This window comes from uncultured Bacteroides sp., assembly GCF_949298305.1.
In the GTDB taxonomy this organism is placed as follows: domain Bacteria; phylum Bacteroidota; class Bacteroidia; order Bacteroidales; family Bacteroidaceae; genus Bacteroides.
On sequence record NZ_CASFWU010000058.1, the window covers coordinates 1 to 50,175 of the forward strand.

At 54.3% G+C, this 50,175-nt stretch carries 37 protein-coding genes and 2 pseudogenes; 23 read left to right on the forward strand and 16 right to left on the reverse strand.

Going from position 1 to position 50,175, the window contains the following annotated elements; translation table 11 throughout:
- The first annotated feature begins 102 nt into the window (after window positions 1-102).
- Window positions 103-576 (forward strand): HU family DNA-binding protein, encoded by a 474-nt coding sequence (locus Q1Y74_RS08955; protein WP_300813915.1) that lies wholly within the window; start codon window positions 103-105, stop codon window positions 574-576.
- A 64-nt stretch (window positions 577-640) separates the two neighbouring features.
- Here Q1Y74_RS08955 and Q1Y74_RS08960 read toward each other — a convergent pair whose 3' ends face one another.
- The gene (locus Q1Y74_RS08960) at window positions 641-1,696 is read right to left on the reverse strand and encodes a porin (RefSeq protein WP_300813916.1); all 1,056 of its coding nucleotides are present in this window, start codon (window positions 1,694-1,696) and stop codon (window positions 641-643) included.
- Window positions 1,697-1,907: 211 nt separating this feature from the next.
- On the opposite strand from Q1Y74_RS08960, the gene mnmA reads away from it, so the two are divergent.
- The 10 genes and pseudogenes from mnmA to Q1Y74_RS09010 all read left to right on the forward strand — a co-directional run bounded on the left by mnmA (window position 1,908) and on the right by Q1Y74_RS09010 (window position 10,600).
- Window positions 1,908-2,984 (forward strand): tRNA 2-thiouridine(34) synthase MnmA, encoded by a 1,077-nt coding sequence (gene mnmA, locus Q1Y74_RS08965; RefSeq protein WP_300813917.1) that lies wholly within the window; start codon window positions 1,908-1,910, stop codon window positions 2,982-2,984.
- Between the two features lie 165 nt (window positions 2,985-3,149).
- Window positions 3,150-4,517, forward strand: a complete 1,368-nt coding sequence (locus Q1Y74_RS08970; RefSeq protein ID WP_300813918.1) for a S8 family serine peptidase — start codon at window positions 3,150-3,152, stop codon at window positions 4,515-4,517.
- Window positions 4,518-4,704: 187 nt separating this feature from the next.
- Window positions 4,705-5,946: an exodeoxyribonuclease VII large subunit gene (gene xseA, locus Q1Y74_RS08975; protein ID WP_300813919.1), complete on the forward strand. Its 1,242-nt coding sequence runs from the start codon at window positions 4,705-4,707 to the stop codon at window positions 5,944-5,946.
- Window positions 5,947-5,955: 9 nt separating this feature from the next.
- Window positions 5,956-6,171, forward strand: a complete 216-nt coding sequence (gene xseB, locus Q1Y74_RS08980) for an exodeoxyribonuclease VII small subunit (protein ID WP_300813920.1) — start codon at window positions 5,956-5,958, stop codon at window positions 6,169-6,171.
- A gap of 36 nt (window positions 6,172-6,207) precedes the next feature.
- Window positions 6,208-6,471 (forward strand): hypothetical protein, encoded by a 264-nt coding sequence (locus Q1Y74_RS08985; protein WP_300813921.1) that lies wholly within the window; start codon window positions 6,208-6,210, stop codon window positions 6,469-6,471.
- Window positions 6,462-6,773: a type II toxin-antitoxin system RelE/ParE family toxin gene (locus Q1Y74_RS08990; RefSeq protein WP_300813923.1), complete on the forward strand. Its 312-nt coding sequence runs from the start codon at window positions 6,462-6,464 to the stop codon at window positions 6,771-6,773. Before Q1Y74_RS08985 ends, Q1Y74_RS08990 begins: the two co-directional genes overlap by 10 nt.
- A gap of 28 nt (window positions 6,774-6,801) precedes the next feature.
- Window positions 6,802-7,795, forward strand: a pseudogene (locus Q1Y74_RS08995) (branched-chain amino acid aminotransferase).
- A gap of 5 nt (window positions 7,796-7,800) precedes the next feature.
- Window positions 7,801-8,613, forward strand: coding sequence for an MBL fold metallo-hydrolase (locus Q1Y74_RS09000; protein WP_300813924.1), 813 nt, complete (start codon window positions 7,801-7,803; stop codon window positions 8,611-8,613).
- A 3-nt stretch (window positions 8,614-8,616) separates the two neighbouring features.
- Window positions 8,617-9,375 (forward strand): tRNA (guanosine(46)-N7)-methyltransferase TrmB, encoded by a 759-nt coding sequence (gene trmB / locus Q1Y74_RS09005; RefSeq protein WP_300813925.1) that lies wholly within the window; start codon window positions 8,617-8,619, stop codon window positions 9,373-9,375.
- A 158-nt stretch (window positions 9,376-9,533) separates the two neighbouring features.
- Window positions 9,534-10,600, forward strand: a pseudogene (locus Q1Y74_RS09010) (Mrp/NBP35 family ATP-binding protein).
- 105 nt (window positions 10,601-10,705) lie between these two features.
- Here the strand turns inward: Q1Y74_RS09010 and Q1Y74_RS09015 are convergent.
- The 3 genes from Q1Y74_RS09015 to Q1Y74_RS09025 form a co-directional block, all read right to left on the reverse strand.
- A complete protein-coding gene (locus Q1Y74_RS09015; RefSeq protein WP_300813927.1) occupies window positions 10,706-12,733 on the reverse strand; it encodes a M56 family metallopeptidase in 2,028 nt (675 codons plus the stop codon).
- A 113-nt stretch (window positions 12,734-12,846) separates the two neighbouring features.
- Complete coding sequence (locus Q1Y74_RS09020) at window positions 12,847-13,212, reverse strand: BlaI/MecI/CopY family transcriptional regulator (RefSeq protein WP_300813928.1); 366 nt, start codon at window positions 13,210-13,212, stop codon at window positions 12,847-12,849.
- Between the two features lie 381 nt (window positions 13,213-13,593).
- Window positions 13,594-14,142, reverse strand: a complete 549-nt coding sequence (locus tag Q1Y74_RS09025; protein WP_300813951.1) for an RNA polymerase sigma-70 factor — start codon at window positions 14,140-14,142, stop codon at window positions 13,594-13,596.
- Between the two features lie 188 nt (window positions 14,143-14,330).
- On the opposite strand from Q1Y74_RS09025, the gene Q1Y74_RS09030 reads away from it, so the two are divergent.
- The 6 genes from Q1Y74_RS09030 to Q1Y74_RS09055 all read left to right on the forward strand — a co-directional run bounded on the left by Q1Y74_RS09030 (window position 14,331) and on the right by Q1Y74_RS09055 (window position 25,495).
- Window positions 14,331-15,368: a FecR domain-containing protein gene (locus Q1Y74_RS09030; RefSeq protein WP_300813929.1), complete on the forward strand. Its 1,038-nt coding sequence runs from the start codon at window positions 14,331-14,333 to the stop codon at window positions 15,366-15,368.
- A 124-nt stretch (window positions 15,369-15,492) separates the two neighbouring features.
- Entirely contained in the window at window positions 15,493-18,741 is a 3,249-nt protein-coding gene (locus Q1Y74_RS09035) for a TonB-dependent receptor (RefSeq protein WP_300813930.1), read from the forward strand.
- A gap of 48 nt (window positions 18,742-18,789) precedes the next feature.
- Window positions 18,790-20,442 (forward strand): RagB/SusD family nutrient uptake outer membrane protein, encoded by a 1,653-nt coding sequence (locus Q1Y74_RS09040; RefSeq protein ID WP_300813931.1) that lies wholly within the window; start codon window positions 18,790-18,792, stop codon window positions 20,440-20,442.
- A 130-nt stretch (window positions 20,443-20,572) separates the two neighbouring features.
- Window positions 20,573-22,024, forward strand: coding sequence for an alpha-L-fucosidase (locus tag Q1Y74_RS09045; protein WP_300813933.1), 1,452 nt, complete (start codon window positions 20,573-20,575; stop codon window positions 22,022-22,024).
- Window positions 22,025-22,266: 242 nt separating this feature from the next.
- The gene (locus Q1Y74_RS09050) at window positions 22,267-23,376 is read left to right on the forward strand and encodes a glycoside hydrolase family 88 protein (RefSeq protein ID WP_300813952.1); all 1,110 of its coding nucleotides are present in this window, start codon (window positions 22,267-22,269) and stop codon (window positions 23,374-23,376) included.
- 4 nt (window positions 23,377-23,380) lie between these two features.
- Entirely contained in the window at window positions 23,381-25,495 is a 2,115-nt protein-coding gene (locus Q1Y74_RS09055) for a glycoside hydrolase family 2 TIM barrel-domain containing protein (RefSeq protein ID WP_300813934.1), read from the forward strand.
- A gap of 258 nt (window positions 25,496-25,753) precedes the next feature.
- Here the strand turns inward: Q1Y74_RS09055 and Q1Y74_RS09060 are convergent, their stop codons facing one another.
- Window positions 25,754-27,634, reverse strand: a complete 1,881-nt coding sequence (locus tag Q1Y74_RS09060; protein ID WP_300813935.1) for a TlpA disulfide reductase family protein — start codon at window positions 27,632-27,634, stop codon at window positions 25,754-25,756.
- Window positions 27,635-28,077: 443 nt separating this feature from the next.
- Here Q1Y74_RS09060 and Q1Y74_RS09065 point away from each other — a divergent pair, with 443 nt between their 5' ends.
- Window positions 28,078-29,826 (forward strand): DUF4091 domain-containing protein, encoded by a 1,749-nt coding sequence (locus tag Q1Y74_RS09065; protein ID WP_300813936.1) that lies wholly within the window; start codon window positions 28,078-28,080, stop codon window positions 29,824-29,826.
- Window positions 29,827-29,885: 59 nt separating this feature from the next.
- On the opposite strand, the gene Q1Y74_RS09070 is transcribed toward Q1Y74_RS09065, so the two are convergent.
- The 8 genes from Q1Y74_RS09070 to Q1Y74_RS09105 all read right to left on the reverse strand — a co-directional run bounded on the left by Q1Y74_RS09070 (window position 29,886) and on the right by Q1Y74_RS09105 (window position 40,546).
- The gene (locus tag Q1Y74_RS09070; RefSeq protein ID WP_300813937.1) at window positions 29,886-31,118 is read right to left on the reverse strand and encodes an ABC transporter permease; all 1,233 of its coding nucleotides are present in this window, start codon (window positions 31,116-31,118) and stop codon (window positions 29,886-29,888) included.
- Window positions 31,118-32,293, reverse strand: coding sequence for an ABC transporter permease (locus Q1Y74_RS09075; RefSeq protein WP_300813938.1), 1,176 nt, complete (start codon window positions 32,291-32,293; stop codon window positions 31,118-31,120). The genes Q1Y74_RS09070 and Q1Y74_RS09075 overlap by 1 nt, the downstream gene beginning before the upstream one ends.
- 267 nt (window positions 32,294-32,560) lie before the next feature.
- Complete coding sequence (locus Q1Y74_RS09080) at window positions 32,561-33,547, reverse strand: biotin/lipoyl-binding protein (RefSeq protein ID WP_300813939.1); 987 nt, start codon at window positions 33,545-33,547, stop codon at window positions 32,561-32,563.
- 88 nt (window positions 33,548-33,635) lie between these two features.
- A complete protein-coding gene (locus Q1Y74_RS09085) occupies window positions 33,636-35,123 on the reverse strand; it encodes a TolC family protein (protein WP_300813953.1) in 1,488 nt (495 codons plus the stop codon).
- 324 nt (window positions 35,124-35,447) lie between these two features.
- Complete coding sequence (locus Q1Y74_RS09090; RefSeq protein ID WP_300813954.1) at window positions 35,448-36,323, reverse strand: hypothetical protein; 876 nt, start codon at window positions 36,321-36,323, stop codon at window positions 35,448-35,450.
- Window positions 36,324-36,672: 349 nt separating this feature from the next.
- A complete protein-coding gene (locus Q1Y74_RS09095; RefSeq protein WP_300813940.1) occupies window positions 36,673-37,425 on the reverse strand; it encodes a LytTR family DNA-binding domain-containing protein in 753 nt (250 codons plus the stop codon).
- A gap of 12 nt (window positions 37,426-37,437) precedes the next feature.
- Window positions 37,438-39,306 carry a histidine kinase gene (locus Q1Y74_RS09100; protein ID WP_300813941.1) on the reverse strand — a complete coding sequence of 623 codons (1,869 nt, stop codon included), beginning with the start codon at window positions 39,304-39,306 and terminating at the stop codon, window positions 37,438-37,440.
- A 625-nt stretch (window positions 39,307-39,931) separates the two neighbouring features.
- Window positions 39,932-40,546 (reverse strand): hypothetical protein, encoded by a 615-nt coding sequence (locus Q1Y74_RS09105; RefSeq protein WP_300813942.1) that lies wholly within the window; start codon window positions 40,544-40,546, stop codon window positions 39,932-39,934.
- Between the two features lie 541 nt (window positions 40,547-41,087).
- On the opposite strand from Q1Y74_RS09105, the gene mdh reads away from it, so the two are divergent.
- Together mdh and Q1Y74_RS09115 are read left to right on the forward strand one after the other, a co-directional pair.
- The gene (mdh, locus tag Q1Y74_RS09110; protein WP_300813943.1) at window positions 41,088-42,029 is read left to right on the forward strand and encodes a malate dehydrogenase; all 942 of its coding nucleotides are present in this window, start codon (window positions 41,088-41,090) and stop codon (window positions 42,027-42,029) included.
- Between the two features lie 328 nt (window positions 42,030-42,357).
- Window positions 42,358-45,636, forward strand: coding sequence for a S41 family peptidase (locus Q1Y74_RS09115; protein WP_300813944.1), 3,279 nt, complete (start codon window positions 42,358-42,360; stop codon window positions 45,634-45,636).
- A gap of 225 nt (window positions 45,637-45,861) precedes the next feature.
- Here Q1Y74_RS09115 and Q1Y74_RS09120 read toward each other — a convergent pair whose 3' ends face one another.
- From Q1Y74_RS09120 to Q1Y74_RS09130, 3 genes are all read right to left on the reverse strand, one after another.
- Window positions 45,862-46,413 (reverse strand): hypothetical protein, encoded by a 552-nt coding sequence (locus Q1Y74_RS09120; RefSeq protein ID WP_300813945.1) that lies wholly within the window; start codon window positions 46,411-46,413, stop codon window positions 45,862-45,864.
- 12 nt (window positions 46,414-46,425) lie between these two features.
- Window positions 46,426-46,875, reverse strand: a complete 450-nt coding sequence (locus Q1Y74_RS09125; protein WP_300813947.1) for a sigma-70 family RNA polymerase sigma factor — start codon at window positions 46,873-46,875, stop codon at window positions 46,426-46,428.
- Between the two features lie 353 nt (window positions 46,876-47,228).
- The gene (locus Q1Y74_RS09130) at window positions 47,229-48,098 is read right to left on the reverse strand and encodes an NAD kinase (RefSeq protein WP_300813948.1); all 870 of its coding nucleotides are present in this window, start codon (window positions 48,096-48,098) and stop codon (window positions 47,229-47,231) included.
- A gap of 105 nt (window positions 48,099-48,203) precedes the next feature.
- Here Q1Y74_RS09130 and Q1Y74_RS09135 point away from each other — a divergent pair, with 105 nt between their 5' ends.
- The 3 genes from Q1Y74_RS09135 to Q1Y74_RS09145 are packed head-to-tail and all read left to right on the forward strand — an operon-like array spanning window position 48,204 to window position 50,102.
- A complete protein-coding gene (locus tag Q1Y74_RS09135; RefSeq protein ID WP_300813949.1) occupies window positions 48,204-48,917 on the forward strand; it encodes a pyridoxine 5'-phosphate synthase in 714 nt (237 codons plus the stop codon).
- Window positions 48,917-49,630, forward strand: a complete 714-nt coding sequence (locus tag Q1Y74_RS09140; RefSeq protein WP_300813950.1) for a MotA/TolQ/ExbB proton channel family protein — start codon at window positions 48,917-48,919, stop codon at window positions 49,628-49,630. The genes Q1Y74_RS09135 and Q1Y74_RS09140 overlap by 1 nt, the downstream gene beginning before the upstream one ends.
- A 55-nt stretch (window positions 49,631-49,685) precedes the next feature.
- On the forward strand, window positions 49,686-50,102 hold the full coding sequence (locus tag Q1Y74_RS09145; RefSeq protein ID WP_300813955.1) for a biopolymer transporter ExbD: 417 nt from the start codon (window positions 49,686-49,688) through the stop codon (window positions 50,100-50,102).
- Window positions 50,103-50,175 lie beyond the last annotated feature (73 nt).

Consider the following 50,175-nt stretch of genomic DNA (forward strand, 5'->3'; position numbering starts at 1 on the left):
TAATTATATGCTATCGTTTTGATTTTCACACTATAAAGATACATATAATTGAGCATTCTAACTAATTTTCAGGCACATTTCTTATCCAAAACTCAGGTTATTATGGCATTTTTTAAAAGAGTACAGAAGAAGGTGAACAATTTGTGGTATCCGCAGTCCGTTACATGGGGCAAGCCTGTGAGCACCCGCGAGGTGGCGGACAAACTGGCCGACCTCTCCACGGTGACGCGAGGCGACATGTACGCCATCATGGAGAACCTGGGCGGCGTGCTGAGCGACTTCATGGCCCAGGGGCGCACGGTGAAGATAGATGGTGTGGGGACGTTCTACTACACCGCCGCGGCCAACAAGCAGGGAGTGGCCACGGCCGAGGAGGTGACTCCGAAGCAGATTACCGGCGTGCGGGTGCGCTTCATCCCCGAAGTGGAGCGCGATGTGAACAACAAGGTGCTGACGCGCAGCATGGTCGATGCCCGCATCGTGTGGGAAGAGTGGGGCGGAACGGCCTCGGATGGCGGTACGACAGGCGGTGGAGGCACTGTGCAGCCGGGCGAAGACGACAATCCGTTGGGCTGACAGGCGCTGTCTTGACAGGAAAGGCGGTGTGGGGCGTAGGTGTCCCGCACCGCCTTCGGTGTGTTCAGAAGCGTACCATCAGTTCCAGTACCACCTTGTCCTGTTCGGACTCCTTGGCAATGCTGTGCTTGGCGTAGAAGTATTTCTCGAAGTTCAGCCGCAGGTCGGTGCGGAAGGCCTTGCTGAGGCTCAGGGTGATGCCGCCCGTCAGGCGCTGGCGTTCGTAGTCGGTCGTAACCAGGGCGCCGGTAGTCTCGTCGGTGGTCTTGGCGTCGCTCTGGTCGGTCATCATGTCGTAGCGGGCCAGGAAGGACATTTTCGTGAAGGGGCCTTTCTTCAGCGGCAGGTCGTAATTGATGAAGGCGTCTATGGCCTGCACGTCGGCAAAGGCATTCTTCGAGTAGGTTTTGTAGAGGTATTCGCCCTCGATGTGGAAGCGGCCGAACTCGTAGTAGGCACCGATGTCGTACGACTGCATCCGTATCTCCTCGGGCTGGATGGCCTGTACGCTCAGGGTGAGGTTCAGTCCCGGGATGAGGAACATCTCGGCCTTGGCGGAGTAGTTCAGTTCCTTGTGCCACACCTTCTGGTTGGTCAGTCCCGTGCCGTTGTACAGGCCGCCTTCGATGGTGACGGGCATGTCGGTGGGCAGCTTATAGCCCAGTGTCAGACCCACGTCGCGCACGTTGCCCACCTGCTTGGCGATGAACGAGCGGTTGGCGAAGTACTGCTGGTGGGGCGAGCGGTGGGCGTCGATGGTGAAGGGCACGCGCATCTGTCCGGCCGTCACGGTCAGTCCCTCCAGGGGGAAGAGGCGGGCGTAGGCGTCCAGCATCTTGATTTGGCCTTCGTCGGAGAGGTCTATCTCTGCCTTGTAGGCCACGCTGGGCAGGATGTTGCCCGTCAGGCTGACGCGGGCGTTGCGCACCTCGAAGCGGCCGGCTCCCATGCCTGTCTGGTATTCGTACTTGGCGCGGATGGTACCGTGTACCTGGGGCAGGTAGTCTTTGGCCTCCAGCTTCTCTTTGTCAATCTTCTTGCCTTCATCCACAGAGGGCGTTTGTGCTCCTGCGGCAGGAGCCAGCAGGACGGCCAGCAGCAGCCAGACGATTTTCTTCATATTCGTTTCTTTACGGGTTGTTTCTTTCTGGCGGCAAAGGTCGGTTGCAGGTGTTATGTCGTTATGTCATAAGTGTTTCATTTGTGTTACACCCCTCAGCCGTGCGGCCCGACTTCATAAAAAGACTGAAAAACCGCTTCGGCAGGTGGAAAAAGGGTGTATTCTTGCTGAAAACATGTATTTTTGCAGGCTAAAGCTTTTAGAACAATAAATGGAAAAATCCGAAAAGAGAGTACTGGTAGGCATGAGCGGCGGCATAGACAGCACGGCGACGTGCCTGATGCTGCGCGAGCAGGGCTACGAGATTGTGGGCCTCACCATGTGGGTGTGGGGTGACGAGCCGACCGAGGCCCGGAAACTGGCCGGGAGTATGGACATCGAATATCACGTGGCCGACGAACGCGAAGGCTTCCGCCGCACCATCGTGCAATATTTCATCGACGAATACCGGCAGGGACGCACGCCGAATCCCTGCGTGATGTGCAATCCCCTGTTCAAGTTCCGCATCCTGACGGAGTGGGCCGACCGCCTGGGGTGCGCCTACATCGCCACGGGCCACTACACCCGCCTGGAGGAACGGAACGGGAAGATATACATCGTGGCGGGCGACGACGACAAGAAAGACCAGTCTTATTTCCTCTGGCGGCTGGGGCAGGACGTGCTGCGCCGCTGCCTCTTCCCCCTGGGCGAATATACCAAACTGAAGGTGCGCGACTACCTGCGCGGCAAGGGCTATACGCTGAAGGCCGACGAGGGCGAGAGCATGGAGGTGTGCTTCATCAAGGGCGACTACCGCGACTTCCTGCGCGAGCATTGCCCCGAGATAGACACCGAGGTGGGCAAAGGCTGGTTCGTCAACGCCGAAGGCGTGAAGCTGGGCGAGCACAAGGGTTTCCCATACTACACCATCGGGCAGCGCAAGGGGCTGGAGATAGCCCTTGGCAAGCCGGCCTACGTGCTGAAAATCAATCCGCAGAAGAACACCGTGATGCTGGGCGATGCCGAGCAGCTGAAGACGCACTACATGCTGGCCGAACAGGACTGCCTGACGGACGAGGCGGAGGTATTCGGCAGCGACAGCCTGACCGTGCGCATCCGCTACCGCAGCCGTCCCATCCCCTGCACGGTGAGCCGTCTGGACGACGGACGCCTGCTGGTCCGTTTCCTGGAGGAAGCATCGGCCATTGCGCCCGGCCAGTCGGCCGTGTTCTACATCGGCCGTCGGGTAGTGGGTGGCGCCTTCATCGCTTCGCAGCGGGGCATAGGCATGTATGTGACCGAAGGCTGAACTGTGAATTTTGAGTTTTTAAGTTATTGAGTTTGTGAGTTTTTAAGTTCTTAAGTCTATAATGCTTTCGCTTACTGGCTCCCTAACTTATAAACTCACAAACTAACAAACTCAATAACTCAAGAACTCACGAACTCAAAAACTTAAAAACTAATACTTATCATAATGAAACGAATTGTATTGTTGCTGACACTGGCTGTTGCCGCCCTGACGGCAACGGCACAGCAGGACACGCTGAAGTATCGCATCAGCCTGAAAGACAAGGCCGCCACGGAGTATAGCCTGGACAAACCCGAAGAATTCCTTTCGCCGGAGGCCATCGAACGCCGGAGCAAACAGCATTTACCCGTCGACTCGACCGACCTGCCCGTTTGCCGCAAGTATGTCGACGAGATACGCCGGCAGGGCGTGAACGTGGTGGTGACGGGCAAGTGGGATAACTTTGTCACCGTCTCGTGCAACGACACGGCGCTTATCGGCCGCATCGTTGCCCTCCCCTTTGTCCGCTCGGCCGAGCGGGTGTGGACGGCTCCCAAAGGCCCTTTCTTCTCCACACGGCGCGACTCGCTGGTGAACCGCCCCACCGTTTACAAAGACAGCATCTACGGAGCCGCCGTCACGCAGATACAGATGAGCCACGGCGACAAGCTGCATAAAGCGGGCTTCCGCGGGCAGGGCATGACGATAGCCGTGATAGATGCCGGCTATCATAACGTTGACAGTATCACGGCCATGCAGAATATCCGCATTCTGGGGGTAAAGGACTTTGTGAACCCCGAGGCCGACATCTATGCCGAGAGCAGCCACGGACTGAGCGTACTGTCGTGCATCGGAATGAACCGTCCCAACGTGATGATAGGCACGGCGCCCGAAGCCTCCTTCTGGCTGCTGCGCAGCGAAGACGAGTATTCCGAGCACCTGGTGGAGCAGGACTACTGGGCAGCGGCGGTGGAGTTTGCCGACAGTGTGGGCGTGGACGTCATCAACACCTCGCTGGGCTACTATGCCTTCGACGACCCGTCGAAGAACTACCGCTTCCGCGACCTTGACGGACACTACGCCCTGATGTCGCGCCAGGCATCGCGCATAGCCGACAAGGGCATGGTGCTGGTGTGCAGTGCCGGCAACTCCGGCATGGGCTCGTGGAAGAAGATTACCCCTCCGGGCGATGCCGACAATGTCCTGACGGTGGGCGCCATCGATAAGAAAGCCGTGCTGGCACCGTTCTCCTCCATCGGCAATACGGCCGACGGCCGCGTGAAGCCCGATGTCGTGGCGGTAGGCCTGGGGGCCGACGTCATCCGTACCGATGGCAATCAGGGCAGAGCCAACGGAACCTCCTTCTCCTCGCCCATCATGTGCGGCATGGTCACCTGCCTGTGGCAGGCCTGCCCCACGCTGACGGCCAAGGAAGTCATCGAGCTGGTCCGCCGTTCGGGCGACCGCGCCGACTTCCCCGACAACATTTACGGCTATGGCGTGCCCGACATGTGGAAGGCTTATCAGGAGTACCTCTCGGCACAGCCCCGATGAACACATGGGGCTTCGGGAATGGTTTCATCCGTTGAACCCACCGGTTTCATCCCTTGAACCTACCGGATTCTTGCAATGAAACCAGTAGTTTCAAGGTTTGGAGCCGATTTGGAACTACTGGTTTCATTGCAATGACAACTATTGAAACTTTTTTGTATTTATAAGAACAATCAGATGAGAATACACGATGGATGCGTTATCCTTATATGACCTCAATGCCCTGGTGCGCCACAGCCTGGAGCAATGCCTGCCGGACGAGTATTGGGTGCAGGCCGAACTGAGCGAAGTGCGTGTACATCCCGCCACGGGCCATTGCTACGTGGAGTTCGTGCAGAAAGACCCGCGCAGCAACAACCTCGTGGCCAAGGCGCGCGGCGTCATCTGGAGCAACGTGTTCCGCCTGCTTCGTCCCTATTTCGAGGAAAGCACGGGGCAGGCCTTCACGGCGGGCATCAAGGTGCTGGTGCAGGTCTCTGTCGGCTTCCACGAACTCTACGGCTTCAGCCTGACCGTGCACGACATTGACCCCACCTATACGCTGGGCGACATGGCCCGCCGCCGTCGCGAGATACTGAAGCAGCTGGAGGAAGAGGGCGTGCTGACGCTGAACAAGGAACTGCCCATGCCCGAGCTGCCCCGACGCGTGGCCGTTATCTCCTCGGCCACGGCTGCCGGCTACGGTGACTTCTGTCATCAGCTGGAGAACAATCCGCGCGGCTATTACTTCCACACCGAACTCTTCCCCGCCGCCATGCAGGGCGACCGCGTGGAGGAATCGATACTGGCTGCGCTCGACAGCATCAACAGCCGTGCCGCCGACTTCGACGTGGTGGTCATCATCCGCGGCGGAGGTGCCACGTCAGACCTCTCCTGCTTCGACACCTACCTGCTGGCCGCCGCCTGCGCCCAGTTCCCTCTGCCTGTTATTACAGGTATCGGGCACGAACGCGACGATACGGTGCTCGACTCCGTAGCCCACACTCGTGTGAAGACCCCCACTGCCGCCGCCGAATGCCTCATCGCCCGCATGGACGAAGCTGCCGACCGCCTGAACGACCTCGCTGTCCGCCTGTACGAAGGTGTCACCGGCCGCCTGAAGTGGGAACGCAACCGCCTGCAACAGTGCCGCAACCGCATCCCCACGGCCTCTGTCCGCCGCATATCGTCTGCCAAGCTGGAATTGCTCACCGCCCGTAAGGACTTGCACCGTTCGGTGGAGGCTTTGCTTGCCCGCCACCGCCACCGGCTGGAGCTGCTCCGCCAACGCCTTGCCGATGCCTCGCCCGACAAGCTGCTGGCCCGTGGCTACAGCATCACGCTGAAGGATGGCAAGGCCGTCAAAGATGCTTCACAACTGCACGCAGGCGACGTGCTGACAACGAGAGTCTATCAAGGCGAGATAACATCTGCCGTACAATCCATCAAATAATTACAAACTATGCCCACACCCAAGAAAAAGGAAACCTACAGCCAGGCCATGAGCCGCCTGGAGAAGATAGTCAACCAGATTGACAGCAACCAGCTGGAGATAGACGAACTGGCCGAGAAAATCAAGGAAGCCAACGAAATAATCGCCTTCTGCGAGAGCAAACTGACCAAAGCTGACCGGGAAATCGAAAAAATACTGGCCGAAAAGCAAGAAAGTGAAGAATAAAGACTATTTTTGTTGCTGAACCAAATAACGGAGTGTATGACTACAATGAAACTAAGGCAACAAGTGTTGCAGGACGTCATTTCCCTGATGGACAAGGACTGGGCGATGGATGCGCTTCAAGCCTTTCTGGAAGATCTGAAGGAAAGGGAGAAGGATGGACGCATTCCAGGGGTGCCTTATACGGAGGAGGAACGGCAAAGAGCTATCTGCTGTGCTGAGAATGATTGGTCAATGGGGCGTACCCACACCCATGAAGAAGTGGTTGCCAGAATGGAAAAGGCGATAAGTTCATGGAAATAATCTGGACTGACGAGGCACAAGAAGAACTGTTGGCCGTTATCCGCTACTATTGGGATTGTGCGGGTGAACGTGTTGCTGATAAGATGTTCAGAACAATCACGGATACGGTTTCCCGTTTGTCGTCTTTCCCCTTAATCGGGCAACGTGTAGCAGGTTATGGCGACTTATACCGTTCCGTCGTCGCACATCCACACTATAAGGTCATCTATCGCGTGGAGGATAATAAGGTGATTGTCATTTCCGTTTGGGATTGCCGTCAGGCTCCTGAAGCATTGGACAATGAGTTGCGTATGGAAGAATAAATAAAACAACATATAACATCATAAGATTATGAAAGAAATAGATTGGTCAAATCTGTCTTTCGGATACATGAAGACAGACTACAACGTGAGAATTTATCATCGTAACGGTCAGTGGGGCGAGCTGGAAGTATGCAGCGAGGAAACCATCCCCATGCACACAGGAAGCCTTCGAGGGCCTGAAAGCCTTCAAGGGCAAGGACGGCAAGGTACGTATCTTCCGCCTGGAGGAGAACGCCGCCCGCCTGCAATCCACCTGCCGCGGCATCCTGATGCCCGAGCTGTCGACCGAACGCTTCCGTGAGGCTGTGCTGAAGGTGGTAAAGCTGAACGAACGTTTCATCCCGCCTTACGAGAGTGGTGCATCACTCTACATCCGTCCGTTGCTGGTAGGTACGGGTGCACAGGTCGGTGTAAAGCCCTCCAATGAGTACCTCTTCCTGATATTCGTTACGCCCGTAGGTCCGTACTTCAAGGGCGGATTTGCCACCACTCCTTACGTCATCACCCGCAAGTACGACCGTGCGGCTCCGCTCGGCACCGGCACGTTCAAGGTGGGCGGCAACTACGCCGCCAGCCTCCGCGCCAGCAAGGAAGCTCACGACGCAGGCTATTCGGCAGAGTTCTACCTCGACGCCAAGGAGAAGAAATACATGGACGAATGCGGTGCCGCCAACTTCTTCGGCATCAAGGACAATACGTACATCACGCCGTTGTCCACTTCCATCCTGCCCAGCATCACCAATAAGAGCCTCATGCAACTGGCCGAAGACATGGGCTTGAAGGTAGAGCGTCGTCCCATCCCCGAAGAAGAGCTTTCTACATTCGAGGAAGCCGGTGCCTGCGGTACGGCAGCCGTTATCAGCCCCATCCAGCGCATTGACGACCCCGAGAACAACCGTTCCTATGTCATCTCGAAGGACGGCAAGCCGGGCGAAATCAGCTCCAAGCTCTATCACAAGCTGCGTGCCATCCAGTATGGCGACGAGCCCGACGTGCACGGCTGGGTAACCGTTGTGGAATGACAGGCGTGAACAGGGACATAAAGATAACGACCCTTGTCGAGAACACCGTCTACGGCAAGGGCTTGCAGGGAGAGCATGGGCTTTCCCTGCTTGTTGAGGTAGGGGGGCATAAGGTGCTGTTCGATACCGGTGCCTCCGACCTCTTCATCCGCAACGCCCGTCTGATGGGCATTGACCTGTGCGAGGTGGACTGTCTTGTCCTTTCTCACGGACATCGTGACCACACGGGCGGTCTGCATCACTTCCTGCGGTTGAACGACCGCGCCACGGTGGTGTGCAAGCGCGAAGTCCTCCGCCCCAAGTACAAGGACGAGCGTGAGAACGGCCTGATGCATCCCGAAGACCTTGACACGTCCCGCTTCCGCTTCGTGGAGCAGACGGAGGAGGTGCTGCCGGGTGTCTTTGTCTTTCCCCAGTTGCCTGTAGCCGATGAGGCCGACACGCACTTCGAGCATTTCTATACGCTGACCGATGGCCAGAAACGTCCCGACCGTTTCGACGACGAACTGGCGCTGGTGTTGAAGCGCGACCTTGACCTGGCCGTGCTGAGTGCCTGCTCGCACCGCGGCATCACCAATATCCTCCGTACGGTGCACGAGGCCTTTCCGGCAGGAGTGCTGAAGCTGGTGCTGGGCGGTTTCCATATCCGTACGGCCGGAGTCGGGAAATACAGCGTCATAGCCCGTTACTTGTCAGACAACCTGCCGCAACGGTTGGGCGTATGTCACTGCACGGGTGTCGACCAATATGCATTGTTTCACCAATCCTTCGCCGACCGGTTGTTTTACAGCTACACCGGTTGGGTGGAGACTTTCTAAATTATGGGAAAAGGAAAATTAGCGAAATTTGCAGATATGCGGGACTATCCGCACGTGTTTGAATACCCCTATTCGGTAGTCGATGACGTGCCTTTCGTTATGAAGGGGCATTGGGGAGAAACCTTCTTCAAGAACGACCGCCCCATCGTGCTCGAACTGGGTTGTGGCCGGGGCGAGTACACTGTCGGCCTGGGCCGTCTCTTCCCCGAGAAAAACTTCATCGGCGTCGACATCAAGGGTGCACGTATGTGGACGGGAGCCACCGAATCGCTTCAGGCGGGCATGACGAACGTCGCCTTCCTGCGTACCAACATCGAAATCATTGACCGCTTCTTTGCGCCGGGCGAGGTCAGCGAGATATGGCTTACCTTCTCCGACCCGCAGATGAAGAAGGCCACGAAGCGGCTTACTTCCACCTACTTCATGGAGCGCTACCGCCGCTTTCTGGTAGACGGCGGGCTGGTACACCTGAAGACGGACAGCAACTTCATGTTCACCTACACCAAGTACATGGTGGAGCACAACCGCCTGCCTGTCGAAGTGATGACCGAAGACTTGTATCACTCGGGCCTGGCCGACGAGATACTCAGCATCCGCACCTACTACGAACAGCAATGGCTGGACCGCGGGCTGAACATCAAGTACATCCGTTTCCGTCTGCTTCACGAAGGTGCGCTAGCCGAGCCCGATGTGGAGATAGAACTCGATGAATACCGAAGCTACAACCGCAGCAAGCGGAGCGGGCTTCAGACCAGTAAATAATATGAATTGGAAGTTGAAGAAGTTGGAAGGAGTGATTGCGCGCTTGGGCGGGCTAAGGAGTTAAAAGCCGATACGTACGATTTATCCATACGTTTTCTATCGGCCTCTGACCCTTTCTTACTTCCTCTAACTTCTTTCATTCCTTATAAATAACAATTATGACTCTTTATCCGAAACTTATTCTCGACGCACTGGCCACCGTGCGCTATCCGGGCAACGGCAAGAACCTTGTCGAAGCCGAAATGGTGGCCGACAACCTGCGCATCGACGGCATGAAGACCCCTTCATGAAGTCCATGCTGAAATCGGCCGAAACGGCCATCCATACTTACGTGTCGCCCGACGTGGAGGTGAGCATCACCACCGAAAGCCGTCAGGCAGCCCGCCCCGAACCGGGCAAGATGCTGCCCCGTGTGAAGAACGTCATCGCCGTATCCAGCGGCAAGGGTGGGGTAGGTAAGAGTACCGTGGCAGCCAACCTGGCCGTAGCCCTGGTGAAGCTGGGCTACAAGGTGGGTCTGCTCGATGCCGACATCTTCGGCCCATCCGTCCCCAAGATGTTCCAGGTGGAGGACGCCCGCCCCTATGCCGAGCGTATCGACGGCCGCGACCTCATCATCCCTATCGAGAAGTACGGTCTGAAGCTGCTCTCCATCGGCTTCTTTGTCAATCCCGAACAGGCTACCCTGTGGCGCGGCGGCATGGCCAGCAATGCCCTGAAGCAACTGGTGGGCGATGCCGACTGGGGCGACCTCGACTACTTCATTCTCGACACTCCTCCGGGCACGAGCGACATCCACCTGACCCTGCTCCAGACGCTGGCCATCACGGGTGCCGTCATCGTCAGCACGCCGCAGCAGGTGGCCTTGGCCGATGCACGCAAGGGTGTGGACATGTACACCAACGACAAGGTGAACGTACCCATCCTGGGACTGGTGGAGAACATGGCATGGTTCACCCCCGCCGAACTGCCGGAGAACAAGTACTACATCTTTGGCAAGGAAGGCTGCAAGCAACTCGCCGAGGAATTGAAGGTGCCTTTGCTGGGGCAAATCCCCATCGTGCAGAGCATTTGCGAGAGCGGCGACCAGGGCAAGCCCGTGGCCCTCGATTCGGACTCCGTTACCGGTCGCGCCTTCCTTCAGCTGGCCGCTGCTGTGGTGCGCCAGGTGGACAAGCGCAACATTGAGATGGAGCCTACACGGATTGTGCAGGTGAAGAAATAAACATTCACCACAGAGTGGCACAGAGTCCCACAGAGTTCAAGAAATATAAACTCTGTGCTACTCTGTGCCCTCTGTGGTGAAACAATTATGTAGAGAGAGAATTTCCTATTGCAGGCGGAACACGACCGGGAAGGTGTATTTCACGTTCACGGGCTTTCCGTCCTTGGTGCCGGGTGACCAGCCGGGCATGTTACTGGCCACGCGCAGGGCTTCCGCATCCAGGATGGGGTCGACGCTGCGGACAATGCTGGCGTTGACTGCCTTGCCTTCGGCATTGATGATGACCGATACGGTCACTCTTCCCTGTATGCCTTTGGTGTGGGCCTCGGCCGGATAGCGGATGTTCTTGCTGAGGTATTGCATCAGGCCGGCCATGCCGCCGGGGTATTCGGGCATCTTGTCCACAACGTCATAGACTTCGCCTGTCACGGGGACGGGTGTCTTGCCGACAGCCGTCACGACCGTTTCACCTATCTTGTCCACCGGCTCGGGTGTCAGGCGGAACATGACGGGGACGGTGTATTTCACTTTGACCGGTTCGCCTTTCTGCGTGCCCGGTTTCCACTTGGGCATACTGCTGATGACGCGGATGGCTTCGGCATCCAGGTCGGGGTCGACAGCTCTCAGGATGCTTACGTTCCCGATGCTTCCGTCCTTGCCGACCACAAACTGCACGGTGACGCGCCCCTGCGTCCCTGCCTTATGGGCAGCTTCGGGATAGCGGATGTTGTCGGACAGGTACTTCATCAGTCCCGGCATGCCTCCGTCGGGGAATTCGGGCATGTTCTCTACGACTTCATAGACATCGGCGTCTGTCACGTTGGGCTTGATGATGTTTACCGGTATCAGTTCGATAACCATGTTGTCAGGATCCATCTTGGCCAATTCGGCAGGCCTGCACATCCGTGCCAACGTCTTACCGTCTTTGCCGGTATATTCAAACAGGATACCTGCTTCGGAGGAAGTCTCCACCCGAAACTCTCCCTGGGTGTTGACTGTGCTTACGGTTGTCGACTGGAACTTATGGTCGGTAATAATCTTTACGTCGCCCAGCGGGTTGCCAGCTTCGTCCACTATCTTTCCCTTGTAGGTCACTTTTTGGGGCTTCTCCTGCTGAGGCAGGGGAGCGGTCTCTGCCTCTTGTTCGGGCAGGGGAGCGATGCTTTCAGGCTGAGGCTGGGGTGCGGGGTTCTCGGGCTGTACTTCGGGCGTCTCGGCGGGAGTGACAGCTTCCATAACTTCAGCCGTAATCTTCTGTGTGGCGCGTGCCACGGCCTCGATGTTGCAGACTATCATCAGCAGGGCGGCCAGCGGGAGGAACATCAGGTACTTGGTTCTCCCTATTGCTCGGGTTCTTCGTTTGTTCATCATAGTGATGCGCTTTTTTAGGGGTAAAACATTGAAACTGTTATAGATGGTTGCTGCAGCCTTATGATGTGACAAACCCAACAGGTGGTACTGGTAGGTGCGCGAGTCGTGGCCGGTCTCCAGTACCTTTTCGTCGGCCATGTACTCCAGGTTCGTGCGTATTTCCCGCCTCATGAGCCAGGCAAAGGGGTTGAACCAGCAGACGACGCAGGCCAGTTCGCCCGTCAGCACGTCGATGGAGTGCCATTGGCGGGCATGGGTGCGCTCGTGGGTCAGTATCTCGTTCAGCTCTTCGCCGGTGTGTGCGTCGGGGCAGACGAATATCCAGCGGAAGAACGAGAAGGGGCCTTCCGGGCGGGGGAGGAGGTGTACGGTGGTGCCGTCTATCTTCTGCGTGGGGCAGCGGCGTGCCAGGCGGATGATGCCTGCCAGCTGTACCACCAGGCGCGAGGCCAGCAGGGCGGCCACCAGCCAGTAGACGATGCCGATGCCGTCGGCCACCAGTTGCTTCCAGTCCGTTTCGGGCTGCGGGGTCAGCGTCAGTTCGGGCAGCACCACGGCGGCATAGAGGTCGGCCATGGCTGCCATCGGCTCCTGCTGCACAATCCACTGCTGGATGTCCAGCAGCGGCACGGCGGCCGACACGGCAAAGAAGCACAGCAAGGCTGTCCGCCGCCAGGCAAAGAACGTGTCCTTGTAGAAGAACAGCCGGTAGAAGGCATAGAACAGGGCTATCGCCACGTTGATTTTCAGAAAATAGACCATCGTATCAGTGGTTAGTGGTTAACGGTTAGTGGTTAGTGATTAGTGGCTGGGACGGGAACGGCTGGCTGACGGTTGGCAATGCTGACCGCTGACCGCTCACCGCTTACCGCTAATCAATTTTCCTTTCCTTTCTCAATCATATCTATGATATCTTTCAAGTCGTTGGCCGAAATCTTCTGCTCCTTGGCGAAGAACGAGACCATCTCCTTGTACGAATTGGCAAAGTAGTTGCGGACGAATCCGCTCATGAACGTCCGCTTGTATTCGCTTTCGCGTATCAGCGGGGTGTAGCGGTACGTGTTTCCCACACGGGTGGGCTTCACATATTGTTTCCGTTCCAGGTTTTTCACTATCGAGGCCACGGTGGTATAGGGCGGCTTCGGTTCGGAGAATCGGGCGAGGATGTCCTTCACGAAACATTCCTTCAGCTCCCAGATGTACAACATCACTTCTTCTTCTTGCATCGTTAACTTTTCCATGGAATAAAGCTTTAGTTTGAATTCAATGCAAATCTACGAATAATTCGTAATAGTGCAATATCCAATAGGTTAATTATTGTAAAAGCTTTGTTTGTGTTCCTTGTCGGCCCTTTCCCCACTTGCTGTCGGGGGGCTGCTCGTGCCGTCCTGATGCCTGCCGGGCGCCAAGGCCGGGCGATGCCGTCCGGCAGGATGCCACGTTGCTTTTGGAGAGGGAGAGCCCTTGATAATCAGCCCTTAGGCCATGCAAGCATCGTCCTCGCTCCGTGCTTGCATCGTCTGCGGACCATGCAAGCATGGTGCGCAGACCGTGCAGGCATTTCCGGACGGGGAATGGGGCTTGCAATCCGGGTTTCCCTTTCCGGCGCAGGCGATGTCGGTTCAGAAGAGATAGCTGTATCCTTCGCCCAGATATTTTCGTATCAGTTTCAGGGCTTTGGTGATTTGGGCTTCCACCGTCTTGACGGAGATGTTCATGGCAGTGGCGATTTCCTGGTTGGACAGGTTTTTCTGCCTGCTTTTCAGGAAGACTTCCTTGCACTTTTCGGGCAATGTGTCCACGGCTTCGCGGATGAGCCGGTCCAGTTCTTCCATTTCCAGGGCCGGATAGTCGGTGGATGCCAGGCAGTCCTGCAGTTCTTCGCTGAGCGGGCCGACGGCCTTCCGGTCCCGCAATGCGTTGAGGCTGCGGTTGCGTGCGGCCTGGAACAGGTAGGCTTTCAGCGAGAGCTTTATTTCCAGTTGGTTTCTGTTTTCCCAGATGTGCATGAAGATTTCGAGCGCCAGTCCTTCCGAGTCGGCATAGTTGTCCAGGTAGACGTTGATGTAGCGGCACAGGGGGACGAAGTGGGCATCGAACAGGTATTTGAACGCATGTTCGTCGCCCTCCTTTATCAGCTTCAGCAATAGGATGTCGTCGTGGGTTGCCATGTGCGGATTGTCTGGTTCGTATGCAAAGGTAAGCGGAACTTGCTTCTTCACCAAATTTTTTGTGGCCGATGTGGCGTTGCGTCCGGCATCGGTCGGCTCTTTGCATTTTTCTGAAAAAAAATCGGAGCCGGAATAAGGGTTGCCGTCCTGTGGGGTGTCATATAGATGAAAGACGTTAAACGAAGGTTATGAAAAAGGAGATACCCTGGGACTTGATAGTCTCGAAGTTGAAGAATGAAATATCGGCTGACGACAATCGGCTCCTGTCCGATTGGGTGGCCGCCAATGGAGAGTTGTTTGAAGAACTTTGTATCCTTTGGGAGAAGATACGGGTGAACGCTTCCTGCTATCAGCCGGACAAGGAATATTATTGGAAGGAACTGTCCAGACGTATTCATGCGACCGGTGAAGTTGGCGGGAAGCACCCAGCCAGGCCGGTGGAGCGGAACTCCGCACCTCTCCGTCTGGTGCCGCGTCGGGTCTATTACGCCGTGGCTGCCTGTGCGGTCATTCTGCTGGCCGTAGCCTTTTTTGCCGGACAATGGAGTGGCGTTTCGGAGCCGGTGCCCCTGGAATACGTCTGCATGAGCGGCAAGGCGTCCGCCACTTTGCCCGACTGTTCTTCCGTCTGGCTGCACAACGACACCCGTGTGGTGTGTGATGTATCGCGGAAGGGAGGCAGCGAGCGCGTGGTGACCTTGCAGGGAGAGGCCTATTTTGACGTAGCACACGATGAAGGCCGTCCTTTTCTTGTGAAGACGGGCGGAATGATTATCAGGGTACACGGGACGAAGTTCAATGTGGAGGCTTTCCCTGATGCTGACAGCACCTGCGTCAGTCTGCTGGAAGGTTCGGTCTCGCTGGAAACTGCGACGGAGCAACGCTTCCTGCAACCGGGTGAGACCGCTACCTATAACAAGCTGGATGGCAAGTTGTCCGTTGTTCGTGGGGATGTGCTTCTGGCCTCTTCGTGGACGCAAGACCAGGTTGTGTTCAGCCAACGTTCCTTGCGCGACATTTGCCGTGTTCTGGGCAAGTGGTATAACGTGAAGATTGACCTTGCCCCGTCCGTTGCCGACAAGTACCGCTATACGTTTACGCTGCGCGACGAGTCTTTGGAGGAGATTCTTCGCCTGATGTCGCGCATCAATCCGATAGGATATACGTTTACCGATGAAAATGAGCTCATCATCTATGATAACGAGAAAACGAATCCTAAAATGTGACTGCCTATGTAACAGACTGATGTAATGCTATGATTAACCAACGCTTTTCGCGAGCGGCTAACGTCTTTCTTTACCGTGAAATTCACAATTTTTCTATAGTTAAATTTTAAATCTGACGAAAAAAATGAATCTGAAAAAATATGTGGCAATTTTATTGCTGCTTGTCCTTTGTGTGCCTTTATCTGCACAACCGAAGCCGAAAAGCATTACGGCGGCTTTCTCTGACATCCCTCTTTCCGAGGCGATTGAACGCATCGAGAGCGTGAGTGCATATACTTTTTTCTACGACGCCAGCCAGGTCGATGTGAAGCAGAAAGTGAGTCTGGACGTAAAGCAGGCCACGGCTTCAGAGGCAATGGACCTCATGTTGAAAAACACCAATCTGAGATACGAGGTAACCCATACGCAGATTGCGCTGTTCCCTAAGAACAGACAGACAGGCAACGGCCGTACCATCACTGTCAAGGGGCAGGTGGTTGACGGATTCGGGCCGGTCATCGGGGCAAATGTGCTTGAGGAAGGTACCACCAACGGAGTCATTACCGACATGGACGGCAACTATGAACTGACGGTGCAGAGGGGTGCCAATATTCAGATTTCTTATATAGGATATACGACCCAGGTATTCAAGGCCGGCAATGTGCCTCCGGTACTTCAGTTGAAGGAAGATGCCGAGCAGTTGGACGAAGTGGTAGTGGTGGGTTACGGCTCGCAACGAAAGTCGGACCTGACGGGCGGCATGGTGGCAATAGGCCAGGACAAGCTGAACCTGGTGACCACCAACAACCTGATGGACAAACTGGCCGGACAGATACCCGGATTGAGCATCACGACCGGCAATGCCCAGCCGGGCGAGGACCAGACCTTGCGCGTGCGCGGCAGCAACTCGCTGACTGCCAGCAATGACCCTCTGGTCGTATTGGACGGCATTCCTTACAGCGGTTCCATCGGCGACATCGACCCGGACATCGTGGAGAGCATGTCTGTCTTGAAGGACGCTTCTTCCGCAGCCATCTACGGCTCCCGCGGTGCCAACGGTGTCATCCTTATCCAGACCAAAAAGGGAAAGGTGGGCAAGGCCACTGTCACCTATAAGGGACAGGTGGGCATGGCCGAGCCGGAACGTAGGCTGGACATGATGGAAGGCGACGAATACATCCAGTATCTGCGCGACCTGAACCACCAGCTGTCCGGCACTCCCTATGACGAACTGACCGCCGAAACAGTGCTGGGGGCTGACGAATATGCCAATTATATGGCCGGACGCACCATCGACTGGCAGGACATCCTGTTCCGGAAGGCGCTGGTCACCAGCCATCAGGTGAGCATCTCCGGCGGAACGGAGAAAACGACCTACATGGCTTCCATTTCCCATCTGTTGCAGAACGGCGTGGTGGAGAATACGGGCATGAACCGTACGAACGTGGCGTTGAACGTAACGCAGGACCTGAACGACTGGCTGAAAATAGGTTTGAACATGCAGGCCGTGCAGAAAGACTTTGGCGGGCTTTCCCCTTCGCTGGAAGCCGGCCTGAAGATGAGCCCTTTTGGCAATTATAAAGACGAGAGCGGCAACTATGTGCAGTATCCGATGAGCCGCGACAATCTGTTCTCCAACCCGATGGCCGACATCAATGCCGTCAACGACAAGGTGAACCGGAACGTCTTCATCTCGTCGTTTGCCGAGATACAGCTGCCGCTGAAGGGACTCAGCTTCCGTACGAACTTCGGTTACAATTACCGGAACAAGTTCGTGGGCACTTACTACGGCCGCAATACCGTGACGGGTGCAAGCGTCAACGGTTCGGCCTCCATTTCCAACACCCATTATTACGACTATACGTGGGAGAACATCCTGCGCTATGAAAAGACTCTCGGCAATCATAAGTTTGATGTGACAGGTCTGTTCTCCATGCAGGAGACGTCCAACCAGTATGCCTATCAGTCGGCAGAGAGCTTTGTCAGCGATGCCTCCGAGTATCACAACATGGCGGCAGGTGAGAAAAACATCAAGGTGGATTCCGAACTGACCGAGACTTCGATGCTCTCCTATATGCTCCGTTTCAACTATAACTATAAAGGCAAATATCTGTTGACCCTGACCGGACGTTCCGACGGATATTCGGCTTTTGGCAAGAACAACAAGTACGCTTTCTTCCCTTCGGCAGCCGTTGCCTGGAACATGTCCGAGGAGAATTTCATGGAGAATACCCGTGAGTGGCTGGACCAGTTGAAGTTGCGCGTGTCATACGGTTCCAATGGCAATCAGGCCATCAACGCTTACCAGACGCTGGACCGCGTCAGCAGCGTAAAGTATATCTGGGGTGATGGAGGTACGGTTGCCAACGGCGTATTCCTTCCAACGAATGGAGTGGGCAATCCTAACCTGAAGTGGGAGACTACCAACACGTTGAACGTTGGTGTGGATTTTGCTTTCTTCAACGGCCGCCTGAGTGGTAACGTGGAGTTCTACCTGTCCAAGACAAAAGACTTGCTGATGAACCGTTCGGTGCCTTACATGAACGGCTATAAAACGATTATGGATAACATCGGAGCCACGCGCAATGTGGGTGTCGAGCTGTCTTTGACCTCGGTCAATGTGCGCACGGAGAACTTCAACTGGAGGACTACCTATAACTTCTCTCTGAACCGGGACGAGATAACCAAATTGACGGACGGAGCCACTCAGGACCTGAACAACGCATGGTTCGTTGGCGAGCCGGCGCGTGTCTACTATGACTACAATGTCGTTGGAACCTGGCAGACGGACGACAACTTCCTGAACGACGAAGGCAAGGAGATACAGGCCGGTGCCAAACCGGGCTCTGCCAAGCTGGAGGACGTGAACGGAGACGGAGTCATTGATGCCAGCGACAAGAAGATTATCGGTTCCAAGCTTCCGAGTTTCCTGATGTCAATGACCAATAGCTTTACTTACAAGGACTTCTATGCTTCGTTCGTCCTGAACGGCCTGTTCGGTCAGTGGAAGCAGATGCATGACATGAACTTTGACCGTTGGATGAAAAACTTCAACTATTTGAGCGGTATGGATTACTGGACGGAGGACAATCCGACCAACGAAATGACTTCCATCACCTATGTTCCTTTCAACAAGCACTCGTTCTATAAGAAGGTCAATTATGTGCAAATCAAGAATATCACGGTGGGCTATAATCTGCCGAAGAAACTTTTGGGCAACATTGGCCTGACTGCCGTGCGGGTTGACCTCAGTGTGAACAACCTCTATACGTTCAGCAACATCAAGAATGCCTTGAACTACGACAACGCATTGTCCAACCAGGACGAGAAGGGATTGGTCATCGGCTACCCGACCGCCCGCTCCTATATGCTTGGTTTGAATGTGACTTTCTGATGATAAACGGATTTTGATTTACTTATTTATATAAATAGCAGACTGATTATGAAAACAAAGATAATGGCGGCTTTGGCCGCACTGGTGATGTTGGGCGGGACCGGTTGTTCCGATTTCCTGGACGAAGAGATGAAGAGTACCGACGGCCCGGACCGGATTTATACAAGCAGTTACGGATTTGAAGTGGCCGCCACCGGTCTCTATGCCTGGGCACGCGACGAGTACAACACGTGGGGAGGTTCTTCCGGCGACTATGCTTTCACTCACGGGCAGGCTTGTATTTATGAGGCTTTCCAGGTGGCTACCGATATTGTGTTCTGCGGTGCACAACAGGACGGTTCACTGACTCCTTTTGAAAATCTGTCTTACACTCCTTCAACTACTTTTGTTACCTCCTGCTGGAACTGGGGATACGGCCTGATTGCTTCCTGCAACGAGTTGCTGGAATATTCTGAAATCAATACCAATTGGGACAAACCCGGCGACAAGGAACTGTATCAGGCTACAGCCCGTTTCTTCCGTGCGTATGCCTACCGCACGCTGGTCTATCTGTATGGCGATGTACCTTGGGTGGACAAGATTGAGAAGGACTTCCGTGTAGACTTTACCCGTACTCCCAAGGCGGAAGTGCTTGCCAACATGATGGATGACTTGAGATTTGCCGCCACTTACCTGCCGGAAGACCCTGATGAAATAGAGCCGGGAAAACTGACCAAGTGGGCTGCCAAACATTATCTGGCCGAAGTATGCCTGATGGCGGGTGAATATGCCGAGGCGAAGAAGTGTGCCGAAGAGGTGATTGCGGCTCCTTATTATGAACTGATGAAGACGCGTTTCGGTGTGGATAAAAACAATGCGGGTGGCGACTGCTTCCATGACTTGTTCCTGGAAAACAACCAGAACCGTACTTCGGGCAACAAAGAGAGCATTTGGGTCATGCAGCTTGAATACAACACGACCGGAGGTGGCGGAAGCAGCCTTGACTGGACGCGCCGCGCATGGAATCCCCGTTATTGGGACGGAACGGGAATGAACTCTTCTGAGTTTACTCCTCTGTTGCTGTGCGATTCCTTGGGCGGCCGCGGATTGGCTCAGATACAGCCTCTGACCTGGTGGATTGAAGACACGCCGGACTTCTATGCTCCGGACGACATCCGCAATTCGGAGAATAACATCAAGCGCCATTGGTACTACAACGACCCCGCTTATCCCGAAACCTATGGGAAGGAGGTTGTCATAACGGAGAAGATGCGCACCCTCAGCAAAGTCTATCCGGTAATCACCAAGTTCTTCTATGGAAAGACGGAAGACGACCCGGCACTGACCGGCGGCAGCAAGGACCGCATGAAAATCCGTTTGGCAGAGACTTACCTGTTCCTGGCCGAGGCATGTATCCGCCTGTCGGACAGTGAGGGTGCGGCCGATGCCATCAACGAAGTGCGCAAGCGTGCCGGAGCGCCTGAAATCACGGCAGAACAGGCCACGATGGATTTCTTGCTGGACGAGCGCATCCGCGAACTGGTTGGTGAGGAACAGCGTCGGTTCACGTTGCAGCGCACGGGCAAGCATGTGGAGCGTGTCAACAAGTACAACCATAAAACCGTGGGATTTACGGAGAAGAATCTGTTATGGCCCATACCGCAGAATGTGATAGATGCCAATACGGGTGCCGACTTCCCGCAAAACGACTGGAAGAACTGATGATTGAACAATTCTGAATATCGCAGGCTCCGATAGCTTTCGGCATTGCCGGGGACGGCTTTTGCTCCTGCCGCTTTCTCAGTGCAGGGGCGGAGCCTGCGGAATTTTTACGCCAACAACTGATCTGATTATGAAAACGCATTTTCTGAGAATAACGGTTTGCTTGCTGTTGCAGGCGGCTGTGTGGCTGCCCACTTTTTCCCAAACACAACATTTGCTGCCTGCCGACCAGGAAATTCCCTTGGAATATGGTGCCGAACGCTTGGGCAAGCGGACGGATGCCGCCATGCAGAAGTTCCGCGACAACCGCCTGGGGGCTTTTATCCACTGGGGATTGTATGCCATTCCCGGAGGCGAGTGGAAAGGAAAAGTCTATCCGGGTGCGGCCGAATGGCTGAAGTCGTGGGCAGAGGTTCCTGCCAACGAATGGATGGAACTCATGAAGCAATGGAACCCGCAGAACTTTGATGCCAAGGCGTGGGCCAGGATGGCCCGCAAGATGGGAGTGAAGTATGTGAAGATTACGACCAAACACCATGAAGGGTTCTGCCTCTGGCCCAGCCAATATAGTGAATATACGGTCGCGCAGACGCCTTATAAGAAGGATATATTGGGCGAACTGGTGAAGGCTTATAATGATGAAGGCATCGATGTCCATTTCTATTTCTCGGTAATGGACTGGAGCCATCCGGATTATCGGTACGATATCCGTTCGGAAGAGGATGAAGCCGCCTTCCGGCGTTTCCTGGAGTTTACGGACAATCAGCTGAAAGAACTGGCCTCCCGCTACCCGACGGTGAAGGATTTCTGGTTTGACGGCACTTGGGATGCCAGCATCAAGAAGAACGGATGGTGGACTGCCCATGTGGAAAAGATGCTGAAGGAGATGCTGCCCGGCGTGACGGTCAACAGCCGCCTGCGTGCAGACGACTACGGCAAGCGCCATTTTGACAGCAACGGCCACCTGATGGGCGACTACGAATCGGGCTACGAACGCCGCCTTCCCGATCCCGTCAAGGACTTGAAGGTGACCCGCTGGGACTGGGAGGCTTGCATGACCGTTCCGGAGAATCAATGGGGGTATCACAAGGACTGGTCGCTGAGTTATGTGAAGACACCGCTGGAGGTGCTGGAGCGGATTGTACATGCCGTTTCGATGGGAGGCAATATGGTGGTGAACTTCGGCCCCCAACCCGACGGGGACTTCCGCCGCGAAGAGAAGGAACTGGCCGCTTTCATCGGGCGGTGGATGGACAAGTACGGCGAGTGCATCTATGGTTGCGACTATGCCGGCTGGGAAAAGCAGGACTGGGGCTATTACACCCGCAAGGGGGACGACGTATATATGGTCGTGTTCAATCCCCCCTATTCAGGCCGCCTGGTCGTGAAGACTCCGCCTGAGACAGTCTTGCAGGAAGCCGTGCTGACGAATGGAGGCGGGAAAGTGAAAGTGACGGAAACGGCCCGTCATGAGTACAATGTGGACATGCCGGCCCGGAATCCCGGCGAACCGTTTGTCATTAAGCTCAAGGTCGGGAAAACAACCGGCGGCACGGACAAGTATCGCGAGGCTTTGACCTGAACCGGGAATTTGATTTCAACTGGAATTCGTTAATGGTTTGATTGAATATGACTCAAGTTTCGCAAGTGCGAAACTTGCAGGAGTTAAAGGAGTTAAAAGGAGTTATCGCCCACCCAGGTGGGCTTGGGAGTAAAGCCGATAGCTCAAGTGTATGGTCGGTATCCTTTTCACAAAGGCATTGGCTTAACTTCTTAACTCCTTAACTACAATCGATTAATAAACTTGCGAAACTTAAGAATATGATGAAAAGAATCGTTTTGTATTCGTTCCTGTGGCTTGCTGCGTTTCTTCCGGCCGTGGCACAAACTGCCAAAGCCGATGTCAAGGCTTTGATGAAGCGGGTGGCCGACTGGCAAATGGCCCATCCGAATGCCGGAGCCGAGCACGACGACCTGGACTGGACCCATGCCGCGCTCTATATGGGCATGGTGGACTGGGCCGAACTGACGGAAAGGGAGGACGGGGACAGCTCGTACTACGAATGGCTGCTCCGCATCGGGAGGCGGAACCATTTCCAGGTGGGGAAGTGGATGTATCATGCGGATTTCATTGCCGTGGGACAACCCTTCATCGACCTTTATCTGAAGTATGGCGACAAGAAAATGGTGGCTCCCGTCATGGCACGCGCCAATTGGGTGGTGGAGAACCCGGCCGGGACGACATTGGAACTGGACTATGCCCGCCCGGAGACGCTGGACCGCTGGTCGTGGTGCGACGCGCTGTTCATGGCCCCTCCGGTCTATGCCAAGCTCTATGCCCTGACAGGCAACAAAAAATACCTGGACTTCCTGAACCGGGAGTATAAGGCTACTTATGATTACCTCTACGACCGGGAAGAGCACTTGTTCTACCGCGATTGCCGCTATTTCGACAAGCGGGAGGCTAACGGTGAGAAAGTGTTCTGGGGACGTGGAAACGGCTGGGTGCTGGGAGGCCTGGCCGAAATCCTGCGGGCACTCCCCGCCGATGAGCCTTCGCGGGACTTCTACCGGCGTCTGTTCGTGGCATTGGCCACACGGGTGGCCGCATTGCAGAGTCCCGACGGCTATTGGCACGCCAGCCTGCTCGACCCCGCTTCCTATCCCTCGCCGGAGACCAGCGCAACGGGCTTCATCGTGTATGCGCTGGCCTATGGCGTGAACCACGGCCTGCTGGACAAGGCGGCGTTCCGTCCGGTCATCGAGAAGGGATGGAAGGCGCTTGCGATGGCGGTGGAGGAAGACGGGAAGCTGGGTTATGTGCAACCGATTGGGGCTGACCCGCGGAAGGTGACCCGTGAGATGACGGAGGTCTACGGGGTCGGTGCCTTCTTGATGGCCGGTTGCGAGATTTGTGAAATGATAGAAAAATGAGGTTATGAAAAAGATACTTTTGATAGGTTGTTTGTTGTCTGCCCTTGTTCTGGGCCATGCCGGAGCGTATGCCCGTGAAGTGTTGTCTTTCAATGAGGGGTGGATGTTTAAAAGAGGCCCCTTCTCTGCCGATGCGATGAAAGCCGCCGGACAGTGGGAGGGGGAATGGGAAGCGGTCACCGTGCCCCACACGTGGAATGCCCGCGACATGCAGGAGAAAACCAATGCGTTCTACGAAGGAGCGGCCTATTACCGCAAATCCCATCTCTTCCCGGACAGCCTGAAGGGCAAGCGTCTCTTCTTGCGTTTCGAGGGGGTGGGCACCTGCTCCGAGGTCTATGTCAACGGCTATCTGGCCGGTACCCACAAGGGCGCCTATTCGGCCTTTGTCTGCGAGATAGGAGGTCTGGTGAAATACGGTGCCGAGAACGAGATAGTGGTCAAGGCCGACAATACGGCCCGCCCCGATGTCATTCCTGTCAATCACAGCCTTTTCGGGGTCTATGGCGGCATATATCGTCCGGTCTGGCTCGTCGTGACGGAGCCTTGCAACATTGCGGTCAGCGACCATGCTTCTTCCGGGGTTTATGTCACGCAGAAAAACGTTTCCCGCAAGTCGGCGGAGGTCAGTGTGCGCGTCAAGCTGGACAATGCCTCGCTTGTGCCTGCGGCCCTGGACCTGGAGACCGAAATCCGCGATGCGGCCGGCAAGGTGGTGAAACGGCAGTCCCGGCCGCTTGAGCTTACGCCGCAGGGCATGCAGAGCTATACGTCTGCCTTTCAGTTGTCCCGTCCCCGTCTGTGGAACGGGCGCAAGGACCCCTATTTATATAAGGTAGTCGTCCGCCTGAAGAGCGAAGGCCGGGTCATTGACGAGGTGGTGCAACCCTTGGGAATACGCCGGTGTGAGATTGTGGCGGGGAAGGGCTTCTTCCTCAACGGAGAGAAATATCCGATGTATGGCGTGACCCGTCATCAGGACTGGCTGGGAAAGGGCAGCGCATTGGGCCGCGAAGAGCACGACGCCGACCTGGAACTGATTATGGACGTGGGGGCTACGACCATCCGCCTGGCCCACTACCAGCAGTCGGAATACTTCTACTCGCGTTGCGACACGCTGGGCCTTCTGGTGTGGGCGGAGATTCCTTTTGTCAACCGCGTGACGGGACAGGAGTGGGAAAACGCCCATCAGCAGATGCGCGAACTGGTGCGGCAGAACTTCAACCATCCCTCCATCTACATCTGGGGAATACACAACGAGGTCTATCACCCGCATGGCTACACGGCCGCCCTGACCCAGTCCCTCCACGACCTGTGCAAGAGCGATGACCCCGACCGCTATACGGGGGCGGTCAACGGCTACGGACATGCGGACCATCCGGTCAACCAGAATGCGGACGTGCAGGGAATGAACCGTTACTTCGGCTGGTACGAGCGCAAAATCCAGGACATAGTGCCCTGGGTGGAAAACCTGGAGAAGGAGTATCCCTGGCAGCGGCTGATGCTGACGGAGTACGGGGCCGACGCCAACATCGGGCATCAGACGGAGTACACCGGAGATGCGCTGGACTGGAGCAAGCCCTTCTATCCCGAGACGTTCCAGACAAAGACGCACGAATACCAGTGGAGCGTGATAGCCTCACATCCGTACATCATCGCCTCCTATCTGTGGAACATGTTCGACTTCGCCGTTCCCATGTGGGGACGGGGCGGTGTGCCGGCGCGCAACCTGAAGGGACTGGTCTCTTTTGACCGCAAGACGAAGAAAGATTCCTATTATTGGTATAAGGCCAACTGGAGTTCCAATCCGGTGCTTTACATGACGCAGCGCCGCAACGCGGACCGGGAGAGAAAGGAAACGACCTTGACGGTCTACTCCAATATCGGCCTCCCCAAGGTGTATCTCAACGGGAAGGAACTGGAAGGAATACGCAAGGGATATACCGATGTGCATTATGTCTTTGACCATGTGGTGCTTGCCGAAGGCGACAATGTGCTGAAGGCGGTTGTGACGTATAAGGGAAAGGAATATACGGATGAAATGACCTGGCATTATGCGGGCGAGAAGAACCGCGGGGCCGGGGACTTTGAGAACAGGAAAGAACATGCCGGCTGGTGACGGATGCCTTGTCCGATGGCCTTTGGGAGCCTTGATAATCAGCCCTTAGGCCATGCAAGCATCGTCCTCGCTCCGTGCTTGCATCGTCTGCGGACCATGCAAGCATGGTGCGCAGACCGTGCAGGCATGGCGATTTAAGAGGCCGGCCGGGCGGCAGCGGACGGGCGGCTTCCGATACGAATGCAGGCAACCTTCGGGGTGAAGGTTGCCTGCATTCGTATCGAAGGTTGCCTGCATTCGGAAGGCGCGTTGGCGGTTTCAGTCGGCCACCTTCAGCAGTTCTTCCTTCATCTTGTCCACGCCGGGGAATCCGGTCTGCTTGTACTTGATGTTGCCTTCGCGGTCGATGACCAGATAGGTGGGTACGCCGCTGATCTGGAATTGGGAGCCCAGATACGCCCACTGCTCGTTGGTCAGGCGGAAGTGTTCGCCGTGTATGTCGGGAATCATGTTTTTCCAGGTTCCCAGCGGCGAGGTCTCGCCGGTGATGTAGAGGTAGACGATGTCCTTATCCTTCAGTTCCTCCTTCATCGGCTTCATGGCTTTGTTGGCCATGCGGCAGGGACCGCACCACGTGGCCCAGAAGTCCACGAGCAGGGGCTTGCCGCGGAACTTGCTGATGATGGAAGCGAAGAGGTCTTCGTTGCTCACCTCGCCGGCCTCGTTGATGGTGAATCCGGTCTTTTTCTTGTTGGCTTCGATGGTCTGCAGCAGGCGGTTGTTGGCATCGGTCAGCAACTGGCGGTAGGCTGCGGGCAGCGAGTCGAGCCCGGCGGTCTGCTCTTCGGTGAGGGGAACGAAATCGCGGATGCCCCGGTAGAGGCGGGCGGCGCGGGTGATATCGAAGAAAATGCCTTGGCCCGTTCCCCATTCCTTGGCAAGGCGGTCACTGTCTCTCTGGGCGTTGACAATGCCGATGCAGTAGGAAGGGGACAATGTCAGGCGGGAATCGTTCAGTGGCTTAAGAGCGTCAAGCGAATTATAATCGGCAGGTAGAGATTGCATCATTTTTGCATAGTATTCGTTGGCGGCTTCCCTGTCCAAATTGTTTTTTCGGGCGTATTGCTGGGTCAGCAGGCCGGGAGCGAGCGCCAGTGCCTGGTAGCTCTTGAAGCCCAGTTCGAAGCGCAGCAGTTCCCGCGTGGCGCCGCATACGGGCAGTTCTTCCAGAAGCTTTTCCTTGCGGGCGGCTTCTGCCATGACGGCAGTCTTGTAGGCGGGCAGGTCAAGTCCTTCTTTCCCGCTTACGGTTTCCATCAGGTTCGGGTCGAAAGAGCATGTGGAGAGTTCCTGCGCAATTTCTTGCAGGGGACCGTTGATGTAGACCCGCTGGCCGTAGGGCTTGGCGTCCTGATGGAACTTGGATGCCTGCCGGCAGATTTCGCGCTGGTTGATGAACAGTTCGCTCGTCTTTCCAGGTTCGGCGTAGAAATAGATGGGCGAACCGAAGGAGAAGCAGGCTGCGGGCGTAGTGCCGCATACGGGCTGGGTGAAGCTGAAACTTCCGTCTTCCTCGACGACAGCCTCGCATTCCGTGTAGTACCTGACAGGGTCGAACAATAGGAACTGAAGTTTCTTTGTCATCCCCGGATGGTAGTCCAGCAATTTGCCCCGGATGGTGGCGTCGCCGTAGCTGAGTACGGGTTGGGGCAGTTCGAGGTCTTTGTCCACCGGATGCACCGTGGCACCTTCGGGCAGCATGAGTTCGGGCAGCTTTTTGTCTTTCAGTTGTATGCCCCAGATGCTGTAACCGCCTTCCGCTTCGTAGCCTTCGGTGAAGTCCACGGATGTGACGTTCTTGGGCAGGGGCGGGAACACCAGCTTGAACTCCGCTTCGCCCGACTCGGGCATCCAGAATTCCTTGCCCGGCGTGATGCCGATGCCCCAGCGCAGCGGGTAGGTCTCGCCGTTGTTGTCCTTCAGATAGCTTTCGGGGGCAATCTTGATCCAGTACTTGGGCCGGTACTTGGCGTAGATGTGGAAGACACTGGCCGTGTCGCTGAGCTCCACTTTGCTGACCTCGATGGAGGTCGTGTTGCGTACGCAGAACGGCGGGCGTTCGATGACTCTCTTTTTGGCTTGCAGGGTGCAGGCCAGGCACAGGAGCAGGCCTGTCAGCAGAATATGACTGTGTTTCATGTGTAGAATATATAATTTAAGTTTCGCAAGTGCTCAACTTATTAGTTGACAAGGCTTCAGTCAACAAGTCTACAAGGCCGGAATGCCCTGTTTGATAAAGTGCCGCTTGAACTTGTCAACTTGTTGCTTGTCAACTGCAACTTGAGCTTGCGAAAGTTGAGTATATAAGAGTTATGTTTGTTGGCTTTCCCTTTGCCGGAGGCGGCCGCTTGTTGTCGGCTGCAATCGGACTGCCAAAAGTACGAATGTCTCGTAAAATAAGAGCACGTCGTGTGTTAATTGATGCAAAGATGAGCCCGGCATCTGGTGGCGCGGGTGACGCAGACCGTTTCCCTGCGGGTTGCCATCCGTGAAGAAACTATAATTTTAGGGGGAATGGGAGGGACGGTTGGCGCAATAATGCTATTTTTGTATCAGTTAGTTAATCTGAAAATCTGAAGAATATGAAAAGACTGCTATTCCTTTTGTGGGCGGTTGTTCCTGCCCTTCTCTTTGCCCAGTATCCGCTGGAAACGTACACCGAACTGCCCGACTTTACGCCCGTAGACCGTGCGGCGTGGGACCGGCAGCCCGAAGGCCTGTTGGCGGCCTGGGCGTCGGTCGATGTCAGGTATCCGAAGAACGACGTGCCGGACGTGCGTCCGTCGCGTAAGGCGCTTGCCTTGTCCGGCTGGAAGGGAGAAAAGCTGAATGCCCAGCTGGTGTTGTGGAGCAGGGACGGGCAGGCCGACATCCGCCTGGAGGCGTCCGACTTGCAAGGTCCCGGAGGCGCTGTCATTCCCTCGGAGCGGGTGGAGACGCATTTTGTGCGCTACGTCATGACCGATGAGTTCGGCCAAAGCGGGTGCGGACACCGGCCGGACAAGACGCAGTTCGACTCGCTGCTGGTGGCCGACGTGCTGGACTTTGCAGACAGCTTCCGCCTGGAGGCGCGTACCGTCTGCCCGGTGTGGATGACGGTGAAGGTTCCGCAGGATGTCGCTCAGGGCGTCTACAAGGGCACGGTCCGCGTATGGTGCGGCGACACGGAGCAGGCCGCCCTGCCCTTCAGCGTACGGGTGGGCCGTCGGACCCTCCCCGAGCCGTCGGAGTGGAGCTTCCACCTGGACTTGTGGCAGAACCCGTACGCCGTGGCGCGCTATTACGGCACGCCGTTGTGGAGCGAGGCCCATTTTGAGGCCATGCGCCCGCTGATGAAAGCCCTGGCCGACGCCGGGCAGAAGGTCATCACGGCCAGCATCATGCACAAGCCCTGGAACGGGCAGACGTATGACTACTTCGACTCGATGATTACCTGGATGAAGAAGTACGACGGCACGTGGGAGTTCCGGTATGACGTGTTCGACGCCTGGGTGGAATTCATGATGTCGCTGGGCATCGACCGCCAGATAAACTGCTACTCCATGGTGCCGTGGAGCCTCTCCTTCCAGTACTTCGACCAGAAGACCAACCGGATGCAGGTGCTGCACTCCCAGCCGGGCGAGAAGGAGTATGACGAAGTGTGGACGGCGCTGCTGACCGACTTTGCCCGCCACCTGAAGGAGAAAGGCTGGTTCGACAAGACCTGCATCGCCATGGACGAACGTCCCCTGCCGGCCATGAAGCAGGTGCTGTCGCTGATTCGCCGGGCCGACAAGGACTTCAAGCTGTCGCTGGCGGGGCTTTATTACGAAGAGATTGAACCGGACATGTACGACTATTGCCTGTCGCCCGACCAGCACATGCCGCTTTCCGTCATCGAGCGCCGCCGGGCGGAGCAGAAGGTAAGTACCTATTACACTTGTTGCACCGACTCCAGACCCAATACGTTCACCTTCTCGCCTCCTGCCGAGGCGGCTTGGATAGGGCTGTACGCAGCCCGTCTGCACATGGACGGCTACCTGCGCTGGGCCTACAACAGCTGGGTGGAATATCCGTTGCAGGACTCCCGTTTCATCACCTGGGCGGGCGGAGACACTTATCTGGTCTATCCGGGCTTCCGTTCCTCCATCCGCTTCGAGCGCTTGATAGAGGGCATACAGCAATATGAAAAGGTGGCCCTGCTGCGGGCGGAGTATGAGAAGAACGGCAATCGGGCGGGGCTGAAGAAACTGGACCGGCTGGTGGAAAGTTTTGATTTGGAGAAGCTGAAAGCCGGTGCGGAAGCCGGTTCCGCTGTCCGCCGGGCGGAGGAGCAGCTGAACAGACTGTAAAAGAAAAAGAGGAGGGCGTGTCATTCAATGATTTTTGATGTTGACACGCCCTCTTTTTCTTATTCTTCCAGTTTTCGCTTGTAGGCCTCAATCACGTGCTTGCGGCTCCGTATGATTTGCCAGCGGTAGACGAGGCAGGTGGTGAGGAAGTAGAATCCGGCCTGCAGCCAGAGCGCATGATACTCGAAAGCCACTTCGTTCAGCGTGGCTCCCATGCTGTTGATGCGTACATAGCCGTTGATGCCGAAGGTGGACGGGAAGATGTACGAGAAATACCTCCAGAAGGCAGGTATGGCAGAGCCCGGCCACGAAATGCCGGAAAGGAACAGCAACGGCACGGACGTGAAGACAAAAAGCATCATGCAGGTCTCGCGGTTGCGGATGGCGATGGAGGCCGTCATGGAGAAGAAGATGCAGGCGGCCAGATAGGGCAGGATGAACAGGGGAAGCACGCCCGGTATGCCTATCTGGTTCAGCTTGAAAATCCAGGGTACCACACACAAAACGTAGGCCGAAACCAGCACGTAGACCATGAAGTAACTCAGTCCCTTTCCCATGACGATGCGCAGCGTGCCGTTGTAGTGGCGGTTGATGGGCACCAGGTCCTTGAAGCGGTTCTGCTCGCGGGCCGTTCCGGCAGACAGTCCGATGCCAAGCAGGAGGGTCTGCTGGATAATCAGCATGAGCACGGCCGGAATCAGGAAGGCGGCAAAGCCGTTGGTGGGGTTATAGAGCGCCACGTCCTCATACTCGATGGGGTAGGCGGTGATTTCGTCCTGACGGTCGGTTGTATTTCCCGCCCGCTGCATCTTGATGTCGGCGTTCATGTCGAGGGAGACGTTGGTGTTGGCCAGCAACAGGGCTTTGTAGTAGAGCAGTCCGCTCATGTCGCAGAAGAGGCTGACCTGCGTCTGCTTGCCCCGTGCGATGTTGCTGCTGAAGTCTGCCGGTATGTAGATGATGCCGTAGGCTTTCCGTTCCTTCAGCATCTGTTTGGCCTCTTCCATGTCCGCACAGTAGGAGACGATGTTCACGTCGGGCGTGGCATCCACCTTCCGCAGGTATTCGCGGCTCAGGGCGGAGCGTGAGTTGTCCACCACGACGGCGGGCACTTCGCGGATGGTCTCGTTGGTGTAGATGAAGGCATATATCAGCGGATAGACCAGCGGAACCAGTACGAAGAAAATGAGCACACCCTGGTCGCGGAAAGTGCTTTGGATTTCCTGTTTCCAGATGTAGAGCATGTCGCAGATGCCCTGCACAATTTTTTGTTTGAGCGTGAGGTCTTTCATCAGGGTACGTATTTATAGTAAATCAGTGCTCCTTTCAGGCGGTGGGCCACCAGGAACGGAAGCAGCATGAAAATGAGCAGCGCCACGTAGTTCACCCAGGAATAAATCATGGGATAGCCGTTCAGGGCCTGGTCCACGTAGATGAGGAAGTAGTGGCGGAGCGGAAACAGATTGGCCAATGCCTGCAGCACGGGGCTCATGGCCATGGCAGGAAAGGAAAGGCCGCACATGGAGAACGAGAGCACGCCCCACAGCGAGGCGAAGCTCAGTCCCAGCCGCAGGGTGGGCAGCGTGCCTATCATCAGTATGCCCATTCCCTGCGAGGCCAGCACCAGGCAGAGGGTGGCCAGCAACATGGGCAGAATGCCGCTGTTGCAGGGGAAGTGGAGGAAACCGTACAGATAGACGTTGTACAGAATGCCCATCAGGAAGAACACCACGGTGTGGGGCAGCAGCTTGCCGGCCAGCGAAATCCAGATGGAGTTGTTGCCCATGCGCAGCCATTCGCGGGCGGTGCGTGCCTTGATTTCCACACCGATGGAGTAGACGGTGACCATGAAGATGAGCAGCATCAGGATGCCCGGCGCAAACGTGTTGCACAGGTAAACCGAGTAGTTCAGCCACGGGTTGTTGAGCGGATGGGTGTCTATGACGATGGGTTGCAGGAAGGCCATGGCCTGGTCTTCGGTGGCGCCTTTGGCATAGAGGGCCGAGCGTGCGGCCGCTCCCGAGGCCAGTTCGCTCATCATTTTCATGTCTCTGAACAGCAGGGAGCCTGCTATGAGCATGGTGTTGTTGGTGTAGAACGACAGCTTGGGCTGGCGTTGCGACTGTGCCTTGGCCGAGGTGCCTTCGGGGATGTAGTAGAACCCGTAAATCTCGCCACGCTGCATGGCTGTGCGCGCTTCGTTGAAGGTGGGGTAGTGGGCTACGATGGCCGTCTGCTCGAAGGCGTCCAGGTTGCGTATCAGCTGGCGCGAGGTGGCCGTCATGTCCTGGTCCACCACTCCCACGGGCATGTCCTTGGGCAGGCCCGAATCCATCAGGGTGGTGAAGAACACGTAGCAGAACAGGGGCGCTATCACCATGCAGAAGAGATAGAGCGGACGGGAGACGAGGCGGCGGCATTCGCGCTTCATCACGTTCCACAAGGCTTCATATTTCGTTGTGTCCATTGAAAGGAGTGATTAGTGGTTGGCGGTCAATGGTTGGCGATTGGCGGTTGTCAACCCTCAGGATGGCTGACAACCGCTGACCGCTAACCGTTTTTTTTTGGTTATTTAAGTTTCGCAAGTGCTCAACTTACCAGTTGACAAGGCTTTCAGTCTACAAGTCTACCAGGTTCGGAATGTCCTGTTTGATAAAGCGCCGCTTGATACGGTTCACTACAAACGTCTTGTCTACTCGTCAACTGCAACTTGAGCTTGCGAAAGTTGAGTTGATTATTTTTCCAGCACCACGCTCATGCCCGGACGGAGACCTTCCACTTTCTCGGTCGGTATGGCTCTTACCTCAAAGGTCTTCAGGTCGAACTGCCCGGTGGTCTTGGTGGCCTTCCAGGCGGCGTAGGTGCCGAGGTCTTTCATATAGTTCACCTTCAGCCGGATGTTCTTGTCCAGTGCCGGAACGAAGGCCTCGAACTCCGTCCCCATGTTCATTCCCTGCAGCAGGTCTTCGCGCACGTTGAAGGTCACCCACATGTCGTCCAGAATGGCGATGTTCATGATGGGGGCGCCGGTGCCTACCAGTTCGCCCACTTTGGGGAAGATTTCAGACACTTCGCCGTCGGTCTGTGCGGTCAGGTAGGTTTCCTCGATGTACGACTCCACTTCGGCTACGGCTCCTTTGGCCCGTTCCACCAGAGCGGCGGCAGCGGCCTTGTCCTCGCGTTCGGCTCCGTTGCGTGCCATGTCATACTGTGCCTTGGCGGCTTTCTCGGTGGCTACGGCAGCGTCACGCTGTGCGGTCACTTCGTCCAGCTTCTGTGCGGACATGACTCCCTGGTCGTAGAGGTTTTTCACACGTTTGTATGACTTCTCGGCAATTACCAGTCCGGCCTGTGCCTTCTGCCACATTTCGTAAGCGGCCTGTATCTGTTCCTGGCGTGCGCCTTTCAGGGCCTTTTCGTTCTGGGCCTGTGCGGCTGCTTCGGCGGCACGTGCCTGTTCCAGTTTGGCGTGAATGTCCGGTGCTTCCAGAATGGCCAGCGTGTCTCCGGCTTTCACTTTCTGCCCTTCCTTGACACGGAACTCCAGGATGCGTCCGGGTACCTTGCTCGACACTCTGTATTCTGTAACTTCGGCCTGTCCCTGTACTATTTCAGGTCCCTTGCGCAACATGAAGAATCCCACTACGGCCACAATGGCTATGACTCCCAGCAGGGTGAGGAATGCCAGCAGCATGTTGCTGTTTTGTGATTTTGTATTCATCTTATTCTATCGGTTATTTGTTTCTTGATTATAACAAGGATTTACAGACGTTTTTGTTCTCCTGCACTTCCGTTTTCCATCTCTCTCATCAATATCCGGCGGTCAGTCTGCCGGTAGCCTTCTTCAGGTAGATTTCCGTGAGTTTCACGTCTATCTGAGCGTCAATTTTGTCCGACTGTGCCGAGAGCCATGCCGTATGTGCTTCGAGTACGTTGCTGGCGGGTATCACCCCCTCTTCAAAACCCAGAGTGGCGTAGCGCAGGTTCTCGTCGGCCTTCTCCAGGTTTTTCTGGGCCATGGCCAACTGTTTGGCGGCTTCGTTCACTTTGAATGCCGACTGGCTGACTTGCAGTTCAATTTTTTCTTTGGCATCCTCCAGCTGGTAGCGGGCTATGAGGGCTTCGGATTTGGCTGCTTTCACCTTGTAGACACCCTCGCCCCAGTGCCAGATGGGTACGGACACTACTACGCCTACATTCCACATGCCCTTGAACTTGTTCTCGAAGCTGTTGAACACCGAGGGATTGGAAGCCATGTAGCTGCCCATCAGCGCAACGGAAGGCAGGAACTCGGAACGTGCAATGTTCACCTTCTGTTGGTAAATCTGGGAGGCAAGTTCCAGACTGCGTACTTCGGGGCGTGTGGCGTAGACGGCGTTCATGTCAATATTGTCTGTGGCTGCGGGCAGGGCGGCGAGATCGGCTTCCTGCTCGTCCTTCAGGGTGATGGGAGTGCTGAGGTCCAGTCCGCAGAGCTGGCAGAGCAACATGCGGGAGAGGCTCAGTCCGTCAGTCACCTTGGTCAGGGTCATTTCCGCTTCGTTTACCTTCACCTTTACGGAGAGTCCTTCGGCCTTGGTGGCTACGCCTTCGGCTATCATTTTGTCGACGTCGCTTTCCAGTTTCTGCAACAGTTCCAGATAGCCTTCGGCCAGTTTCTTCTTGTTGGCTAGGGATACTACCTGCCAGTAGGCCTGGTCGGTGCTGAGAATGACATCCTGCAGCCCGGTGTCGTGTTGCTGGCGGGCCAGTTCTTCGGCATACTTGCTGATTTTGTTGTAGGCCCGTATCTTGCCGCCCATGTAGAGGGGCTGTGTCAGGGTCAGCGCTCCTGCATACATGTTGCGCGTGTCAGTCCGGAAAGCATCTACCAGCGAGTTGCCCAGATTATTGAGCGGGGTGGCTATGTCCGTATTGCCTAAAGCCTGAAGTACGGCCATCAGTTCAGGACTCTGCATCAGTTCGGGATGCTGTGTCAGCACTCCCTGTATGCCGCTCTGCATGGCACCGCTCACTTGGGTGCCGATGGAGCCCAGGGCGCTCTTCTGTGCATCACTCAGCAGCGAAATTTCTTTTTGGTTTCGCATATATCCGCCGCTTGCCGAAATCTTGGGAAGATAATTGGTGAAGGCGGCCTTTTTCTGGTAGTGCGCAGCATTGATTTTCTCCCGGCTTATCAGGAGGTCTTTGTTGTTGGCAATGGCCAATGCACGGCAACTATCCAGACTGAGAACCTCTTGGGCGCCGACCGGGAGGAGAAGTGTGGCCAAATAAATGAAACAGAAGAACTTTCTCATTGTAGACATACATTATATAAATAATAGAAATATTGCTTAATAAAACAACAATCGTTGCATAAGCAACGGCACAAATGTATAGGCTTTATCTGATTCCGCAAAATAATTTAATGATTTTAATGATTTTGGTTTTTAAGTGTGTGGAATGGTTGGACGGGAGATTCTGACGGAGTTTTTTTACCTTGGACTTTTCAGTGTTCTGTTTGTTGTGGATAATGGTCTTTCTTTAAAAAAAATCCCCTAACCGAGAGCTGTCAATTGGTACGGATAGGGGACTTGATGGGTGATTGTGTACGGTGGGGCAAGTTGGCTGGGATTGTTTGTTTAGTCCAGCACGAATTCGGACGATCCGATGAGGTTGCCGTCTGTGAAAATGTTCAGGCGGTAGCTGCCGGCATAGAGGAATTCCTCCACGTCCCAATAAACGGTGATGTCTTGTGCCTCTCCGTTATATTCGATGTATTTCTTTATGGAATAAGCCAATTCCCGGTTCTCGTATGGGAATGTGTTGGCAGGATTTTTGGTCAGCACGCCGTTGTCCGGTTTGGTGATTCGGACGTAGACAGTCTTTTCGCCGGTGGGGGCGGTGATGTTTTTGGCTATCGTAAAGTCTATTTTCAGTTTCATGATGTCTTTCACCTTACGGGCTTTTTTACCCCGCTTGTTCTGCGGCAGTACGACAATGTTTGTTGCGTCCAGTTGGGCGGCCAAAGTAACCTTTTTATCCAAGTCTTTTTTCTCTTCGGCCAGTGTGGTGATTTGTTGTGAGGCGTCGTTGTATTTGCGTGTCACTTCGGCAATCACTTCTTTCTGGTGGGCCGTAAGGCGGTTCAGTGAGTCAATCTGGTTAATGTAGCCTACCATGACCTTTCGCAGTGTAGCCAATTCCTTCTTCAGCCGGCGTATTTCGGTGGCGTTGCTGCTTTTTACGGTGCGTAGTTCCTCCAGCAGGCGTTGCGTTTTCAGCTGTTCCTGTTCCAGCAGGGCTGCCAGCGAGTCGTTGGAGACAGTCAGTTTCAGTTCGTCATATTGCTGGGCAAAGCGGGTGTATTCGTTTTCCAGGTCTTCTTTCTCCAGTTGGAATTCCTGTATCAATTCTTTGTTGGTCTGTTTTTCGGAGAACAGCAGGGCGGTAAGGCCGATTAACAACACAATCAGCAGTCCTCCGGTCACAATGATGGGCATGTTCTTTTTGTTCATCATATCATTTTATTGTATAGATGCAAAATTACATTATATATGTCTATTCTGCCGCAAAAATAAGAATTAATCATTAATTCAGTCCCTTTTGGAAGATAATTTTGAGAGTAAGTAATTGTAATGTTGTATGAAAAGGGGCGGTCGGCATTCCGTAAGCGTGGGGCGTGTAAAGGAAAATTGTTAAAGCTTCATAGGTTGATTGATAGATACAGCCAGAGAGTTAAGGAGGTTAGGAGGGTGTCATCTGTTCGGGTGGTATCTTATGCCTTCAGAGTCATCCTTTATCGTTCCTCCTTAACTCCTGCGAGTTTGGTCGGGCTGATTCCATTTCGTATTTTAAAGACTTGGGTTATAGTACTCTCAGTGCTTCTTTGATTTCGCTGTAATGTCTTCTGCTGACTACGATGTTCAGATGATTGAAGGGGGCATATAGCACACAGCGGAGGGTGTTGTTCTCGACTGAGGAAAGGTAGTCTATGTTCAGAATGCAATCTGTATTTACGCGTATGAACGACGGGCTCAGACTTAGGATGTCTTTGGCTTTGGTACTTAACCTCAGTCTGTGCTGTTCCATGTTAGTCAGGGTCATTAGCCAGCAACGGCTTTCGTTGGAGTACTGAAAATAGAGTATTTCGGTATGACGCAACAGTAAAAGACTGCTCACGGTCTGCACGGCGAACTTGTTGCTGTTGCCGGTCAGTTGGCACATGGATTGCTCGAAGTTGGGGGCACTGCTGTCCTTTTCATGTTTCACACGTTCGATGATCTGGCGCAGTTCGTCTGTCTGGTATGGTTTCAGCAAATAGTCAAAAGCCGAAGCACGCAAGGCGTCAATCATGTATTTGTCGAAGGCGGTATAAAACACTACGTGCATGTTGTGATGGATTTGCGGCCTGATTTCCTGTAATAGTTCTATGCCGTTGACTCGGGAGAGTTCTATGTCCAGAAACAGGATGTCGGGCTGGTATCGCACAATGCTTTTCCGTGCCTTGGTGGCGGATGTTTGTGTGTCAAGTATCACCACTTCCGGATAGGCATTTAAGTCTTTTTCCAGATTCTTGATAGCGTTTATTTCATCGTCAATGATGACTGCTGTAATCATGTTTTTACTCATCTAAAAATTGAATTGATAGTTATATGGAACAAAAATCGAAACCAATGTGCCTTGTCTGGATGGTTCAGACTGCGCCAGGTTCTGAATACTGAATGTCATTTTTTGAATGTTTCTGCCATTCAGGACTTCTACGGTGCGGAACAGCATTTTCAGTCCGTTCCCTGTTCCTCTCGCGGAATCTGTCTGTCTGCCCGGGTCGTAACCGCATCCGTTGTCCTGTATGTAAATTTGAATCCCTCCTTCATGTGTGGTAATCTGTATGGACAGCTGGTTGGCTCCGTTGTTTTCCGAATCGAAAGCGTATTTCAGGGCGTTTTCTATTGGTATCTGAATACACATGGAAGGGATAAGGGTCTGTCGGGGGACGTCATCGTCTATTTCCCATGTTACGTTTACCGTTTGCGGATTCGTTTCTTTACGGAGTGTGATGTAGCTTTTTACCAGTTCCACTTCTTCTTGCAGTTGTACGGCTACTTGGTCGGAAGCGGACAGGTTGCCTCGCAAGACCTTGATGAAAAGCTGTAACAGTCGGGAAAGGTCTTCGTATTGTTTGAATACCGGCATGAGTGTATTCAAGACATTGAACATGTAATGTGGTGAAATGCGGTTTTTCACGTTTTCCATGCGCAGATGGGTAATCAGTGACATCTGGCGGGAGTATTCACGTTCGTTTTTCCTCCGTATGTAGAAGAATGCCAGGATTCCCAACAAGAGGAGAATGAGCAACAGTGAAACTGTCAGGACGATGGTGTTGTGCTGGTGAGATAGCTGGGCCTTGTTTTGCGCAATCTGAATGTTTCGCTTCAGCAAAGTGGTATCTTGCTTGTAGCGGTAGTCTATTTCAGTAATATTGTTTACATAACGGACGTTTCTCATGGAGTCGTCATATTGTTCCACAGCCAGCCTGTAACGGTAGGCTTTTGCATAATCTCCTTTTTGGGCATAATACTCCATGAAACGTTTGTTGTGCAGATAAGTGTAAGAAGGACCTATGTGCAGGGGATTGTAGGGTTGTGAAAGGTAAGTATTGGCAATATTTGTTTCGTTTTTGCGCAAGGCCAGTGCGGCCTGTAGACTGTTCAGGTAAAATATGACTTCTTCGTTTGCTGTTGGGTCATTCTTAAAGTAGGCATAAGATTTGTCCAGATAATGATGTGCTGAATCGTATCTGCCCAGTAATGTAAAGATTTCGCCAATGTTGGCTTCTACGAGAGCGTCGAGCGAAGGTTGTTTGAAGGACTGGGCTATCTTGTAAGCCTTCCTGAAGCAGCTTAATGCTTCGGAATATTTTTCCTCAAAGTAGTAACAGTTTCCTTTCGCATTCCAGAAGTGGTAATTGTCGTAAGCCAGCCGCTGTTCCTGATCCCTTTCGGCAAGGCCGAAATAGTAGTGGGCTTGTGAGAAATTATGCAGGTCTGCATAGACTTGGGCGAGGCCTACGTAAATGGAGAATCTCACTCGTTGGGAATTCAGTGAATCCACAACCCATAAGGCCCGATGGTAGAATTTGGATGCTTCCGCCAATTCTCCTTTCTGCCTATATTGGTCGGCCAGATTGATACAGACATTTTCCAATTCCCTGCGGTCGGTGGCATGTGTCAGTATGTCGTAGGCGTGGTGGAGGCAGGCTATGGCCGAATCGCGCTGGTTCATTCCCTGAAGCATGGCAAACCGATGGTTCCAGCAGTCGGCCTCCAGGGCATCTGTTCCGCTATGATGGTGACAGTAATCTAGTACTCTGTCGTTGATTTGCAGGTTCTTGTCGGTATATCCCTGCAAGTAGAGGCAATATCCGACAAAGAGTTCCAGTTTGTAGTATGCTGTGCTGTCTGTCAGTCCCTGCTGTGCAGCCTGGAAGCATTTTTGCATTTCTGCCGGATAGGTGTATAGGGAATCGAATCGGCTTATAAGAATCGAGTCAACGATATCTTGTTGCCCTCTATTCCCTGCATGTCGTGAGGTGCAGGACAGCAGTGCGGCTATCAACAGCAAGACCGGCATTATCTTTCTATAGGTGACATTCATTTTTTTCAATCCTTATTTTAAGTGCAAATATAACTTTTTCGGATTGTTTTATAAATGAAAGATTTTTTTGTTTTCTTGTTTTTATGCTTGAATGGTATAAAAAGATGTTTGTCTGGTCTGTAATCGAGTGAAGGTAGAATCGGTGCAAATGTACTTCGGAGATGGATGTCTGAGTGCATTGACAGGATATCATCCCGTTCCCGGCCCCGTAAGGACTGTCGGACATTCTTATGTGTCAATGCCTTTTGAAACGGATTGGCTGGATGGTGAATGGGTGCAGCTGAATTTGCGGGAGTTAAAATGCTCGGAGGTTATAATCGCCGCCTGAGTAGGGCAGAACGATTAATGCCGGTACAGGCTGTTCTTTGACTTGTGGGTATAGCGTGTTTCTTTCCCTTTTCGTAACTGTGTTAGAACCTGTGCTCTGTTTAAATGTAAGATTGGTTTCTCATTTACCTGGTTCTTTGTGCTATCGGTGATGATTTCCCTTGTCTTTTACCAGAATAACCTTCAACTGGGGGTCAGAAAGCATATCTTGTCCTCTGGGAGATAGTAAAAGCTGCAGTTGGGTTTTCCTATGTTCCCACGTCGGCAGGTCTGTCGGGCGGTCTAACTGCTGTTTGATGGGCCTGTACCAATAGCCGGGAAAGGATAAGGCGCATACAGCTCCTTCGTCCACTACATGGCGCAGCTCTTCGATGCAGTGGTCTATCTCTTCGTTATCCATGTGGGAGGGCTTGTCGTAAGAGACGTAGCATGAAGTATAGAAGCCTCTGTCCGTAAAATATTTTAATGACTTCCAGTTGGGGCTTTCTATAATCAGCCGTTTCCTGTCAATCCGAAACTGGCTTAAGAGTCGGTCCAGTGAAGCATACAATACTTTTTTGTTGTAGCGGGTCAGGTTTTTGATGTCCAGCCAGATTTTACCTCCATGTTCTTTCAAGTAGGCAAAATAGTTGTTTAAATTCAGATTGATGCTGTTTTCCGGGTCGTGTGTCACGTCAAAAGTCCGGTTCTGGCGGGAGAAGATGACGTCTACCTCTATATTCGGGTATTCATCGTGTTTCTCCAGTAATTTCTCCATGGAGTTGCAGCGGTGAAGCCATATTTTGTCCGGATAATCGCCGGTTTGGGTTGCTCCTATATATACGACATAAAAAAGTAAGATGACAATTACCGACAGGAATACCCTCATTCTTGTCGTAAACGCATCCCTTTGGATGCGATTGTGCGTCTGAAAATTCAATATGTCCATTTGTTTTCAAATTATTATTTTGGTTTTATGCTCTATTCTCTTTCTGGACAGAAAACGGTTTACATTCAATTAGATATGCTCACCCTCATTTGATGAAAATCCGAAGCAAGTTATTCGGATAATTTGGGATGTGCAAGAAAATAAGAGATATTTAATCTTTTGTATGCTTGCTATGGTTCTTTTTTGAGAAAGATAACAAATGTGAAAGCGGAAGAATGCAATGAAGCGTAAGAGGCTTAAGCCGATTTTCAATTTGTACGTTAGGTATCGATATTTAACTAAATTTATTGCGGAAATATTTCTTTAATTACGAATATCACTGTACTTTTGCGGACACATTTAAACACTTAAAAACAAAAAACTAAGAATTATGTCAAAAGTAACCGTAGTAGGTGCAGGTAACGTAGGTGCTACATGCGCTAATGTATTGGCTTTTAATGAAGTGGCCGATGAAGTGGTAATGCTGGACGTAAAGGAAGGCGTGTCTGAGGGCAAGGCAATGGATATGATGCAGACTGCTCAGCTGTTGGGTTTCGATACCACGATTGTAGGTTGTACCAACGATTATGAAAAGACTGCCAACTCTGACGTCGTAGTCATCACTTCCGGTATTCCCCGCAAGCCGGGCATGACTCGTGAAGAACTGATTGGCGTGAATGCCGGCATCGTGAAATCGGTTGCAGAGAACATTCTGAAATATTCTCCCAATGCCATTCTGGTGGTTATCTCCAACCCGATGGATACCATGACTTATTTGTCTCTGAAGGCTCTGGGCCTGCCGAAGAACCGCATCATCGGTATGGGCGGTGCTTTGGACAGCTCCCGTTTCAAATACTTCCTGTCTCAGGCTTTGGGCTGCAACGCCAACGAGGTAGAGGGTATGGTTATCGGCGGTCACGGCGATACGACCATGATTCCGCTGGCACGTCTGGCCACTTACAAGGGACAGCCCGTCAGCAACCTGCTGAGCGAAGAGAAACTGAACGAAGTGGTAGCTGCCACGATGGTGGGCGGTGCTACGCTGACCAAGCTGCTGGGCACTTCTGCATGGTATGCTCCGGGTGCGGCAGGCGCATACGTGGTTGAGTCCATCATCCACAACCAGAAGAAGATGATTCCCTGCTCCGTATATCTGGAAGGCGAATATGGCGAATCGGACATCTGCATCGGTGTTCCCGTCATCCTGGGCAAGAACGGCATCGAGAAGATTGTTGAGCTGGAACTGACTGAAGACGAAAAGGCCAAGTTTGCTGCCAGTGCCGCTGCCGTTCACAAGACCAACGCCGCTTTGAAGGAAGTAGGCGCTCTCTGATTCTCGCAGAGAATTAGGTAAAGACTTAGACCGGAGCCTCACGACCATTTTAGGTAAGGGACGTGAGGCTTTGTTGCTTTGTTTACTGCATATACAGTTGTTATTTGTTAATTTAAGTTTCGCAGGTTTGTTAACGGCTTGTAGTTAAGAAGTTAAGCCAATACCTTTGTGAAAAAGGATGCCGACCATACACTCAAGCTATTGGCTTTAACTCCTAAGCCCACCCTGGTGGGCGATAACTCCTTTAACTTCTTTAACTCCTGCAAGTTTGGCTTCGCCGATTTTCAATTCGCATTTGCGAAACTTGAGTTTGTTAATCTATTATATTATGAAAAAATTATCATTATTCTGTATGGCTGCCTTGTGTTGCGCGGGCAGTCTGGCAACGGCGCAGGAGTCTCCTTTGTGGCTGCGCAATTGCTCCATTTCGCCCGATGGCACCAGCATTGCCTTTACCTACAAGGGCGACATCTACACGGTGCCTGTCGAAGGAGGGCGCGCACAGCAGATTACCACCAATCCGGCTTACGACACGGCTCCTGTCTGGAGCCCGGACAGCAAGCAGATAGCTTTTGCGTCCGACCGCATGGGCAGTATGGACCTCTACATCGTGGGCCGTGAGGGCGGAGAACCGCGTCGCCTCACCACCCACTCGGGCAGCGAGACGCCGATTGCCTTCAGCGATGCCGGCCACATCCTGTTCTCGGCCGATGTGATGCCCAGTACCGAATCCATCTTCTTCCCCTCCAACGGCCAGTTCCGCCAGGTCTATCAGGTTCCGGTCTCGGGCGGACGTCCCACGTTGTTCTCTTCCATGCCTATGGAGCGCATTTCCGTCAACAAGGACGGACGCATGCTCTATCAGGACAAAAAAGGGTATGAAGACTATTGGCGCAAGCACCAGAAGTCTCCCATTGCACGCGACGTCTGGATGTACACTCCCGGCGGCGCGCCCGCTTACCAGAAGCTGACCACGTTTGAGGGCGAAGACCGCGAGCCGGTCTGGGCTCCGGATGGAAAATCCTTCTACTATCTGAGCGAGGAGAACGGCAGCTTCAACATCTATCGCCGTGTGCCGGGCGAGGAGAAGCGTGAACAGCTGACCAAGCACACCGTACACCCCGTCCGCTTCCTCAGCGTGGCTGCCGACGGCCGCCTCTGCTACGGCTTCAACGGCGAAATCTATACCCTCCAGCCCGGAGGGAAACCGCAGAAGGTGAACATCTCCATCCTGGCCGACCGCAATGACAAGGACATGATTCGCCAGATATGGGGCAGCGGCGCCACCGAGATGGCCGTTTCGCCCGACGGCAAGGAGGTGGCCTTCGTCCTGCGGGGCGATGTCTATGTGACCTCCGTGGAGTATCGCACCACCAAACGCATTACCAACACCACCTGCCAGGAGCGCGACCTGGACTTTGCGCCCGACGGCCGCAGCCTGGTCTATGCTTCCGAGCACGACGGCGTGTGGCAACTCTATACCACCTCCATTGTCCGCAAGGACGAGAAGCAGTTCGCCTATGCTTCCGAGCTGAAGGAAGAACGACTCACCCATTCGGATGTGGCTTCTTTCCAGCCCCAATATAGCCCCGACGGCAAAGAAGTGGCCTTCCTGGAGAACCGCACCGCCATCCGTGTCATCAACCTGAAATCGAAGAAAGTGCGTACGGTGATGGAGGCCAAATACCAGTATTCCTATACTGACGGCGACCAGTGGTTCCAGTGGAGCCCGGACGGACAGTGGATTCTTTCGGACTACATCGGCGTGGGCGGATGGAACAACAAAGACGTGGTGCTGCTTCCGGCCGACGGCAAAGGCGAGATGGTGAACCTCACCGAGAGCGGATATTCTGACGGCAAGGCCAAGTGGGTGCTGGACGGTAAGGCCATGATCTGGACCAGCGACCGTGCCGGCTATCGCAGCCACGGCAGTTGGGGCTCGGAAGACGATGCCTACATCATGTTCTTCGACGCAGATGCCTACGACCGTTTCCGTATGACAAAGGAAGAACTGGCTCTGCGAGAAGAGCAGGACAAGGCGGAAAAGGAAGAAAAAGCCAAAGAAGAAAAGGAGAAGGAAAGCAAGAAGAAGAAAAAGTCCGACAAGTCCGATAAAGAAGAGAAGGCAGAAAAGGAAAAGAAAGAGCCGCTGAAGCTGGACCTTGCCAACCGCTTCGACCGCATTGTGCGGCTGACGGTGAACTCTTCGCGCCTGGGCGACGCCTTCCTGACCAAGAAGGGCGACGTGCTCTATTACCTGGCGGCCTTTGAGGGCGGATACGACCTGTGGGAACACAACCTCAAGGAAAACACCACCCGCATCCTGCTCAAGGGCGTGGGCTATGGCAGCCTGCTGCCCGACAAGGAAGGGAAGAATCTGTTCATGTGTACGGGGGGAGTCATGAAGAAGATTGAGGTGGCAGGAAGCAAAGTCTCCTCGGTTGATTTCGAGGCATTCTTTGACTACCAGCCTTACGGCGAGCGCGCCTACATCTTCGACCACGTATGGCGCCAGGTGGCCGACAAGTTCTATGTGCCCGACCTTCACGGAGTGGACTGGGACGGTTACAAGGAGGCCTACAAGCGCTTCCTGCCCCATATCAACAACAATTATGACTTTGCCGAGATGCTGAGCGAGCTGCTGGGCGAACTGAACGCCTCGCACACCGGTGCCCGTTACTCCGCTCCCGGGGCTTCGATGGCTACGGCTGCGTTGGGCGTGTTCTACGACGAGAACTATACGGGCAACGGCTTGCGCATCAAGGAAATCATTGCGCGCAGTCCGCTCGCACAGAAGAAGACGGATGTCACCGTGGGCTGCATCATCGAAAAGGTGGACGGCGAGCCCGTTGAGGCCGGAGCCGACTACTTCCCGCTGTTCGAGGGCAAAGTGGGCCGGAAAGTACTGCTCACTGTCTACAATCCGGCCACCGGAAAGCGTTTTGAGGAGACTCTGAAGCCTATTTCCTACGGTGCTCAGAACGAACTGCTCTACCGCCGCTGGGTGGAGCGCAACCGCCAGAAGGTGGAGGAACTCTCCGGAGGCCGTCTGGGCTATGTACACATCAAGGGCATGGACAGCCCCAGCTTCCGCCAGATTTACTCCGAACTGCTGGGCCGTTACCGCAACAAGGAAGCCGTGGTGGTAGACGTGCGCCACAACGGTGGCGGCTGGCTGCACGACGATGTGGTGACCCTGCTTGGCGGCAAGGAATACCAGCGTTTCGTGCCGCGCGGACAATACATCGGCAGCGATCCCTTCAACAAGTGGCTGAAACCTTCGTGCATGCTGGTGTGTGAGGACAATTACAGCAATGCCCACGGCACTCCCTTCGTCTACAAGACCCTGAGCGTGGGCAAGCTGGTAGGTACCCCTGTGGCCGGTACCATGACCGCCGTGTGGTGGGAAAGCCAGACCGACGGCAGCCTCGTATTCGGTGTGCCCCAGGTGGGCTGCATGGACATGCAGGGCAACTATCTGGAAAACCATACCCTCCAGCCCGATGTCCTCATCTACAATTCTCCCGAACAGGCCCTGAGCGGCGACGATGCCCAGCTGAAAGCGGCCGTAGACTGCCTGCTGAAGGAACTGGGGGAGAAAAAGTAAAGTGTAATCAAGGGAGTTAAGGGAGTTCAGGAAGTCGGAGAGGTTAAGGAAGTTAGAGAAGTTAAAGCCGATAGTCTTGTAAACGGGAAATCAGCGCTAACAGGTCTATTGGCTTTTAACTCCTAAGCCCACCCTGGTGGGCGATAACTCCCTCTAACTCCCTCTAACTTCCTTGACTTCTCCAACTTCCTTAACCTTTCTAACTCCTCAACTCACACCGTCCCCTCACTCTTCCGTCCGCGTATAGGCTTCAATCTCGCGGATGGCATCTTTGGCCTTGCGGCGCACGTTGTTGAGGTGCAGCAGGCCCATGACGGCTCCGACCACAAACCCTACGCCTCCTCCGATGCAGATGGTTTCTCCTCCTTCCTTGGGATAGCTTTCAACGAGGAACCAGACCATCCACAGCGCGGCGAAGGGCAGGCCGAAGTACAGCCATTTCAGCCCCAGGCGGTTCATGCGTATCAGGGCCTGGCTGATGTTTATCAGGTTGCCGGTCGATATTTCTTTGGGGGCAACGATCAGAAAGAGGGAGGTCACGACGCAGAACATCCACGAATAGCCCGTCGAGATGAAGAACAGGTTGCAATAAATCAGTGCGAAGGGTACCAGTATGTACATGGAGCGGATTTTTCGTTTGATGTAACCAAGTTTTTCCCGAATCGATTGCATGATCATCTTCTCGTTGACGATGGCTTCTTTCGCCAGTTTCTCTTTCAGCAGTCTGATTTGCTGTTTCATTTCTTCCAGTTCGAAGTTATCTTGATGCTTTTCCATACTGATGCGTTTTTATTGGTTCGACATTTTTTTCAACTCCTCTTTGATGCGATACAGGCGCACGGACACGTTCTTGGTCGAGATGCCCACGATGGCTCCTATCTCTTCGTAGCTCATGTTCTCCAGCCACAGCAGCACGATGGCGCGGTCGAAGGGCTTTAGCCGGTGGATGCGGTCGTAGAGCCGACGGATTTGCCGGGAGTCTTCGTCGTTGTCCTTAAACAGGTTGATGTCCATCTTCAGCGGCAGGGTGGCCCGCTTCTGCTTTTTCCGTTCGCACGAGATGCAGGTGTTGAAGCTCACTCGCCATATCCAGGTGTCGATGCTGCTTTGGTTCCGGAAGGAGGCGTATCCTTTCCAGAGGTTGATGAGCACCTCCTGAAACAGGTCGCTGACTTCATCGGAATCGTTCGAGAACATAAAGCACACCGTGTAGATGGTGCTTTTGTGTTCCTTGATCATTTGCGCAAATGTGTTATGCTTGTACGCTCCGTGAGCGACGCTTGCATGCTCCACGGACGACACTTGCACGGTTCACGGACGATGCTTGCACGGTTCGCGGGCAATGCAAGCAATGCTTGGCGGCATTGCTTGTCGCGTAGGCCAACTGCCGATGTCGTCCGGCTGAAGTAGCTGTTTACGTGCGACAAGAGGTGAAAGATGGGTATGCGGACGACACGGATGAGACGGACTTACATGGATAATATATGAGAAAGGGGAAATAGCCTTCACACCTTCACCGGACTTTTAGAGCGTTGGCGTTCAGGTTGATAGGGTGAAACCTCCGCTTTCACAGAAGTTTCACCTTTGGTTTTTTATCGTACATCCGCCCCCCACATCATCTTGTTGCGGAGCGTGTCGAAGAAGATGTGGTTGAAGCGTTTCACCACTTTGATGGAATAGTCGGCCCGTGAAATCTTCAGTTGTGTGCCTTCCTTGCACGATTCGCTCCGTCCGTCCACGGCCACCAGAAAGTTGTGGCTGCGGCTTTCCACGTCCAGTGTGATTTCCCAGTCATCGCAGATGACGATGGGACGTACGTTGAGGCTGTGTGGAGCGACGGGAGTGATGGCGATGGTCTTGCTGTGAGGCACCATGACGGGGCCGCCCACGCTGAGCGAGTAGGCGGTGGAGCCGGTGGGAGTGGCGATGACCAGGCCGTCGGCCTGATAGGTGGTGAGGTGGGCGCCGTTAATATAAGTATGTATGCTGATCATGGACGAACTGTCGTGCTTCAGTACGGCAATCTCGTTGAGGGCGTAGGGTATTTCGTTCAGGCAGCCGTTGCCGCACTTCAGTTGGAGCACGCTCCGTTCTTCCACCGTGTAGCGGCGGTCGTAGATCTCGTCGAAGGTTGCCTCCATTTCGGCAGGGGAGATGTCTGCCAGGAAGCCCAGCCGTCCGGTATTGATGCCCAGGATGGGGATGTTCTTTTTGCCTACCCGGCTGGCGGCTTTCAGAAAGGTGCCGTCGCCGCCGATGCTGATGACCATGTCGGCCTCGAAGTCGCTGTCGTCGAAAAGCTGGGCCTGTGGAAGGTCCAGCCGCTGGTCTTCGGTGAGGAATTGGTAAAATTCGCGGCAGATGCAGAGCTCCGCTTTCCGCTCTCGCAGCAGGCGGAAAAGGTTCTCTGCGTGCGACGATTTATGGGCCTGATAAGTATTTCCGAATATGGCAAATTTCATGTTCCGTTTCTTGTTATATCGCTTGCAAAGATGCCATTTTTTTCTCACAATGCTGCCAACATATTGCTATTATTTGTATTTTTGCCCCCAAACTGTATACGTGTTATGACAAAATTGAGTGTGAACATAAACAAGGTGGCTACGCTGCGGAATGCCCGCGGGGGTGATGTGCCCAATGTGGTGAAGGTGGCATTGGATTGTGAAACGTTTGGTGCAGACGGCATTACGGTGCATCCTCGTCCGGACGAGAGACACATCCGCAGGAAGGATGTCTACGACTTGCGTCCGGTGCTGCATACGGAGTTTAACATTGAGGGCTACCCTTCTCCCGAATTCATCGACCTGGTGCTGAAGGTGAAGCCCCACCAGGTGACACTGGTGCCCGACAGTCCCGACCAGCTGACTTCCAATGCGGGCTGGGATACCCGTACTCACTTTGATTTCCTCTCCGAGGTACTCGATGCGTTCAACAACGCGGGCATCCGTACTTCGGTTTTCGTCTCTACCGATTTGGAGATGATTGAATTTGCCGCCAAGGCAGGTACTGACCGTGTGGAGCTCTATACCGAACCATACGCGTCGGCCTACGGCAAGGACAAGGAGGCGGCTGTGGCTCCGTTTGTGGAGGCGGCCAAGACAGCCCGCAGCCTGGGGCTGGGACTGAATGCCGGCCATGACCTGAACCTGCATAACTTGAACTATTTTTATCAAAACATTCCGTGGTTGGACGAAGTCTCCATCGGCCATGCGCTCATCTGCGACGCGCTGTACCTGGGACTGGAACGTACGATTCAGGAATATAAAAACTGTCTTCGCTGATGAACCTGATGCTTTTATGGGCCCAAGTGGCTCCGGCTTTGGCCGATTCGATTGCTGGTGCCAATCCGGTATTGACGCCGGTCAACGCACCCGACGAGATGAACCTCTGGAGTATGGCCGTGAAGGGCGGCTGGATTATGGTCGTACTGGCGCTGATGTCCCTCCTCTGTTTTTACATCCTGTTCGAGCGGAACTACGTCATCCGCAAGGCCGGCAAGGAGGATCCGCAGTTCATGGATAAAATCAAGGATTATATTCTGGGGGGAGAACTGAAGGCGGCCATCAACTATTGCCGCAATGTCAACACTCCCTCGGCCCGTATGATTGAGAAAGGCATCAGCCGCCTGGGACGTCCGGTGAACGACGTGCAGGCTGCCATTGAAAACGTGGGCAACATCGAGGTGGCCAAGCTGGAGAAAGGCATGACCATCATGGCCACCATTGCCGGCGGTGCCCCGATGCTGGGCTTCCTGGGAACGGTGACCGGTATGGTGAGGGCTTTCTGGCAGATGGCCAATGCGGGAAACAACATCGACATCACGCTGCTCTCAGGCGGTATCTACGAGGCCATGATTACTACGGTGGGCGGTCTGATTGTGGGCATCATCGCCATGTTTGCCTATAACTACCTGGTGACGCTGATAGACGGCGTGGTGAACAAGATGGAGGCCAAGACCATGGCATTCATGGACTTGCTGAATGAACCCGCCTGAACAGGAGGCCCGTTCTTACTCTTTCAATCATAGAAACGAACCATTAAAAGGAAACATCGTGTTAAAGCGCAGAGCTAAAATATCGCCCAACTTCAGCATGGCGTCCATGACGGACCTCATCTTCCTGCTGCTGATATTCTTTATGATAACCTCCACCATGGTGTCGCCCAATGCCATCAAGGTATTGTTGCCACAGGGCAAGCAGCAGACGTCCGCCAAGCCGCTGACGCGGGTCATCATCGACAAGGACCTGAACATCTATGCGGCTTTCGGCAACGACCGCGAACAGGCGCTTTCGCTGGAGGAACTTACGCCCTTCCTGCAGGAATGCGCGGCCCGTGAGCCGGAGATGTACATCGCCTTGTATGCCGACGAGACGGTGCCCTATCGTGAAATCGTGAGGGTGCTGAACATTGCGAACGAGAATCATTTCAAAATGGTGCTGGCTACCCGCCCGCCCGAATCGAGATAAACACTGTGGATCAGAAGAAAAAAGGGAAATACATCGGAATGGCCGGTGCGCTGCTGGTGCATGTGGCGTTTGT

Bases quoted from the DNA above. Each gene is read 5' to 3' on its own strand.
- Q1Y74_RS08955 (WP_300813915.1), top strand. From the start codon at position 103: ATGGCATTTTTTAAAAGAGTACAGAAGAAGGTGAACAATTTGTGGTAT.
- Q1Y74_RS08960 (WP_300813916.1), bottom strand. From the start codon at position 1,696: ATGAAGAAAATCGTCTGGCTGCTGCTGGCCGTCCTGCTGGCTCCTGCC.
- mnmA (WP_300813917.1), top strand. From the start codon at position 1,908: ATGGAAAAATCCGAAAAGAGAGTACTGGTAGGCATGAGCGGCGGCATA.
- Q1Y74_RS08970 (WP_300813918.1), top strand. From the start codon at position 3,150: ATGAAACGAATTGTATTGTTGCTGACACTGGCTGTTGCCGCCCTGACG.
- xseA (WP_300813919.1), top strand. From the start codon at position 4,705: ATGGATGCGTTATCCTTATATGACCTCAATGCCCTGGTGCGCCACAGC.
- xseB (WP_300813920.1), top strand. From the start codon at position 5,956: ATGCCCACACCCAAGAAAAAGGAAACCTACAGCCAGGCCATGAGCCGC.
- Q1Y74_RS08985 (WP_300813921.1), top strand. From the start codon at position 6,208: ATGACTACAATGAAACTAAGGCAACAAGTGTTGCAGGACGTCATTTCC.
- Q1Y74_RS08990 (WP_300813923.1), top strand. From the start codon at position 6,462: ATGGAAATAATCTGGACTGACGAGGCACAAGAAGAACTGTTGGCCGTT.
- trmB (WP_300813925.1), top strand. From the start codon at position 8,617: ATGGGAAAAGGAAAATTAGCGAAATTTGCAGATATGCGGGACTATCCG.
- Q1Y74_RS09015 (WP_300813927.1), bottom strand. From the start codon at position 12,733: ATGGTCTATTTTCTGAAAATCAACGTGGCGATAGCCCTGTTCTATGCC.
- Q1Y74_RS09020 (WP_300813928.1), bottom strand. From the start codon at position 13,212: ATGGAAAAGTTAACGATGCAAGAAGAAGAAGTGATGTTGTACATCTGG.
- Q1Y74_RS09025 (WP_300813951.1), bottom strand. From the start codon at position 14,142: ATGGCAACCCACGACGACATCCTATTGCTGAAGCTGATAAAGGAGGGC.
- Q1Y74_RS09030 (WP_300813929.1), top strand. From the start codon at position 14,331: ATGAAAAAGGAGATACCCTGGGACTTGATAGTCTCGAAGTTGAAGAAT.
- Q1Y74_RS09035 (WP_300813930.1), top strand. From the start codon at position 15,493: ATGAATCTGAAAAAATATGTGGCAATTTTATTGCTGCTTGTCCTTTGT.
- Q1Y74_RS09040 (WP_300813931.1), top strand. From the start codon at position 18,790: ATGAAAACAAAGATAATGGCGGCTTTGGCCGCACTGGTGATGTTGGGC.
- Q1Y74_RS09045 (WP_300813933.1), top strand. From the start codon at position 20,573: ATGAAAACGCATTTTCTGAGAATAACGGTTTGCTTGCTGTTGCAGGCG.
- Q1Y74_RS09050 (WP_300813952.1), top strand. From the start codon at position 22,267: ATGAAAAGAATCGTTTTGTATTCGTTCCTGTGGCTTGCTGCGTTTCTT.
- Q1Y74_RS09055 (WP_300813934.1), top strand. From the start codon at position 23,381: ATGAAAAAGATACTTTTGATAGGTTGTTTGTTGTCTGCCCTTGTTCTG.
- Q1Y74_RS09060 (WP_300813935.1), bottom strand. From the start codon at position 27,634: ATGAAACACAGTCATATTCTGCTGACAGGCCTGCTCCTGTGCCTGGCC.
- Q1Y74_RS09065 (WP_300813936.1), top strand. From the start codon at position 28,078: ATGAAAAGACTGCTATTCCTTTTGTGGGCGGTTGTTCCTGCCCTTCTC.
- Q1Y74_RS09070 (WP_300813937.1), bottom strand. From the start codon at position 31,118: ATGAAAGACCTCACGCTCAAACAAAAAATTGTGCAGGGCATCTGCGAC.
- Q1Y74_RS09075 (WP_300813938.1), bottom strand. From the start codon at position 32,293: ATGGACACAACGAAATATGAAGCCTTGTGGAACGTGATGAAGCGCGAA.
- Q1Y74_RS09080 (WP_300813939.1), bottom strand. From the start codon at position 33,547: ATGAATACAAAATCACAAAACAGCAACATGCTGCTGGCATTCCTCACC.
- Q1Y74_RS09085 (WP_300813953.1), bottom strand. From the start codon at position 35,123: ATGAGAAAGTTCTTCTGTTTCATTTATTTGGCCACACTTCTCCTCCCG.
- Q1Y74_RS09090 (WP_300813954.1), bottom strand. From the start codon at position 36,323: ATGAACAAAAAGAACATGCCCATCATTGTGACCGGAGGACTGCTGATT.
- Q1Y74_RS09095 (WP_300813940.1), bottom strand. From the start codon at position 37,425: ATGATTACAGCAGTCATCATTGACGATGAAATAAACGCTATCAAGAAT.
- Q1Y74_RS09100 (WP_300813941.1), bottom strand. From the start codon at position 39,306: ATGCAAAAATGCTTCCAGGCTGCACAGCAGGGACTGACAGACAGCACA.
- Q1Y74_RS09105 (WP_300813942.1), bottom strand. From the start codon at position 40,546: ATGGAGAAATTACTGGAGAAACACGATGAATACCCGAATATAGAGGTA.
- mdh (WP_300813943.1), top strand. From the start codon at position 41,088: ATGTCAAAAGTAACCGTAGTAGGTGCAGGTAACGTAGGTGCTACATGC.
- Q1Y74_RS09115 (WP_300813944.1), top strand. From the start codon at position 42,358: ATGAAAAAATTATCATTATTCTGTATGGCTGCCTTGTGTTGCGCGGGC.
- Q1Y74_RS09120 (WP_300813945.1), bottom strand. From the start codon at position 46,413: ATGGAAAAGCATCAAGATAACTTCGAACTGGAAGAAATGAAACAGCAA.
- Q1Y74_RS09125 (WP_300813947.1), bottom strand. From the start codon at position 46,875: ATGATCAAGGAACACAAAAGCACCATCTACACGGTGTGCTTTATGTTC.
- Q1Y74_RS09130 (WP_300813948.1), bottom strand. From the start codon at position 48,098: ATGAAATTTGCCATATTCGGAAATACTTATCAGGCCCATAAATCGTCG.
- Q1Y74_RS09135 (WP_300813949.1), top strand. From the start codon at position 48,204: ATGACAAAATTGAGTGTGAACATAAACAAGGTGGCTACGCTGCGGAAT.
- Q1Y74_RS09140 (WP_300813950.1), top strand. From the start codon at position 48,917: ATGAACCTGATGCTTTTATGGGCCCAAGTGGCTCCGGCTTTGGCCGAT.